Here is a 57,671-nt window from a genome sequence, read left to right as displayed (position 1 = left end):
TGGTTGCAGCGTAAATGTTGTCAGCAGAAGAAGTGCTACAGCACTGACTACGCCTGCAAGACGGGTGCGAATATTTTTAAATGCCAGCTCGATATCCCAGCCCTCTAGTTCAACTCGGCGGTGTAAATAAGCAAGGAAACCGCCAGTAACAAAAAGCGGCGCCACTAATGAAATACTGAAGATATAAATAAAGTTAAACGCTATCTCAACCCAGATTGGCGCTTCAAAAATTTGGTACATGGCTTCTTGTGCAGAGAATGAATGGGGCACAAGTGCAATTGTCAGTGCCGATATTCCCATCAATAAGATAAACTCAAAATGTACACAAAACAGCATCCACAATGTTTGTTTGGGCTTAGTTGAAGCAAACAAAACCTGCTTACGTTTGGTTTTGCGTTCACCTGATAGTCGTTCAAGTTGCTCTACGGGGGCTAGAAATGCTCTATTAGGGCTGAGCCTAAAAACGGTTAAATGCGCAAGCATATCAGTCATTTTTAACTGCTTGAGTAACTTTAAGCTACTCATTATGCTGACTGGCTGATTGAAAACCGCTTTTGACATGTAATCAAGTAATGGTCGCTCAAATACAGGTTTAAGCCACCAAACAACAAAGCCGCCTATGCCCCAGTTTACTAGAAAGCCAACAATTAAAAATACGGGCACGGCCATCATCAAATACAAAGAGACCAATGCGACAGCATGCTGCTTAACTAGCAACACTGTTAAATCAAAGGTTTCGTAAGCACTGCGCTTGCGAGGATTGAAGCTAAGACGATTAAGCTCCATAGCGCATTCCCCTGTACAAGCGAAAAATGACATAAGCCCAACAACCGCTGCCAACTAAATATTTAACTTCGTTAGCAATATCACGGGGTGACCAAAATGCTTCGATAAAAGCGGCAATGACTAACATCAAAAATGCGCCAACAATCAGTGGAAGTGCTTTTTGTGCAGCCTGTTTCATCGCGTATGCACGGGTATACTGCCCTGGATTTAACAAGCCGTAACCTATTTGACACCCGGCCGCTGAGGCAATGATGATAGCGGTTAACTCAAACGAGCCATGGGTTATTACAAACGAAAAAAACGGCCCTTCAAATCCAACATTGACAATGTGAGCCGCAACGGCACCAAAATAAAAACTATTGAACAACAAGAAAAAAGCAGCACCAACACAGAACAGAACACCACCTGCAAACATCTGAAATGCAATGCCAATATTATTGTAGATATAGACCCCGAACATCATCAGATCTTGTGATGCGCCGCGCTCTACCGATTGAACGCTACCACTTGGGTTATACATTTGTTCGATATTAAGCACTGTACCTTGCCCTAAAAATGTATAAGCGGCATCAGGGTCAATTGTCACCCAAATAAAAGCAACTAAGGCCAATCCCCAAAATGCCAATAAGTTAATGCCAAGCATTAAACGATTTTCATACAGTGCACGTGGAAATGCCGTGCGGGCCACATGCCATATTTCAGAAAATTGATTGCTTCGAGATAAATAAAGGCGCTTTTGTCCTAATTGCACCAGCCTGTTTATTTGCTCAATCAACACTGGGCTGTATTGACGACTTTGCGCAATGGCTAAATCATTACAGACTTTGCGATACAAGTTAGGGAAATTAACAGGTAAAGACTTTGCACTCTTTTGCTCGCAAAGCGCTTCAAACTCATCCCAACTGACACTATTTGATTTTACAAATTGAGTTTGCTTCATTGCTTACCCTCCTGCTGCGGGTAATCGTTATCGTGTTGAACTTGACCTGCAAAGTGGCGTGCGTAACTAACAAGCTGCGCCTCAATCTCATGCTCTGCAGCAGAAAAAGGAGTAGCTAAAATAGCTGCCAACTCACGACGCCTTGCATCCGATAATTCATCATGACGCTCTGCAAAAGCAAGCACCGCTAATTGCTCTTCGGTGGTTAAGCTAATGGTAGGAATATGCACTTCTCCTTGTGATAATTCTGGGCGCATAGCTAACTCATCGTCGTAAATAACCATAGTGCCTGCAGCCCAATCACCAATGCGTTTAAAACGGTTGTTAAACAACATAACCACAAGGCCTAAGAAATAGCCTATAGGTAGCATATCGGCTGGGCGTAGTAAGTTACGCACTACAATTTGCGAAAAGCTCGCTGGTAAGCCATTGTCTTGCACAACACGGATTTTAAGGCGTTTTTTACCCGGCGTTTGGCCATTTTCCATTTCAAACAGGATGTTATATCCCCATGAAATTAAAAAGTAAGCAATTAAGATAAGCCCCTGCCCTGCATCACCAAAGAAGGCCAATACAGTACCAACAGCAAGTAGAACCAAACTACGGATAATAAAATCGATAATGTAGGCATAGCTTCTGGCAACAACGCCAACGGGAGTAATGGCGATATCAACGCCTTCGGGGAGTTTGATGTATTCTCTGTTTTCCAATCCGTGGTTCAACATTAATCTACTACTGATAATTATTATTGTTTTCGTAAGCCTATAATAATGCGCGTTTTTCGTTCCTTTTTCAATGAATTTTGTAATGAGCGAGTTACTAATAAAGCAAAAAACCGGCAAAAAGCCGGTTCTCTAATGGACCACAGAGTTATTTTTCTGCGCGTCCCATAAATTTTTGTTCAACGGTGTTGATACGAATACGGTCACCTGTTGAAATATGCTCAGGAACTTGAATCGTTAAACCCGTTGTTAAACGTGCTGGCTTTGAACGTGCACTTGCTGAAGCGCCTTTGATTGAAGGGTCTGTTTCTTCAACAACAAGCTCAACACTTGATGGTAAATCTAAGCCAACTGGTGAGCCATCAATCACAATCACGTGAAGGCCTTGAGTTTCTTCATTAACGAATAAAATCTCTTCGCTGATCGCTTCTTTATTAAGGTTATATGGCGTGTAGTCTTCATTATCCATGAAAACATACTCTTCACCATCAATGTAAGAGAACATTGCTTCGCGACGAATGAGATCAGCAAGCTTTAACATGTCGCTGTCTTTAAATGTTTCATCAACTTTACCGCCTGTTACCACATCGTATAAACGCATGCGGTATAAACTGCCACCAGCACGACCTTGTGGTACAGAACGTTGAATATCTTTAACTACTAAAACACGGCCGTTATGCTCGATAGCGGCGCCTTTTTTAACTTCACTTGCCTTAGGCATGGGTGTATTCCTATCGTTTTTTGATGACAGAAATTTACCACGTAATAGCTTTTGTTCAAAAAAAATTTACAGTTTAATCTCAGAGCCTTTATTTATATTATTTTTCAGCAAATTATAACGATAGTTGTCTCCAAACTACGAAAAAGCTGCTATGTTTATAACTACGAAAAATGACTTCAAGGATTGGATCATGAATCAACACACAGTACACGAGTATTTAATGAAAAAGCCATTGGTGATGATCACCCAACCATTTGGCCAAGATGTCGACGTTTACAAGGTGAATCATAAAATGTTTGCTACCCTTGCCGAGGGCAAAGAAGGCCAAACAGACGATGAGGGAAACCTTGTATGGTGGCTAAATCTGAAATGCGATCCAGATGAAGCCCAAGCACTGCGTGATATTTTCCCGTCGGTGATCCCGGGTTATCACATGAACAAACGTTTATGGAATACGGTTATTTTAGATGGCACCGTACCACAGGGAGAGATTGAACGAATGATTGATAATTCGTTTGATTTAGTGGTTGCGAATATGCCAGAAAAAGACAGAAAAGCAATTGAGCTTCATCTGTAAAATTGCGCACTGATCACGCTCTGTGACCAGTGCAACTTAAATGAAAATGATGATCGGTATACAAAACGCCGCCAATAGCATACGCATCTAGTTGTTTATCGACTAACTGAAAACCACATTTCTCAAGTACTTTTTCTGAACCGATATTACCCTCGGTGACAACTGCTTTAAATTCACGCACAGCATGTTCTGATTTGGCGTAATCAAGCACTGCTTGCAAAGACTCTGTGGCATAGCCACGACCATGAAAATTAGGCAGTAGCAAATAACCAACTTCTTGACTATCTGGCACTGTTGATGAAGTAAACCCCGTCACGCCAACTTCTTTACCTGTACTGGTTTCAACAATAACTAAACACAGTGGTGAATTCGAATTTGGCTGCCAAGGCTTTAAACGCTCATTAAACTTAGCACGTAACTGCGCCTCTGAGGGCTTATCGAAGCACTTCTCTATCACTTGAGCATCATTATGCAAAGTATAAAACAATGGCCAGTCATCGGCATTTAACAGCCGTAATGTTAATCGCGCAGTGGTGAGAGTCATGGTGATTAATCGCTTTGTAAATAAACCTAGTTATAACAAACTGATTTCGTGAGTTAAATACCACTTATGGCCAATATAGAAGAAAAGCCCACATTTTTTAGACTTAACTTAGTTATACTTCAAAGCCAAAATGACTCCCGTCCGGGAGCTCAACATCAAGTCTTAAGGTACCCCCAGCAGCTTCAACATAGCGCTTTAATGATGATAATCTAACATCACGACCTGGTTTCTCCATGTCAGATATCGTTGGCTGCTTGACGCCAAGCTCTTTCGCCATCTCACCTTGTGTTAGTTTCATATGTTCACGAAGCTCTGCTAAATGAATATTAAGAAGCATATCTGACGCCGCTTTCTTAGCTTTGGCTACCACTTCTGGTTTTTCATTCGCCAATAACTTTTCCAGTGTTCTAGCCATTATATTTACCTCTTTTCTAACTTATCTAGGTGAGCCGAATATTCACTATCAGCTATCGGGATCATTTGCTCATAAAACCTTTTTTCATTTGAGTTTTTATTACCTGCACAGAGAACAATCGCTTTTCGGTTTGGATCAAAAGCAAAAAAAGCACGTATCGGAATCCCTTTACTTTGAATCCTTAACTCCTTCATATTACTAAAACAAGAACCATACACTGTATCTGCATAAGGTCTTGCTAGCATAGGACCTCGCTCCTGAAGAACCAATAAACACGCAAGTACATTAGTTCGGTCTGTGTCATCTAAGGCGTCAAACCAATTATCGAATCTGTCGGTTGTTTCAACTAACCACATATGAGTCCTCCTTGACCATAGATTTAAATCTATATAGATAATAACCTATAGTCAAGATTTAATCCGCTCAACTTCTAACCAAGTTCGAACCAATAAAAAAGCCCCGCTCAATGAGCAGGGCTTTTAAAATTAACTAATTTAAAGAATTAGCTTTTAGTCGTTTCTTTATCAGCTTCTTCTGACGCTTGCTCGTCTTCAACCACTTCTTTGGTTACTTCAACCGGATCGACAGGCTTAGCTTCAGCTACAGCCGGCTCTTCGCTTTCTGCTTGGTAAAAACGACCACCCTTTTCAGCCATTGCTTTTAACGTATCGCAAGGTGTGAAAATTGGGTTGTAGTTAGCAAAAGTCGCCATTTCTGAGCTCACTTGTGCTGCACCAAGTTTATCCATATAGCTAAATGGACCGCCTAAGAATGGTGGGAAACCGATACCAAAAATAGCACCAATATCACCGTCACGCGGGCTTGCAATAATGCCATCATCTAAACAGCGCACCGCTTCGTTAAGCATTTGCGCAACACAACGTTTAGCAATTTCGCTCTTGTTTAAACGAGGTGATGGCGTAACACCAAGTAGCTCGTAAACTGACTCATCCACTTTTTTATCTTTCTTGTCGTAAAGATAAAAACCACGGCCAGTCTTACGACCTAAACGCTTAGAGTCGATTAAGCGATTAAAGGCGTCAGGTGCTTTAAAGCGCTCGCCCAATTCTTTTTCAAGGATTGGCGCAATTTTAGAACCGATATCAATCCCGACTTCATCAAGTAACGCTAAAGGCCCAACAGGGAAACCAAACTCAACCAATGCTTGATCAATCTTTTCAATTGGCTCACCTGCAAGCAGTAAATTAGCCGCTTCATTGACATAAGGCGCTAAGATACGGTTTACATAGAAACCAGCCATATCTTTAACCACAATTGGTGTTTTACCTTGCTTACGGGCAAAGTTAACGACACGAGCGATGGTTTCTTCAGAGGTACCAGCGTGTGGAATGATCTCAACAAGTGGCATTTTCTCAACAGGTGAGAAGTAATGCAGACCAATTACATTTTCTGGGCGCGCTGCATCTGCAGCAATTTGTGCAATTGGTAATGATGAGGTATTACTTGCAAAAATCGTGTTGTCTTGGCATTCACGTTCTACATCAGCCACCATACCTTGCTTTAAAGCAAGATCTTCAAACACCGCTTCGATAACGATATCAATGTGTTTAAAGCCGCTGTAATCGGTAGTACCGGTAATGCGGTTCATGGTTTGCTGTAGATCAGCTTTAGATAAAATACGACGCTTTTGCTTTTTATCTAAAATCTTATAGCTATAGTTCATTGCATTGCTGATGCCCTTTTCAGCCACATCTTTAATGCGCACTGGAACACCCGCTTTTACAGCACTAACATGGGCAATACCCGCGCCCATGAGGCCGCCACCTAATACTGCCGCTTTAGCGATCGCTGGTGCATCATCATTACGCCACTCTTTTTTCATTTCAGTGGTTGCAAAGAAAATACCGCGTAATGCTTTTGACTCATCACTCATTACCAGCGTGGCAAAACCTTCAGCTTCAGTTTTGTATGCTTTTAACTGATCAAGTTCAACACTTGCACGAACCGCTTTAATAATGGCTAAAGGTGCTGGGTAATGACCACCTGTTTTCTTCAGCACGTTTTCTTGTGCTTCTTTGAAAATAATATTGCGACCAAATGGGTTCGACTCAAGTAATTGGCTTAAGCGGTCTAGCTTAGGTTTAGTAACTTTAGCCTTACCTTTAAGAGCAAACTCTTTAGCAACATCTAGCAATACGCTATGTGGTACACAGTCATTTACTAAGCCTGTTTTCTTCGCTTGCTTAGCACGCACTTGCTTACCTGTAAGCATCCACTCAAGTGCTTTTTGCAAGCCAACTAATTTAGGTAAACGTTGAGTACCGCCACCACCAGGTAATAAGCCTAACTGTACTTCTGGCAAACCGAGCTTAGTGATATCGCTGTCTGAACACACGCGATAATCACACGCTAAAGCAAACTCTAAACCGCCACCCAATGCAGCACCATGAATAGCACTTACTGTTGGGAAAGGCAGTTTTTTCATATCAAAAAATGCTTGCTGACACATTTCGCTTAACGCTAATGCATCTTCACGGCTATTGGCGCTATCAAGCATTTTAATATCAGCACCGGCGATAAAGTTATCGCTTTTACCACTGATAAATACCATGCCTTTTACTGCTTGCGCTTGTGCGTCTTTAAGTAAGGTTTTTAAATCTTCTGCAAAACTGCTGCGCAGGGTGTTCATTTTCTCACCCGGCACATCAATGGTTACAACGGCTACGCCGTCATCAGCCACTGATAAACTAAATACTGAATCTGTCATTACGCACTCTCCAATACAAAGGCTGCGCCTAAGCCACCCGCCGCACACGCAGTCGTAAGCGCTAAGCCGCCACCGCGACGATTAAGTTCATGTAAGCTTTGCGTGATCAGGCGCGCACCTGTTGCCGCAAATGGGTGACCGTATGCAAGTGAGCCACCTAATACATTAAACTTGTCCATGTTTATTTCGCCGATCGCCTTGCTGCGACCTAGCTTTTCTTGTGCAAATTTATCTGACGCAAACATCTTCATATTAGCCAGTGTTTGCGCTGCAAATGCTTCATGCATTTCGATTAAATCTAAATCAGCTAATGTGATACCTGCTCTATCTAGGGCAATTGGCGTTGAGTGCGCCGGACCCATTAGCATATCTTCATGTACACCAATTGCTGAGAAAGCAAAACTGCGTACATAACCTAGAATGTCGTAACCCAATGCTTTGGCTTTACTCTCACTCATCATTAATACCGCAGCCGCCCCATCAGTTAATGGCGTTGCGTTAGCTGCAGTCACTGATCCGTGTTGACGGTCAAATACTGGTTTTAATTTCGCGTAGCCTTCAACCGTTGAGTTATGACGAATGTTATTATCTTGCTCAATAAAGCTCTTATAAGGTGCAACATGGGCAGTCATTACTTCATCTTTAAGTTTACCATCAGCCCACGCCTGACTTGCAAGGGTGTGCGAACGATGTGCTAAGGCATCTTGATCTTCACGGCTGATGCTATGCGTTTTCGCCATTTGCTCTGCTGTTTGACCCATAGATAAACCAGTAGAGTACTCAGCGACCGCAGGCGGTACAGGAAGTAAATCTTTTAAACGTAGTTTAGAAAAAATCTTTAATCGCTGACCAAGCGTACGTGCTTTGTTTAAATCAACAAGGCTACCCGCTAATTTTTTACTAACACCAATAGGTAATACAGACGATGAGTCAGCACCACCGGCGATACCTACTTGCACTGAGCCTGCCATAATTGACTCGGCTACGTTAGCAATGGCTTGGAAACTTGTCGCACACGCACGCGAAACAGAATAAGCATCAACAGAAACAGGCATACCCGTACCTAATACGATTTCACGGGCAATATTTGGCGCTTCTGGCATTTGCACTACTTGTCCAAATACAAGTTGGTCAATTTCAGATTTATCAAAGTTAAGTCGTTCAAGCATTTCGTTGACAACTAACTTACCCATATCAAGGGCTGGTACGTGATGGAATGCTGTGGCTTGCTTTGCGAATGGCGTTCGCAGGCCGCTAACGATAGCGATACGATCGCCTTTTGCTGTTTTAAGTATATTTTGCTCAGACATTTATGCTCTCCCGCTGACAGGTCTGACCTGTTTGTTTTTCCTGATTCTAAAACAACCCGTGTACGAATGCCAATAGTAAGTTTTCAACCATAGGCTTTTTTCGGCCTATTTACAAAAAACACCGTATTTATATGGTAGGCTAAAAATCCTTAAAAAATAACGAACTATTTGAGGATTTTATGTCTAACACTTGTGTTATAACTTTTGAATCCTTATAACTTGTTAGTAGCGCCCCACTACGGTACCGCGCAAAGAATTTATCGATACTGAATATAACGTATTGGCGCATAACAAAAACAATTTTTGACTCACGCTTTTAGGACAGTCTTTTTATTATGGCAGTTAACGCATTTTCACAATTAAAATCATACCTAGACACGCAAATTATCGGCCAACCACAATTAACTCAAGCACTGTTAATCGCAATTTTGGCAGATGGCCACTTATTAGTTGAAGGCCCTCCGGGTCTTGCGAAAACGCGTGCAGTCAATGCCTTAGCGAAAGGCGTTGAAGGCAGTTTCCAACGTGTGCAATTTACCCCAGACTTATTACCTGCAGATGTAACTGGTACCGATATTTATCGCCAGCAAACCAGTGAGTTCGTATTTGAAAAGGGCCCGTTATTTCATAACCTAATTTTGGCAGATGAAATAAACCGTGCTCCTGCTAAAGTGCAATCAGCCCTACTAGAAGCCATGGCTGAACGTCAAGTAACGGTAGGTAAAAACACCTATCCACTGTCTGATCTATTTATGGTTATGGCAACCCAAAACCCGCTAGAGCAAGAAGGCACTTACCCACTACCAGAAGCTCAGCTTGACCGCTTCTTATTGCATTTGAGCATTGATTACCCGGGTGCTGAACACGAATTAGATATTCTACGCCTAACCCGTGGCGAGGCTATTTCTGACAAGCAAGCAACGACACAGCAAATTAGTCAAAGTGAGCTATTTGCTGCCCGTAAAGCCATATTAGGTTTGTATTTAGCTGAGCCGCTTGAGAAATACCTAGTACAGTTAATTGTTGCCACTCGTGAAGCAGCTGAGCTTGATGAGCAACTTGGCCGCTGGATTGAATATGGCGCAAGCCCACGTGCAACCATTGCCCTTGATAAGTGTGCCCGCGCGCATGCTTGGCTAGCAGGTCGTGACTTTGTTGCCCCAGATGATATTCAAGCAGTGCTGCATAATGTATTGCGTCACCGTATTATCTTAAGTTACGAAGCACAGGCCGATGGCATCAGTAAAGACGATGTGATCAGCCGTATTTTAGAATTGGTGGCAGTGCCATAAGCTATGTCGAGCCAATTTGATACAGCGGCGTGGTTAGCAGCGAGTCATAGTCAAGGCGTCAATTTATCACTCAAAGAGTTGATGTATTACAAAGCCAAAGCTCGCTTGCTAGAACTTGCGCCCAAAGTAAAAATCAAAAACAGCTTAGCTGGGCAATACCTTGCACCTCATAAAGGGCGTGGTATGGAGTTTGCCGAGGTGCGTCATTACCAAGCCGGTGATGATATACGCTCTATCGACTGGCGTGTTACTGCACGGACTGGCGAAACCCACACTAAGTTGTTTCAAGAAGAAAAAGAACGCCCTGTTTTTGTCTTTACCGACTTTTCTAACTCGATGCTGTTTGGCTCAAAGTTACTGTTGAAGTCAGTGCAAGCAGCGCACATCAGCGCACTGGTTGCTTGGTCGGCGTGTCAACGAGGTGATCGCATCGGTGGTTTGGTGTTTAATCAGCAAGGTCATCACGAATTAAAACCAACCTCACGTGAAAAAGCCGTGTTAAAGCTATGTCACAACTTATGTGATATTCACAGCCAAGCTCTGACTAATATCGATAAAACAGCCACCAGCTTATTTAGCGAAAACCTCAAACGCCTTAATCATTTAGCAAAGCCTGGGAGCTTGGTTTATATCGTCTCGGATTTTAGTGCGCTTGATGAAGCAAGCTTCAAACAGCTTGAAATACTCAGCAGACACTGTGAATTGATTGGCTGCCATATAAGCGATCCGTTCGAGCACCAGCTACCTGCTTTTAAACAAACGGTGACTGTATCAGCAAATGGCCAAGAGCTTGCGTTACCACTAATGGATAAGCAATTTCGCGAGCGCTTTGCTAAGTCTGCCGAAGAGTCGTTTTCTAACAGATTAAAACGCTTACAAAAATCTGGGCTTAGTTTAATTTCATTCAGTGCAGCCACGCCTCTTGAGCTGCAATTAGTGAGAAAGTAACAATGCAAAAAAATCCGCTAGATGGCTTACATGATGTCATTGCACCGACCGAGGTTGCATGGTGGCCACTTGCTCCAATTTGGTGGCTGATCATCGCCTTAGTTGGTTCGTTATTAATTATCGGCTTAGTGCTTTTATATAAAAACCAGCAGTTTAAAAAAGCCAAAAAACAAGCCATTAAGATAAGTAAAACCCTTAGTGATGATGACGCGCAAGAGCTACACATTATTTTAAAACGCTTAACTCGTCATTATTACAGCAATCAGCTTGCATCTCAGCCTTTGGCAAAGTGGTCTGAAAGTTTATCGAAACTGAGTGGCGACAACTTTAGTTACGACGAGTTGATGCCGCTTTATCAACAACAAAGTAATAATGCTGAACTTGCAGCTAAATTACGCAATGCTATTAGCAACTTTAAACTCAAGGAGCCAATTAATGTTTGAGTTTAGTTGGCCATGGTGTTTTGTGCTGTTACCCCTGCCTTGGTTATTAAGCCGCTTTATGCCGTTAAAGCAGCAAGGGCAGTTACGTTTACGTATTCCTGGCTTTGCTAAGCTTGGCTTAAATAATCAAGCAGTGCAGCAACATAGCCGAAAAATCTCATTGCTCGAGTGGCTAGTATGGGTCTCTTTAGTTGTCGCTATTGCAAACCCAACTTGGCTTGATGAACCTATCACGCTGCCTAATGAAGGCCGCGATATTATGCTGGCGGTGGATTTATCTGGCTCTATGACAGAGCAAGATATGGAGTATCGAAATAATCAATATGTAGATAGGCTCACTATGGTAAAAGCTGTACTCAGTGATTTTATCGAGCAGCGTCAAGGTGACCGCCTTGGTCTTATCTTATTTGGGGATACCGCATTTTTACAGACCCCCCTTACCCGTGATGTTAAAACGGTGAGCCAAATGCTCAGCGAAGCGCAGATTGGCCTAGTAGGTAGAGCAACAGCCATCGGTGATGCGTTAGGTTTATCCGTAAAACGTTTTGCTAATAAAGATGAAAGTAACCGTATCGTAGTGCTATTAACCGATGGTCAAAACACTGCCGGTAACCTTGATCCTGAAGATGCGCTACTGTTAGCCCGCGAAGAAGGCATTAAAGTGTATACCATAGGTGTTGGCTCAGATAGTAAACGTGGCTTTAGCCTGTTTAATATGGGTGGTATGAGTGGTGGTAACTTGGATGAAACTTTACTAAAACGCATTGCCGAGCAAACTGGCGGCTTATACTTTAGAGCAAAAGATGTGGCTGGTTTACAGCAAATTTACCAAGAGCTCGATAAACTTGAGCCTATCAGTAGCGATGAGCAAACGTTCCGCCCACAAATTTCATTGTTTTATATTCCACTGCTTGTCGCACTTGGATTTATCGGTTTAGCAATGCTCGTCAATTTTGTTCGCCAATTTAAGCAGGAGAGCTAGTATGGATTTTGAATTTATTCGCCCTGCCCTACTTTGGTTATTAATTCCCGCGCTGATTATTTTTAGTGTGCTGTTGGTACGCAACAAAAAAAGCGCCCCCGCTGATTTAATTGCCCCCCATTTGGCACAATTTGTAATGAGCGATAACCATAAAAAGCAAAGCCAACCGCTTTGGTTAGTTGCGGTGTTTACCCTGTTAGCCATCGTTTTTTCAGCAGGTCCAAGCTTTGAGAAGAAACAAGTCCCGGTGTTTCAAGCAAAGAATGCGCGAGTTATTGTGATGGACATGTCGTACTCCATGTTCAGTACCGACATCGCACCAAGCCGATTAGTTCAAGCTCGCTTTAAAGCACTCGACATGATTGAGCTTTTCAAAGAAGGTGATACGGCACTAGTGGCTTATGCAGGCTCTGCATTTACTATTTCGCCGCTAACCAATGACGCTAGCACGTTGGCTAACCTTATCCCAAGTCTAAGCCCTGATATCATGCCGAGCAAAGGTTCGAATGTTATTGAAGGCCTAGAAAAAGCCGACGATTTACTTAAACAAGCCGGCTATTTAGATGGTGATATTATTTTAGTCACCGATGGGGTTGATAGCCTAGATCAAGAAGATATTAGCCGCTTTACCGCTCAGTCTAGTTATCGTTTAAATGTCTATGGCGTCGGCACAGAGCAAGGTGCGCCGATTAAGCTACCAGAAGGCGGCTTTTTAAAAGATATGCAAGGACAGATTGTGATTCCGACGCTTAATGTTAGCCGCTTAAGTTCGCTTGCGCGCAACAGCGGTGGCAAATTTGCACTGTATCAAACCAGTAATCAGGATATTCAAACTTTTGCCCCCACTGCCAATGCAGAAGTACTCAAAGATGAGAAACAAAGCCAAGCATTATGGCGAGTTGATGCCGGTATTTACGGCCTGATTATTTTATTGCCGTTAGCGCTCTTTTTAATTCGTCGTAGCAGCCTAGTGCTTGGCTTTTTGTTTGTTATGCTCCTACCTCAGCAACAGGTTTACGCCGCTGAATTACCTGAGGTGTTTAAAAATCAAGACCAACGTGCTCTTGATGCCTATCAGCAAAATCAATTTGAACAAGCCGCCCAAACTGAAAACACGCAATTAAAAGGCGCAGCTCTTTATCAGCAAGGTAATTACCAAGCGGCCATGGATGCGTTTAGTGAAGATAAATCTGCGACGGGTTTTTACAACTATGGTAATGCCCTTGCTAAGGCGGGAGAGCTAGAACAAGCCATAGAAGCTTATAAGCAAGCCCAACAGCTTAAAAATGACTTCACTGAGGCAAAAGAAAACCAAGCCCTCGTAGAACAGTTATTGCAGCAGCAAGAGCAACAACAGCAACAAGATCAACAGCAAAACAACGATCAACAAAACTCTGATGGCCAGCAAGATAACCAGCAAAAGCAACAGGGTGAAAATTCACAGCAAGGCGAAAACTCAGAGCAGAGTGAGCAGCAAGATGGCCAACAACCGTCAGAGCAAGGTGAGCAATCAGATCAAAAAGGTGAGCAAAGCGAGTCTAATATTGACCAGCAAAACAAACCTAAAATGGAATCTGAAAAAGACACGTCGTCACAATCTGGAGAACAACAGCCAGATCAAGCTCCTGAGCAACTACAGGCCCAGCCACAGCCATCGCAAAGCGATGAACAAGCTAAACAGCAAGCAGAGCAACAGGCTATGCAAGCACAAGCTGCTGAACTGACCAATGAAGAGAAAGAAAAAGCCCAGCAACTTAACCAGCTGCTGCGTAAAGTTCCCGATGATCCAGCGATCTTATTAAGAAATAAAATGCAATTAGAAGCACAAAAACGAAACTACCAACGTCGTCCACGAGGAGCCGAAAAATCATGGTAATGCGATTATTATGTTGTTTATTGCTAATCGCGGCAGCGCCGCTTTGGGCTGCCACCCAGCTACAGGCAAGTGTTGATAAAAACCCTGTCCTTGCTGGTGAGTTTTTTGTTTTAACCATCTCAGCAGACGACTCTATTAACAGCGAGCAACCTGACACTTCGGTGCTATTAAAAGACTTTGTTGTTGGGCCAACCAGTGTCAGCTCGCGTACTAATATTATTAATGGTGAAATCAGTAAGCAAACTAACTGGTCTGTAAAGCTGATGACCCGCAAAGAAGGCACTTATACCATCCCAGCCTTTACTGTTGCCGGTGTCAGTTCAAAACCGATTGAGCTAACGGTAGCTAAGCGCAGTCAAACCTCAGAACAAAATAAAGAAGCCTTCATTAAAACAAGCATCAAGCCAACTAGCTTATACGTGCAAGAAGCCGGTGTTTATACGGTTAAATTGTATTTAGACAACAACAAAGAATTGCTTGATGGCAACTTAACTACGCCAGAAATGGAAAACGCTGAGCTAACCCCAATTAACAAGCAATCTGAAGACTATGAGTTAATTGATGGCAAACGCTATTTAGTGATCACCCGTGAGTACTTAGTGCAGCCACAAAAAAGTGGCGTAAATACTATTACGGCACCGGTGTTTAATGGTCGTATTCGTCAAAACTATCGCCAAATGGCTGTCTCAGCGATGGGCGAAGATGTTGATGTTGAAATCAAGCCAATTCCAGATAACTACACAGGTGCATGGCTACCAAGCGAACTGGTTAACCTTGATGAGCAATGGCAACCAAAAGACGACACCGTTGAAGTTGGCACCCCTATCACTCGCACCATTACTTTAACTGCATTGGGGGTTACTAAAGAGCAACTTCCTGATATCGATATGCCACAGGTGCAAGGCTTTAGAAGCTACCCTGATGAAAAAGAGAGTAACCATCTGGTACGTGATGGCCGTGTTATTTCTCAGCAAACAGCTTCTTATGCTTTATTACCGCAAACACCGGGCACTTACACATTGCCTGAAATAAAGCTGCCTTGGTTTAATACTAAAATCAATCGTATTAGCTACGCAACCATACCTGCTCGTACATTAACCGTTGTGCCAAGTACAAACCCACTCACACCAACAGCTCCTGCTATCGCAGAGCCGCAAACCGCAAGCTCTAATGAGCTGGGTGATACGCCAACTAATATGCAAACGGTCACAAAAGTAACGACCCCTATGTGGCTTATTATCGTGGCAGTGGTCGGCTATGGACTTTGGCTAATCACTTTAGTGCTTTACTTTAAAAAGCGTCCTCAGCAACCGACAGCTGAGCCATTACCTACCAGTGGTTCATCAGCATCGTTAAATGAGCTTAAGCAGTTTGCAAAACAAAACAATAACTCTGGGTTTTATAACGCATTAAACCACTACGCAAAACAACAGACTGGTAAAAATGCTGCGGCCATCGAATGTTTACTAGCATCACTCAAAAACACACAACTTAATGATGAAATTGCTAAATTACGCACTAAACTTTATAGTTCAGCAGATGAACAGGTTGATTTAAGTTTAATCGTCAGCTTGCTAAGCCAAGCCGCAAAGCAAACTAAATCAACAAGTAATGACACTGAATTAAAGAATCTTTATGATTAACTATTAACCTAAATAGTTGAAAATAAACGGCTAATCTTGAGTTAGCCGTTTTTTAAGAAAAAAATAATAATCTCAGAAAGTTTTTTTCTGATAGGCAGGTCTTAGTTACTATGACAGAAAAACAAAAGCGATATGAAGCGCTGGTTCATGTCTACCACAGTGAGCTTTTTCGCTTTGCGTATTGGTTGTGTCGTGATCAGAACATTGCTGAAGACTTAGTGCAGGAAACCTTCCTGAGGGCTTGGCGTGCCTTGGATTCACTGCAAGACCAACAAGCAGTTAAACCTTGGCTGTTGACTATTTTGCGCCGCGAGAATGCACGCCGCTTTGAACGTAAACAATTTGATTACGCCGATGTTGAGAACGACACCCTTGTAGATGAACAAAGTTCAACCCTTGATGCTGAAATGGAACAAACAGTGATTCAACGACAAATAGGAAAGTTATCACAAGAATATCGAGAACCATTGCTGCTGCAAGTGGTAATGGGTTGCTCTGGCGATGAAATCGCCGAGATCCTCGATTTAAATAAAAATACTGTCATGACACGACTTTTTCGTGCCAGAAACCAGCTTAAAGAGGCTTTAAGCAGTGATGATGACCAACTTAGAGGAGCATCAAATTAATGGATGAACTCGAGTTTCGCCGCCGCATCCTCGCCGAGCCAAGCACTATTGATAAGGAACTTGAAGCGTTTGCCGAGCAGGACACAGATAAACAGGCGTTTATTGATGATGTACGTGCCTTTGACGATGAACTAAGCAAAGCACTTAACATCCCCGTGCCTGAAAATTTAGCACAGCGAATTATTGATAATACATATAGTTCTGAAGCAGAAAACGCTGAGCAACCGCTAGACACCATTGTTGAGGCTAAGTCACGCTTTGCCTTTAATCGACTGTATTTAGCCGCTGCAGCGTCATTTTTAGTGGCAATTAGTGTGTTCTTTGTCAGTAACAAACAACATACGTTATACAGTGTGGGTGAGCATGCCTTTGCGCACCTTTACCATGAAATTGGCTCGCTAGATAAACATGAAGCAATAGATCTTGCTTCGGTAAACGAAAAGTTTGCCACCATTGGCGGTCACTTAGATGAGCTACCAGGTAAAGTAACCTATTTAATGTTTTGTGATTTTCAGGGTAAAAAAGGCCTACACTTGGTATTTGAGTCAGATTTTGGCCCAATGACGGTATTCATTGTGCCTTCTGACGAGCAACCATTTGGCACTGGCTCTGATGATTTCAATGATGAGCGTTTCGCAGGCCACATCAACCGAGGCGATCGGGCTGATACTATCTTAATCGCGAGTATTGGTGCGCCACTTGATAGCTACAATAACATGATCAATGATGCCATTCGCTGGCTGCACTAATACCTACTCGTGGTAACACATATTACAGGCATAAAAAAACCGCAGTCACTGCGGTTTTTTATCGCTATAAAGCAAGTTACTTACAAACGTCTGCTACTGCATTTGCAAAGTAATCAATGTTTGCATCACTGATACCAGCAACGTTTACACGGCTAGAACCAACAATGTAGATTGAGTACTCTTTTTGTAAGCGCTCGATTTGCTCTTTATTAATACCTAGGAATGAGAACATACCATTTTGACGGTCAATAAATGAGAAGTCTTGCTCAATGCCTTTCGCTGCTAAGCTTTCTTTGATTAAAGTGCGCAAACCATTAATACGATTACGCATTTCATCAAGCTCGTCATGCCACATTTGCGTCAGCTCAGTGCTACCTAAAATCGTGCTAACAATATCAGCACCGTGAGCTGGCGGCATTGAGTAGATGCTACGTACAACGCTTAATAATACCGAGTTAGAGATATCAGCAGTTGCTGCATCTTTAGCAATAATTGAACATGCACCAATACGCTCGCGGTATAAACCGAAGTTTTTCGAACAAGAAGAACAGATGATTAGCTCATCTACCGCTGCTGCTAATTTACGAAGACCCGCTGCGTCTTCTTCAAGGCTTGAACCAAAACCTTGGTAAGCAATATCAACCAGTGGCGTGAAACCAACTTCAACAGCAAGATCAGCAACTGTGCTCCATTGCTCAGCATTTAAATCCATACCGCTTGGGTTGTGACAACATGCGTGGAATAACACCACATCACCTTTAGGCACTTGCTTAAGGGTATTAATCATATCATCAAATAAAAGGTCTTTATTTTCGTAATCGTAGTAAGGGTATTCTTTTACTGTTAAGCCCGCCGCTTCAAATAAGCTGATGTGGTTTGCCCACGTTGGCGTAGTGACCCATACTGTCGCATCTTTGTTGCAACGTTTGATAAATTCTGCTGCAACACGTAATGCACCTGTACCACCTGGTGCTTGTGCCGTGCGAACACGATTAGCTAAAAGTGCTGGATGCTCACCCAGTAATAAGTTTTCCATTTTTTGGCAGTAATCTAGGTTGCCTGCCAAGCCAATGTACGATTTACTGGTTTCGTTTTCTAAACGAAACGCTTCCGCTTTTTTAACCGCTTTTAATACCGGCGTATTGCCTTGCTCATCCTTATAAACACCTACACCCAAATCGATTTTCTTTGGGTTTGTATCTTGTTTAAAGGCCGCCATTAGGCCAAGAATAGGATCTGTTGGTAATGGTTTTAATTCTGAGAACATTGACTATCTCTTTTTATAGGGGTTAGCGTTGCCACTAGCTTAACATAAAAACCCAGCCTGATTACTAGTTAAATTAGACCAAGAGTTGAGGAATTTTAATACAACAAGCCACAAGTAATGCGAGGGTCTGCTGATCAAAGAAATCATTATTAAATGCTTCTGCATCTATAATACCTAAGCATTCATTTTTGTCTGATAACAGCGGTAGACAGGTCTCTGCTTTCACTTTAGGGTCGCAAGTATAATACTCACCACCTTGTGCAAGGTAATCGGCTACGTTATTGATCACACGCCCTTGTTTAGAAAGCGCAACTTGAACATTGTTACTGCCTTTAGCAAATGCTTCAGTTAGCGGGAATAATGGACGGCTCGGTGCACCATGATAAACCAGCTTTAATAACTGAGAACCTTCATTAGTCTCTGTCGCTTGATAAATACCAAACCAATCAACGTGAGTCTGGGCAACGACAAAATCGATGATTTGCTGAAGCTTGGCCAGCTTTTCAGTATTGGCAGCATCCTCTGCAACATAGTCGTTTAATTTGAATGGTTCATCTTGTAAGTAACCAAATAAACTACACGCACCACCCTCGCCTAGCTCAGGAATTTGGTATTCCCAGCGCACTGCAGGTAAAGCTGACTGTGCAAGGTAATGTTCAAGGTTTGATAATTGCTCAACAACCAAGCTTTCTGGTAAATCAAGTTGAGCAGTCGATAAGTAGTTAGAAATCATTTAGCCATCCAAACATCTATAATGCCAAGATGATAACATGCGATTTTACTGTGAGCTAGTACTGCTTGCTGTTAATTGATAATAAATTTCGACCTGATTGCCAGCACTATTAAATGTGACGCCAGTCGCAATTTCGCTCAGCAAACATAAACCTCTGCCATGCTCTCGCACTAAGTTTTGTTGCTCAGAATCTTGTTTGTTAAATCCATGTCCCGAGTCACAAATTGTAAAATACAAAGCATACTCTTCAGGGTTATAGCGGATATCAATGATAATTAATGCATCGGTTAAATTAGCTAATGCTTTTTCTCGTTGTTGATAATAAATTAAAAAACCATCGTCATGATTTTTCACATCAGAGTCGAGTCCTAAAACACCGTGATCAAGCGCATTATTATAAGCCTCAGATAAGATGAGAAAAATATTGGCTCGGTGAGCGTTTAAACCTGGTACCCGACTGATTACATTAACAACCTCTAAAACAGGATCAGTGCTTTTAATCTGCTTTGAATTTAAGCTTAAAGAGAAGTTAAATGGCAATTCAGAATAAGGTTCTACCATTTGTTCAGGTTCAGGCACCGGCAAACAATTTAACAACACTAAACTTAAATCGTCTTGCTGCTCGTTACCTTGTGCAAAACGCTTAACTCTTTCGAGCACTTGATGACAGGAAATGTTATCTCTAGAGGCAAGCACATCTTTAAACCGTTTTTCTCCAAAATAAACTTCTCTTGGATTAATCGTTTCAATAATTCCGTCAGTCGCCATAACGATTCGTGATGTAGTTTCAACCTCTGTATGGATCAAAGCGCGTTCAAATTCATCATCCTCTAAAATTCCCAACGCCATATGTTGAGATTCTAATGTACGAATTATATTTCCCTGCTGATCGATGATATAGGTGTCTGGCAGACCACCTAACCATGCAGAAACACTTTTACCTGTATTGCTAAGCTCTAGAATAGTTGCCGCACAAAACATATGCCCAGGTAATAACTTCGCCAATACTGAGTTAATCTCAGCTGCAATGTCACTTACCGACATGCCCTTACTTACCATCGTATAAAAGACTCTAGATGCCGGTAATGCACCAACAGCAGCAGCTAAGCCATGACCAGTAAAGTCTCCTAGCATACAATACAAGCTGCCAATTGGACTTTGCCCAACCAAGAACATGTCGCCATTAAACATAGCGGCAGGCGATAAATGAAAATCTAACTGGGTAGGGAATGACTGTTGGTTTTCAAGCGCGTTATTAAAAATGTGCTCGACAATTTCATGCTCACGTTCAACTTGATTTTGATGGTACTCAAGTTGTAAATTCTGCTCTCTTGCTTTTTGACTTAGGTTGCGAATGCGGCTGTGTGCTTTAATTTTCGCATTTAAGATTACCTCTTGGAATGGCTTGTGTAAAAAGTCATCCCCACCGACCGCTAAGCAGCGTTCAAAACTTGCTTCGTCTTCTAAAGAGGTTATAAAAATAATAGGTAAGTAAACTTGGCTGTAGCGCTCTTTTATAATTGCAGCTGTTTCAAAGCCGTCCATTACTGGCATAATGACATCAAGCAGTACGATGTCTATCTTTTGCTCGTCAAGAAGACTTAAAGCAACAAGTCCATTTTCGGCAGTGAAAACTCGGTAGCCTTGTTGCTCTAACATCACAGTTAATAAACGACGATTTAGCTCTAAATCATCGACTACCAATATATTAAGCATCAATCGATATCAAATTTTTTATCAAAACGAGATATTTGTAAGATTTTCTTTAATTGAGGCTGACAGTTACTTATTTGTATTGTATCAACTTTGCCCGTTAGGTTTTTTTTCATATTGAGCAACATACCTAATGCTGAACTGTCCATATAATCAGTTTCTCTAAGGTCAATAACGACTTTATTGATATTGCTGTTTAAGTCGGCGTATGCCTGACGAAAAGATTGCACCAAATTAAAATCAAACTTTCCTTTTATCTGTACGGTTAAAATAGCGCCATCAGCAGATGTACTGCGCGTCAAACTCATAATAAACTCCTATTTAACAAATCTTTCCGAAGACTTATCTAAATATAACTGCTTAGAACAAATAAGCCAAAAAATAAAACACTTAGGATTAAATTTGTTATCATTTATCTAAGCTTCTACAACGAGATCCACTATGAGCGAAAATAATCTAGTTTACTCAACTTCTACAGGGCGCATTGAACAACCCAAAGAAAGTAAACCTGCACAAAGTAAAATGTTTAAAGATGGTTTTTTACGAATCGAACGCCAAACAAAAGGACGCAAAGGTAAAGGTGTGATGTTAGTGGTTGGTATTGATAGCCAACAACATGACTTAAAAAAATTAGCCAAAACCATTAAAAGTAAGATGGGTCAAGGCGGTGCAGTAAAAGAGGGTATCATCGAAGTTCAAGGTGATGACAGAGATAAGCTAAAAGCGATTCTCGAAGCGCTGAAATTCAAAGTAAAAATAGCAGGGGGTTAACTTCCCCCCCTACTTTATTAATCATTCTTGATTAAATCTAGTGACTGTAAATGCTCACATAACTTAGGTAATTCAGCCTCACTCACAGGCGGACTGAAGTAATACCCTTGCACAACAAAGCAGTTATTATTTTGTAAAAACTCAATTTGCTCTTTAGTTTCGACCCCTTCAGCAACAACGTTAAGCTTAAGTTTTTGTGCCATTGCGATAATCGCAGCAGTGATCTCCATATCATTACTGTCTTCAGGGATATCTTTCACAAAAGAGCGGTCAACTTTTAAAATATCGACTGGAAAGCGTTTCAAATAACTCAGTGACGAGTATCCGGTACCAAAATCATCAATTGAAATTGAAACGCCAAGTGCTTTTAGTTGATGCAGTTGTAAGATCGCCGCCTCAACATGTCCCATTAACATACTTTCAGTCAATTCTAAGTGAATGCGTTTTGGTTCAACTCCTGTTTGCTTGATGATTTTATCAAGCGTCGACACCAAATTAGCATCTTTAAATTGACGTGCTGATAAGTTGATTGAAATATTATTTTTTAAGTCTTGGCTTGCTAAACGTGCAGCAAACTCACACGCTTCTTGCAATATCCACGCTCCAAGCTCAACAATCAAACCTGTAGCTTCAGCAATAGGAATGAATTTAGTTGGCGGTATCATACCTTCATTTGGATGGAACCATCGTATGAGTGCTTCATAGCCAACAACTTGATTCTTGCGACAATCTACTTGTGGCTGATAGTAAACCTGGAACTGCCCCTCACGAATACCTGTACGTAACTCATTTTCAATAAACAAGCGTTCATTGGCAGCAGCATTAAGCTCTTGGCTATAAAAGTGGTAAGTATTACGCCCTTTCGCTTTTGCTTCATACATAGCAAGGTCAGCATGCTTCAGTAGCTGGTCTTCCTCTTGGCTATCAAATGGTGCCATCGTGATACCAATACTGGCACTAATTATCACTTCATTGTTACCTAGTTTGATAGGCTCATTAAGAGTACGTTGAATGGTATTCGCCACTTCCATGGCGTGAGTTTGATGCTCAATACCACTTAACAGGACTGCGAACTCATCACCACCTAAACGTGCAATGGTATCTTCAGTGCGTAAACGCTTTTTCAAACGATTAGCAACTTCAACCAATAACTGATCGCCCGCATCGTGACCTAGCGTATCGTTGATACGTTTAAATTCATCTAAGTCAAAGTAAAATAAAGCAAATGCATAATGACCACGTTCAGCAAGTGCCATAGATTTGCGTAGCTGCATTCTAAAGAAAGTACGGTTTGCAAGCCCTGTTAATGTATCAAAATAGGCAAGCTGTTCCATTTTTCGCTGACTTTCTTTCACAAACGAAATATCTTGAGCTGAAGCCACGTAACTGGTGATTTCCCCCCCTTCTTCGCGGATTGGAGAAATACTCAATGAAACCCATACAGATTGACGCTCATTACCCTGTAATAAAGTATCTCCTCGCCAATAGTTACGGCTACGTAGGTCGATATCAATATCGTCAACTAAAATCGCCATTTCTTGAGAGATAATATTCATCAATGGTGAGCCAATAAAGTGGCGTTCCTCGAAACCCGTCATTTCAACCATTTTCGGGTTCACGTATTTGATTTCAAAGTCTTGATTAGTGATCACAACGCCTGTGCCTGAGAAGGCAACCGCTTTGGATAATCGGTTCGCTGCTTTTTCAGCTATTTCTTTTTCGCTAATGCGCTGATTTAGACCATCGATTAATTTACGAATTTCTATTGCCATGTCTCTAAAAGAGCCATTAAGCGTGCCTATTTCGTCTTTGTTCACTTTAGGAAATTCAGTTTGAAATTGCCCTTTGCCAAAACTAACAACCGCATTTACCAAAGAGTGAATACGACGCAGTACTAATTGATAAAGTGCTTGATGCAATAACAAAGCAACTAAAATAGCGTACAGGATAAACAAGCCAAAGAACTTTACTTTTAGCTCTTCAAGCGCAGAAAGTGCCGACGAGCGCTTTTTATAAATACCAATATACCAATTAAGGTTCTCGACTTTGCGGATATTGATAATATGGGTTTCACCATCTTGTACAAATGAATTTGCAGACTCTGGTAATTTTAAGCGAATGGTTTCAGACACTAATTTTTGTAGATCAGGATTAACAAAATCTTCAGTCAGTAACTTTTTACCTTCACGGCCATATTGCTCAAGCGTTGTTTTATCTAAATCAGGATGAGCTAAAAGCTGACCTTTCGCATCAAACACTAATAAATGTTGCTCACGATCGCCAATAGGCAGCTGTGCCAATAAGGTTTCAAGAGCAATATCACTACCAGTGACACCAAAAAATTCGTTATCAAGATAGATTGGCACAAGCACGCTTACTACCCACTTATGCCAAATAGTATCGTAATACACCTTTGACCATACAGCTTCTCGGCTCGGGTTTGTTGCAGCTTGTGCGTAATTAAATGTCTCGCCTTTGGTAAAGTCAAAATCGCCCGGTACATTGAGCGCCCAATTAGGTGGAGCAATACGTATAAAGTTATCTTTAGTGATTAAATAAAAATTAAAAAAGTCTTGGATAAGCGTTGGTGAGACAATTTTCCATAGCGATTCAGAATCGTTAATCAGCTGCTTATAAAAATTAGAGTACTGGTCTTGCGGAATAAATGAAGCTGATAAACCATCCTCAGAAGTGCTGCGAATACTGCCATCAACTGCAAACTTTATATCTGCGCTGCGGTTATTTTGTAGATGTGACTCATTATGCAGTAGCTGACTACTAACGACATTGTTAGCTTGCTCTGCAATATTTATTTTGGTGTTGATTAAGCGATTGAATTGACGACTCAAGCGTTCACTCGAATGCTTTAAAAGTTCGTGCTCTTCAAAAACAAGCTGTTTTTCTTCTGATTTAAGCATTAAAGCTGCAGCGCAAATGCCTGCAATTAAACAAATAGCAGAGATTAACAGCGACAATTTCATACTTAATGAATTCACCCCAAACCGGGATGGCGGTCGTCGATACACCACAGGACTACCTTATTAATAATTGTTATTATTTATTATGCAAAAACAAATATACCAGATTCATTTTTAGATTTATAAATTTTTTATGAAGATTAATGAAATTTCTGAGGAATCTTTTGCTTTGTCCAAAATAGCATGTTTATGCAGTTGACTTTACATAGAAGTATTTTTACATTAGTCCAATGAAACAAATTATCTCTCGCACTTATTTTTCTTTTTTTAGCTTCTTTAGATAGAGGAGGCTTAACTGTTTGCGAGATAATTTCACCGAATAGCTAAAGCCTCCCTCTTGGGAGGCTTTTTTGTTTGTGCACTGTTTTGGAATGAGGAAACCAACATGAGCATTGATACATTAAATGCGTTACGACACGATATAAATGAAATCGACTCCGACTTACTTGTGTTACTGGCTAAAAGACGCCGTATAAGCCACAGCGTAGTCGAATATAAAATAGCCAATAACAAACCAATTCGTGATGAAGCTCGCGAACAAGCACTACTGGAAAAACTAATCAGTTATGGTAAGTCATTAGGTCTTGACGCTTACTACATTAATAATGTGTTTCAAACTATTCTTGAAGACTCAGTTTTAAACCAGCAAGCCATGCTGCAAAAGAACCTCAACCCAGAAGCTATGAGCGAAAGCCATCGTGTTGCGTATTTGGGTGGGCAAGGCTCATATAGCCAACTAGCCTGCCATAAATACTTTAGCCGCCGCCCTGGCAAAGTGATTGAAATGGGTTGCTCTAGCTTTGAACAGATCACTGGTAAAGTTGAAAGTGGACAGGCTGATTTTGGCTTACTGCCAATTGAAAACACCAGCTCAGGAAGTATCAATGAAGTATTCGACTTATTACAACACGCACAAGTATCAATTGTAGGTGAAGTAACCCATAGCGTTGAGCACTGTTTATTAGCAGTGCCAGGTACTGAGCTATCTCATATCAATAAAATTTTTGCTCATCCACAACCTTTTGCTCAATGTAGCCGTTTCATTCAAGGCCTAGGTGACATTCAACATGAAACCTGTGATTCAACCTTCCACGCATTGCAATCTGCGGTTGAAACAGCAAATAGCGCCGCTATCGGCTCAGCTCAAGCTGGCAAAAATGTTGGTTTAGAAGTAATTAAGTCAGGCCTTGCAAACCAAAGCGAAAACCACAGCCGCTTTATTGTTGTCGCCCGTAAGCCGCTACAAGTATCGAAGCAAATTCCGACCAAAACCAGTTTAATCATGGCGACTAAACAACAAGCAGGTTCATTGGCTGATGCTTTAATGATTTTTAAACATCACCAAATTAACCTAGTAAAACTAGAATCTCGCCCCGTACCAGGAAATCCGTGGGAAGAAGTGTTTTATGTTGACCTCGAAGCAAACCTTGATGACTTACATGTTAAGCAAGCGCTTGAAGAGCTGAAAGAACACACTCAGTACACACGTGTATTAGGTTGTTACCAAAGTGAGTCTTTGCAGGCTGTTAGTGTGTAATAGCCTGCCTAGATATGACTAATGAAAAGGAGTCTGTCGACTCCTTTTTCGTATAATTTCATCTTAGATACTTGCACCCATAGCCCTGTCTAAGCATAATCTTGAAAACAATTTGAAATTGGATCTTTCATGAATTGGTTAGCAGAATTAGCAACTAAGAGAACACCTTGGTTATTACTAGCGTTTATTTCACTCGCATTTGAAGTCACAGCATTGTTTTTTCAATACAACATGGGACTTGAGCCATGCATCATGTGTATTTATCAGCGCACCGCTGTTTTAGGCTTACTTGCAGCGGGTGTGATTGGTGCGATTAACCCAAAAAGTATGGTTGTTCGCTTAGTCGCATTTGCCACTTGGGGTATCTCAGCAATTTGGGGTTACTTTATTGCTAAAGAACACATTGCAATGCAAAACAATACCGACCCGTTTGCATTTAGTTGTGCATTTGAACCTAACTTCCCAAGTTTTATGCCTTTGCATGAATGGATCCCTAGCTTCTTTGCTGCCACTGGTGATTGTGGCAATATCGATTGGCAGTTTGCTTCAATGAGCATGCCGGCATGGATGGAAGTGATTTTTGCAGCATTTTCAGTGGTATTTGTGGCTGTTTTAGTTAGCCGATTAGTGAGCAAAAAGTCGCTATAATGATTTATTTTTTTACTAGCCAAATCCCTACTTTAAAAAACTTTAAAGTAAGGCAACGCCAGCAGATTATTGCTCTTGCTTTAGCTCATTTAAGCCCGAGCAAAAAGATCATTTTATCGGTATGTAAGCTTGCCTTTTTAGCGCCATTATTTTTAGGTTTAGCTTACTTTGAAGGGTGGATGCTTATTCCTTGGTTGTTGTTAGCAGGTTTAAGTTACCCTCTTATCACAACACCTATCGAAAACATGTTCGCGTTAGCGCATTTAGACAAGGCTATCAATGAATTTAAACAGGGCGAATAACGCCCTGTATAGGTGATAACCTGCTATTTATAGTGTAATTTTCCCCTCAAGTTTAGCGAATAGCTTATCACCAATTCCTTTTACTTCTTTTAATTGTTCTAGCGACTTAAACGAGCCTTGCTTGGTGCGATGCTCGACAATCGCTTTCGCTTTTGATTCACCAATACCCGGTAATTGAGTTAGCTGCTCAATGCTGGCTTTATTAATACTCAGCTTTTGCATTTTAACTTGTGTTGCTTTGGTTGGTGTTTCGGCTGAGACCTGTGTAGCAGGTAGTAATGCAAGAGTAGCGGCAAGTAAAATACTTGATAGTAATTTCATAATTTCCTCCATGACGCCCTTGTTTGGACTGATAGTTAGCGATTACCCAACACTCACTCCATCGCTTGTGTTTAACTTTGGGTAACATTTTAAATAAAGCTAATACACAAAGTATTGTCAAATTTACTAAATAAAAATTTTCTCAAGTTACTTGCAAAGTAAGGCTCGAAGCATTACTGTATATAAAAACAGTAATCTTAGCAGCGATTTTACGCTGCAATGCCAGGCTTAAATGCAGGAGAAATCATGGCTGTTGTTGTTAAATATGTTGTAGAAAGAAACGGAGTCGAGCGCATGACGTTTACTACTAAGAAAGAAGCTGATGCGTATGACAAAATGCTCGACATTGCTGAGTCATTAGAACTTATGCTTGAAAAAGTTGATGTACCATTAAGCGAGCAACAAATTGAGTCACTGGCGCTTGAAATGGCAAAAGAAAAAGACCAATTTATGGCGGTACTTAAAGGTGCAAAAGACGCGCCAGCTAAACCTAAAAAAGCAAAGTCAGACGATAACGTTGCTGATATAAAAGAAAAAGCGGCAAGCTAAACGCAAATTTAGATCATAAAAAAAGGGCAACATCCGTTGCCCTTTTTTGTGTTTAATCAAAAACTACAATGACGATTCAACTTCATCAAATAAGTCTGTAATTTCTTTTTTCGGCTCAGCCGTCATAAGGCTTACAACAACAATGGCAATTGTTGATAAAATAAAGCCAGGGACAATCTCATAAATGATTGCACTTAGTGCTTGGCCATCAATAGTAATTGGCGCGTATATCCAAAACAGCACTGTTGCTGCACCAACAACCATGCCACTAATAGCCCCTTGTAAGTTCATGCGTTTCCAGTAAAGGCTCAGTAGCACCAGTGGACCAAATGCTGCACCGAAACCAGCCCATGCATTACTTACTAAGTCTAAAATAGAGCTATTACGGTCATAAGCTAGGTAAATAGCAAATAAGGCAACTAAGATAACACTAATACGACCAACTAAAACCAGTTCTTTTTGAGATGCACTACGGTTTAAGTAAATTTTGTAGAAATCTTCAGTTAAAGAGCTTGAACACACTAACAACTGTGAAGAGATGGTACTCATAATCGCTGCTAAAATTGCTGCCAATAAGAAACCGGCAATTAAAGGATGGAAGATAAGCTCAGACAACACTAAGAAAATAGTTTCTTTATCATCAATAGGCATTTGGTTTTCAAGCATATAAGCAGCACCAAATAGACCAGTTAGCACAGCACCTATTGCTGATAGCGTCATCCACGACATACCCACACGACGCATGGTTGGCATATCTTTCACTGAACGTACAGACATAAAACGCACAATAATATGTGGCTGACCAAAATAACCAAGGCCCCATGCCATTGCTGAAATAATCGCTATAGTCGAACCACCTGCAAACCAATCCATCATATTAAGTGCATGAATTTCTGATTCTTTTGGTGAGCTTAATAATAAGTCATAGCGTGCATTGGCAAGTGTATCCATAACTGGCTGATCAAGCATGGTAAACGTCGCAATTGGCACAGCCAGCAGCGAGATAAACATGATACAACCTTGCACAAAGTCAGTCAGGCTCACGGCTAAGAAGCCACCAAACAAGGTATATAACACGACGACACCTGTTGTGATGTATAGACCCATTTCGTAGCTCATATTAAATGAGTTTTCGAACAACTTACCACCTGCAACAACACCTGATGAGGTATATAAAGTAAAGAAAACAATGATTACAATCGCAGAGATAACACGCAGAATATTCTTATTATCATCAAAGCGGTTTGCGAAGTAATCAGGAATGGTGATTGAGTCATTCGCCTTTTCTGTGTAAACACGCAAGCGAGGCGCGACTAAGAAGTAGTTAGCCCAAGCACCGAGTACTAGACCAATGGCAATCCAAACCTTACTTAAACCAAACAAGTACATTGCACCTGGTAGGCCCATTAGCAGCCAACCACTCATGTCAGATGCGCCAGCTGAAAGCGCAGCAACACTTGGTGATAAATTACGACCACCTAGCATATAGCCTGATACATCGTCGGTAGATTGCTTATAAGCATATAGCCCAATCCCCAACATGACGATGAAGTACAATGCTAACGAAATTATCATTCCTGTTTCCAAATTAGCCTCCAAAAGTTGTTTAATGTTGGCTTTTAATCCGAATAATGACTCGCAAGTTATTTAATTTAAAGACATTATTGGGGTAAAAACCTATATCACCCACGACTATATCATGCTTACCCCCCTTAACTCCAATCAAGCAGATAAATGACAAAGCTCAATTTTTCAACTTTTATCTAACATTTTTCTTATATTTAATCGCAAGTTATAGAATTTATCTGCAAATTATCCTAGTCTTTAATTCTTAATAAAATAATAACTTTTCCTCGCAAATGAACATTTAGCTAATGCTATTTCAGGCACAATGCAATATATTGCGAGAAGTAAATGAATTAACAGATGTGGACATGTTTGGACTATGTATTTTTACGCTGCACGCCAACCTATTTTAGACAGGGATAAAAAACTAATTGGCTACGAGCTTTTATTTCGAGATGGCGTAGACAATGTTTTTCCTGATATTGATGGCGATGAAGCAACGTCACGACTTATTGAAGGCAGCCAATTTAATTTTGGTTTAGAGGATTTAACGGATAACAAACCTGCTTATATCAACTTTACTCTAGAAACCTTGCAAAAGGGTTATCCACTTTTACTTGGTAAAGAGCAGGTGGTAGTAGAGATATTAGAAACAATCCAACCAGGTAAACGCCTACTGGCATTAGTTAAAGATCTAAAAGAAAAAGGCTATATACTTGCACTTGATGATTACATTCACCAACCTGTATGGCGACACTTTTATCCTTACATCGATATTATTAAGATTGACTTTCTAACTTGTGATGTAGACTCAATAAAAGCGATCATCGAGGCTATTAAGCCGTATCCACACATAAAGTTGCTTGCTGAGAAAGTTGAAACATACGAAAAGTATCAGCTTGCCCTAGAAATGGGCTTTAGCTACTTCCAAGGGTTTTTCTTTTCAAAACCTGAGATGGTACAAAGCAAAACTTTGCCACCTTCTGAGATGGCTCTTGCCGAGCTTCTATACGAAACATCGAGTATTGATCTAAACCTCAGAAAAATCACTGAGGTATTTGAACGTGACGTTAACTTATCTTATAAGTTGCTACGCTACTCAAACTCAGCGGCCTTTAAACGTCGCGCTGAAATCAGCACAATTAAACAAGCGCTTATTGTTTTAGGCAGTGAAGAAATTAAACGTTTCTTATCACTTTTATTTGCAGCGCAAGTCGCAGCAGATAAGCCAGCCGAACTAATTCGCCTTTCATTGACCCGTGCTCGGTTTGCTGAATTATTGGCAATCAGCCACGGCAAAATGCGAGATACTGGTATGGCATTTTTAACGGGTATGATGTCGTTAATGGATGCAATCCTCGACGAAGATATGCCAAGTGTAATGAACAAGTTACCGCTGACTATTGAAATTAAAGATGCGCTACTCAAAGATGAAGGCTTATTAGCAACGTATTTAAAGCTGGTAAAATTTTATGAGCAAGCAAATTGGGAAAAAGCGAAAGAAATCCAACAACAACTTGGACTTAAACCTGAAGAAGTACCGGACGCTTACCATGATGCATTAAGTTGGTCTAATGACCAAATGAGTGTGTTTGGGGACTGATGAATACCCATCCCTTAACGATATAAAAATGCCAGCAATTGCTGGCATTTTTATTTAACACTTTTAAAGATTCTCTAAGAAATCTTCGTCAAAGTCATCTGGTTCTTTTTCTAGTGGCGGATTACCATCATGTAGCTCATATAATTGACGCTGGAAGTAGATATCCTTCATGAAGATATAAGGGTCTAGCGACTCATTTAATAGGCTCTCTTGTGGCATTAATGAAGCACGGGCTTCAACCGCTTTAAGTGCAAACACTAATATTGTTTGAGGTGTTGTTAGTGTTATTTCAGGTAATACGAAATTATCAACAACATCACCAGTTAGGTTTCGTGCGGTACTTGGTCCCATACCAGGGATCATCAAGTAAGCACCATCACCCACTCCCCATACACCAAGAGTTTGGCCAAAATCTTCATCGACAATTTCTAAGCCCAGCGATGAAGCAACATCAAAAAAACCGAGTAGACCTACTGTAGAGTTCACTAAAAAGCGCGCCAAGCTAATACCCATATTACCAGGCTTACCCTGCAGACCAGCATTGACCATATCCGTTGGTGCGGTGATGTTATCGGTAAAATTAACAATGCTACGTCTTACCGGTGTTGGCGTTACTGTAACGTAGCCAACAGCTGCTGGGCGAAGAATATAGGCGTCAAGCACGTCCATATTAAAATCATACATTGGACGGTTGAACGACTGTAATGGGTCTCGCTCATCCGCTTTTTCTTCAGGTATTTGTGCGCATCCTGCAAGCACTACAAAAAAGATAAAAAATATACTGTGCCTAAACATCGGCTATCCTTAAGGTATTAACTCATTAATTAGCAAAGAATATTCTTTCACGTTTGCACGTTCTAAAATACCCGACTTGCCTTCCAACTCGCCGCTAGAAGTTACCACAGTTGCATCTTTTGATAAACGCGCAGTTAAAATAATTTTATCGACACTTGATAAATTCAGACCTTCAACCATGGCATTCGAATCACTCAATGTCACTGTTAGCGGAAAGCTGTATTCCGTCATTTTTACCACAGCTAATGGCATTTGTGGGCCACTGGCTGCTTTTGCAAAAACAAACAAGGTGCCGTTTTGTGGCTGCGAATCTGCTAGAGCTGAGTCTAAATCAACTGTGATGCTAATTTCACTGTGTGAAGCTTCTGCAATTTCTGTATTTGTAACTTGCTGCTGATTATTTAAGTGAGCATCAATTTCAGCAATACGCTCTGCAATCATGCTATAACGCGGATCATTTTGCTGCATACTTGCAAGCAGTACTTCAAACGCAGTTTTAGCTTGCAGCCAATCCTTGCGCTCATAAGCAATCAGAGCTAACAATGAGATTGCATCAATATTGGTCGGCTCTGCTTTTAACACTCTCGATAACATCGTTGCTGCACGTGACATATTCGCATCACTGCCTTCCATTAGCAGAACTTGCGAGTAGCTGATCAGCACTTGCTTGTTATCCGGGTTCATTTTTAGCACTTTATCAAATGACTGCATCGCCATATCAAATTCATTTAATGACATCGCAACACGACCTAGCAGCATCCACGCCACTTCATCATCACCACTTTGATCAAGCTTGGTACGCAATGCTAAAGCAAATGCTTGCAACTCATTCGGTGTCAATGGCTCACCATCTTGCATTACGGCACGTTCACCATATGACTTAAGGTTTGCCATCGCGTCATGCCAGCCTTTTATTTGCTGCTGACTACCCGTGTAACCGTAAAAGATAGCCGTTAAAACAATTAAAAAGCCAGCGCCAGTAAGGGCAAAAATACGGTTGTTACCTTTACTATTTAGCGCTTTTTCTGGAGACAGCTCATTGAGCAAACGACGTTTTTGTTCGATAACTGATTCGTCGTGCATTTGTGCATCAATACGTTGGTTATCTAAGTCTGTTTTAAGCTCATCTAAACGTTGATGATAAATTCGGATTAACTCCGAGTTTGCATTGTGATCAAGGCGTTGAATACGTTCGCGTTTAAAAAAAGGAACGACAACAAATAGCAATGCAACCAGTGTGAGTAAAACAAAAGAAGCCCACATTAATGCCATCTAGCTTTGCTCCTGACGTTGATTTTGTTCAATTAACTTTGCAAGTAGTGCCTCGTCTTGCTCTGTCCATGTTTGTTTTACCGATGCCTTACGTTGGCGTAAAACAATAAACCCAAAGCCAAGTACCACAATCAATACTGGCAATACCCATAATACTAAGGTTGCGGGTGTTACGGGTGGATCGTAATGTACGAAGTAGCCATAACGGTCAATCATATAATCGATGACTTCATCTTTAGTTTTGCCATCTTTTACCAGCGCTAACACTTTGTCGCGTAAGTCTTTGGCTACAACCGCGTCTGAGTCGGCAATGTTTTGGTTTTGACATTTAGGGCAACGCAGCTCTTTGGTAAGCTCACTGAAGCGTACAGCTTGCTCTTTATCATCAAATTGATATTTGTCTTGCTCTGCAAATGTGCTAAATGTGATAAGCAAACTTGCTAAAAAAATCACGAGTCTCATTACTGTAACTCCTGCATTAACGGTGCGAATTTGGCTCGCCACACACGCGGATTAATATCGCCGGTATGGTGTAGCAAAATGGTGCCTTGCTTATCAACTAAGAAGGTCTCTGGCGCGCCAGACACCCCTAAATCAAGGGCTAATGTGCGCTTTAAATCTAAGATATTGAATTGATATGGGTCGCCAGCACGATTAAGCATACTAGTAACGTCTTCGCGTAGTGCGTTAATATCAAACTGGCCATCAAAGTCAGGGTCGTAGCCTTGCTCGTAGTATAAGCCAACAATCTTAACGCCCTGCTCTCTAAGTTCAGTTAAATAGCCTAACTCAGCTAAACAGGTCGGGCACCATGTGCCCCACACATTGAGTAAGTAAACTTCACCTTTTAAATCACTATCTGTCCAACGCGTTGACTCATCCATCAAGTCTGGCAAGTTGAAAGCTGGCATAGCCTGCCCAATACGCCCAGTTTGCAGCTCACGCGGGTTAGCAAACAAGCCTTGATATAAAAACACACACAGTAAAACGAAAACCAGTAAAGGTGCTAGTGCGAGTAGTTTACGGTTCATGCTGATGCCTCCTGCTTAGTCGATTTTTGGCGATAGCGTTTATCACCAAGCACTAAAAAGCCTGCCAGTGAAATCAAGATACCACCGAGCCACATCCAACGAACATAAGGCTTATGGTAAATACGTAACGACCACGCACCTTGGCTTAATTGCTCACCCAGTGCTAGGTATAAGTCACGCGTAAAGCCAGCATCAACAGCTGCTTCTGTCATAAACTGCATGCCAATGTCATAACGGCGTTTTTCAGCATGTAAAACGGTTACTTGTTTATCATTTTTCAGCACAGTGACAACCCCAGCATGGCCGCTATAGTTAGCGCCGCGAATAGACTTAACACCATCAAAACGGTACTGGTATTCATTTAAAGCCACAGTGTCACCCGGCTTCATTGATACATCACGCTCTACTGAATAAGCAGAGGTTAACGTTACACCTGCAATCACGAACGCTAAACCAACGTGACCTAATACCATCGCCCAATAGCTTAGTCCTAAACGTTTAAAGCCTTCACCTAAGGTTTTGTGAATGGTTACTTTTGCTGCTAAATCAACCACTGTAGTAACAACAATCCATACCGCTAGCGTAGTTGCAATAAAGGTAATTGGCGCAATTACATCGTAACTTGAATATAACCACGCCGCTGTTGCTACTAGGCTAACTACAGCCGATAGCGCAAATTTATTTTGCAACATTGACCATTTATTTTGTTTCCAGCGTAACAGCGGGCCCATACCCATTAAAATGGCAAACGGCACCAGTAGAATCGCAAACATCTTGTTGAAGAACGGCTCACCAATCGAAATGCTGCCTAAGCCAAGCTCTTTATGGACCATAGGTAATAATGTGCCTAATAATACAATCAGCGTTGCCACAACTAAGAAAATATTATTTAACCAAAGCGCAACTTCACGTGAGGCAAACTTATAACGTCCTTCACTTTTCACCTGCGAAACACGCAGTGCATAAAGCGATAAACCACCACCTACCACAATGGCTAAGAATGCTAAAATAAACATACCGCGGTTAGGATCTGAGGCAAAAGCATGCACAGATACAATGATACCCGAGCGAACAATAAAGGTACCCAGTAAGCTTAACGAGAATGCTGCAATAGCCAACAATACGGTCCACGACTTAAATACACCGCGCTTTTCGGTGGTTGATAATGAGTGCAGCAATGCGGTTGCCACAAGCCATGGCATTAATGATGCGTTTTCAACGGGATCCCAGAACCACCAGCCGCCCCAGCCAAGTTCAGAGTATGCCCACCAACTACCAATGGTAATACCGAGTGTTAAAAAACCCCATGCTGTCATAGTCCAAGGACGAGACCACTTAGCCCAAGTATTATCAAGCTTACCTGTAAGTAACGCTGCAATAGCAAATGAGAACGACACAGATAAACCCACATAGCCCATATAGAGCAATGGCGGGTGAATGATCATACCCGGGTCTTGCAATAACGGATTTAAATCGCGACCTTCAACAGGGAAATACGGTAATAAGCGCTCAAATGGGCTCGACATTAATAAGGTGTATAACATAAAGCCAACACCTAAAAAGCCTAGTACACCCAGTACACGAGCACGTAATACCCAAGGTAATGATTGCGAACGCATAGCAACTACAGCGGTCCAACCCGCTTGCATTACTAACCAGAGTAAAATTGCCCCTTCATGACCACCCCATGTCGAGGTTATTTTGTAGTACCAAGGTAAGGTGCTACTTGAGTGATAAGCAACATACGAAACAGTAAAGTCGTCGGTTAAACTGGCATAAACAAGTGCAGCAAAAGACAAAAGTACAAATACGAATTGTCCAATTGCCAGTGATGGAGCGGCACGCATTAAACGTAAATTGCCGGTATGCGCGCCCCACAAAGGAAAAATACACAATAGAACACTGAGCACCATGGCCAGTGTTAAAGAAAAATAACCGAGTTCTGGGATCATATTAATTGCCGTTATCTAAGTTATACGTCGGTTTTTCGTGTTTGATACCCTTCACAGCTTCAGCAACTTCTGCAGGCATGTATTCTTCATCATGCTTTGCAAGTACTTCAAAGGCATCAATTTCATTGGCTTTAACTAACACGCCCTGCGCTACAATCCCTTGGCCTTCACGGAATAAGTCCGGCAAAATCCCTTGATAATTAATTGTCACCATAGGGCCTTTATCAATCAGTTTAAAGCTTACCTTTAAGCTTGATTCGTCACGAACAACTGAGCCAGGTACAACCATGCCACCAATGCGTAGCTTTTGACCAATATGCGGTTTTTCTTTGTTTGGTCCTTTACCCTCAACAAGTTCACTTGGGGTATAGAATAAATTAATGTTTTCTTGCAGTGCGTACAGCACTAAACCAATCGTTGCACCCACACCAAAAATAATGGCTACAACTGCTAATAAACGTTTTTTACGTCTTGGATTCATTGCCCTGCCTCTTGCTTCGCTTTCTTAATGCGCTCTTCACGTTGTGCTTGCTGCTTTACTGAAGAGAAAATACGTTTTGTATCGTTTAACGAACTAAATAAAATACCGAGTAAAATTAATGCACAGCTACCAAAAGACAACCATACATAAAAGCCATAGCCACCCATGGCAATAAAATCTGCAAAAGAATCAAACTGCATTATTAACCTCGCTCAACCATATCACGCACCCAAGGGCGATGCTTTTCACGTTGGAGAATTTCGTTTTTAAGACGGATTAACGTCACCACACCAACAAAACCTGCAAACGCAACAATGTTAACCATTAATGGCCAAAACATGCTTGGATCAATAGCTTTAGTATCAAACTTTGTAATGGTTGCACCTTGATGCAAGGTATTCCACCACTCCACCGAGAAGTGAATAATCGGTAAGTTGATAACCCCAACAATGGCTAAGATACAAGCAGCACGCCCCGCTGCTTTTTTATCTTCAAAAGCATGATAAAGCGATAACACACCAAGGTATAAAAATAACAGAATTAACTCAGAGGTAAGACGTGCATCCCACACCCACCATGCGCCCCACATAGGTTTACCCCATGCTGCACCGGTAATTAATGCTATCGCTGTCACACATGCCCCGACAGGTGCAATTGCAATCACTGCAAGTTCTGCATTACGTAATTGCCATACTAGTGCGATCACTGCTGCAATCGCCATAGAAGAGTAAGCGCCCATAGATAAAATAGCTGAAGGCACATGGATAAAAATAATTCGGTAGCTGTCTTTTTGTTGGTAATCGGCTGGGGCATAAGCAAGCCCCCAGACCCATCCAACAATCATACAAACCACCGTAACGACGGCGAAATAAGGCAGTAAGGTGTTACACAATTGGTAAGCACGATCTGCTTTTGCGTAGGGATGTAACCACTTCCACATATTAACTTACACTCACTTTCAATGCTGACGATATGGCAATTGGTGCCGCTATAATCGCTACGATTAGCATGGCACCAAGGATTGCAAGCTGTCCGCTATAGGCAAGCTCCATAGAGCTGGTATCAATAGCCGAGGTTGCAAAAATTAGTACAGGGATATACAAAGGCAGAACAAGCAAACTCATTAAAATACCGCCTTTTTGTAGTCCCACAGTAAGTCCAGCGCCAATTGCGCCAATGAAGCTAAGCAATGGCGTACCTAACAATAAGGTCAGAACGGTTGCTAAAAGCGCTGAACTTTCTAAATTCAATAACAAAGCAAATACCGGAGTCATTAACACTAAAGGCAACCCCGTGATCACCCAATGCGCTGCCACCTTTGCAAGGACAGTTAACGGTAATGGGTATGATGAAGCAATTAATTGCTCTAGTGTTCCGTCGTGATAATCATCACGAAATAGCTTATCTAGGCCTAACATGGTCGAGAGTAACGCAGCGACCCAAATAATGCCCGGCGCCATACGAGCAAGTAGACCGGGTTCAGGGCCAATTGCTAACGGAAAAAGTGTAATAACAATAAGAAAAAATAAGATAGGGTTAACGATTTCAGCACGCTGACGAAACGCTAATTTAAGATCTTTAGAAAAAACCGCAGAGAATAATTGCCAATACGAATGCTGTTTTACCATCAGTGGCGATACTCCAAAGTCACTGTTTGAAGGTCACTAAAATGTGTCGTTAAATCTTGGTGGGTGGTTAATAGAATCGCGCCGCCAGCATTTAGGTGCTCAACAAAGCGTTCTTGTAAAAATGCAACACCGCTTTTATCAAGGGCTGTAAATGGCTCATCAAGGATCCATAGTTTGGCACTGTTTAACCACAGTCTTACTAGAGCGACACGGCGTTGTTGCCCTGCTGACAACATACGAACAGGTACATCTTCAAGACCTACCAAGCCTATTTTTGCAAGGATCGGATACAAGTCTTGTTTGCTATCGTAGCCATTTATTTTTAGCCAAAATGCGACATTCTCAAGGGCGGTAAGCTGTGTATTTACCCCAGTTTTATGGCCGATGAATAATAACTCTTGTGCATATTCATCATAGTATTTTGTAATTGAGCGATCTTGGAACAAAACATCGCCTTCATCCGCCATAGCGAAACCCGCGATAATACGCAATAATGATGTTTTACCAGCCCCATTCGGACCAGCTAACTGCATAATTTGTCCCGATTTCAAGCTGAAATTAAGATCCGCAAACAAACAACGATCTTGCTTGATGCAGGTGACGGCCTTAATGTGTAACAAGATGACGATTCTCTATACCCAAAATTAGGCGTTAGTCTACCATAATGATAGGGTAATACGAATATTGCTTTAAAACGATTAACTTATATTTGATCTAAAATAATGAATAAACAAAGCCAGTTGACTCTCAGCACTCAGCTTAATCTAGACCCAAAAGCAATCAGCAGTGCACTACAGCAATCACCTAATGATGCCTTGAAAATGCTGGCTGAGCAGAGCCTAACTGCTCGTAATATTGTGGTTGGTAAGCACAGTGTGCAAATGGACGTGCTAATCAATAACTCATGGCAAACACTGCGCTTATCAACAGAGCAAGAAAACCTCAAAACTGAGCGCTTTTTAGCGGCCAATATTCAATTAAGTAGTGATGGTAAACAGCTGACTATCACACCAGCACCGCTGACGATTACACTTGGCAAAAGCCAGCAATTACAAGCACTACTGAACTTGCTAACGCAAGGGAGTGCAAATACAAATATGCCGCACCCCGCTCAGATTGCGCCAAGTAAACCTTTACTACAACTACCGGCATTAAAAGCTGAGTTTGCTCTTAATAATAGCCTGGTTGCTCTTTTAAAAGCTGAAGCACCACTTAAAGCCATTTTGCTGCCTGCTACCAACCAACAAAATAGCTTTAATTTAAACATTATTAATCGCTTTGGGGATTCTCTCCATCAGCAAAGTGTTAGCCAACAAAAAGTCGCTGAGTTGGTGGCTAAGCTAACCCCTGAAATGAATTTAAAATTAGCTGGGCAACAAGTACAGTTAAGCGTTGCAAACAAGCAAAGTAATGAATTAACTTTACCGCTACCTACAATATCGCCAAAACAAGCTAAGCAAATTCAAGCGCAGTGGCAATTTCACCCTCATGCATTAAAACTAACCCCCCAGCAAGTTAAAAATACTGTTGAACTTATAAGTAAAGCGCCTGTGCAACAAATACTGTTAAAGAACTCGCTGTCAGAGACATTCAATCAAGCATTAAAAAGCCAAGCTGTTGAACCTAAAAATACGTTGTTAGCACCATCGAGCAGCTCACATTCACCCATTAGCTCTTGGCTAAAAGACAGTTTTGCTGATTTAAAAACGCGTATTAGTGATGCAGTACGCTATTTTGAAAAGCTCCCTGCTACCAGCAAAGCGGCTGTTAACCAGTCAACCCATCAGCTGAGTGAAAGCAAAAATACGATTAGCCAACTAGGTTTTAATGCTCAAAAAATTGATATAGTAAAGTTTGCAGCCGCTCAACAAAGCGCGCACCAACACATTGCGCTCCAAGTAGCGCAAAAAACCAGTGGGCCAGTTACAGCTAATACGCCACCACCTGCGGCTAAACAAACAGAGCCATTAACCGAAAGTCAGCCTGCAAAGCAAGTTAGTTTACCCGTGAGCTATAACAAGGCAGCACCTTTAATACAGTTACTGCAACGGATAAAAGTCAGTTTAGAGCCGCTTGTTAGCGCACAAAATCAAGCGACTCAGTTGGCTACAAACCATAGCAAATCACAACTCCCTGTATTGAGCTTAGACAATGCTATGCAAAAAGCACCTGCAGACAACAAGTCAATTAACAGTTCTGTTAATACACTAAACTCAGACAAAGCAACATCTGAACAGCTTGCCCCAGTTAAAAATAGCCTTGCTAATTCAGTACTGAAAAATATGAGTGAGCAAACTAAACAGCATAACTTCGTGACTCGAGCACCCAATGAGCAAACAACAGGGTTACAAAAAGTTGCTCAGCAACAAACTCAATTACACGCCCCCTTCTTAGCAACAAAAGAGCCGAACTTGAGTCAGCCATTATTGCCGATAAGGCCGATTGAGGCGGCACTGATTGCTAAGCTATTACCGCTCCCTGAAAGTAAACCGTTAGCAAGTATGCCTCTGCCAGTGCAATTAACAGAGAAACTTGTAGCCCTGAGTGAGCAAAACACATCGTCTTCGGTAGATTTAAACAGGCTCGTTAATCAAGCATTTAATCGCATGATCTCGAGTCAAAACATGCACCCTACAACGATTGAACGAGAGCTTTTAAGTATCCTCAGGCCAACAGCACTGCCAAGTCAAACTCAGCAGGCAAGCTTCAGCCAAGGGTTAGAACAACTAGCAGTGGCTTCACTTGCCGCGCCAATTATTAATCAAGCACCAACCAACCTTAGTTTTAATAATCAAACTGGTCTTGATGCCTTACTGCAAGTGTTAGTGCCCAACTTTAAAGCCGTTAACGGCAATAAATTACTCGAGCAACTACAGCAGCCTGCGATGCAAGCCATGGCGGCTGAAGCCTCGCAACTGAAAAACACTCTAGCTCAGGTGCAAACAACGCCCATCAATCAGCAACAAGATAACAGTGCTTTAGCGCAGTTTTTCTTACCGATGAAATTACCTCCTGAAACAGGGCAAACAGAAATCAGCTTAGGACAATATAAAAAGCCAAGTAAAAATAAACTCGAAGCAAAGAATGTCTGGTTTGTGCGATTGAACTTTGATTATGCTCAGCTTGGCAAGTTACAAATTACCGCGGAGGTGATGGATAAAGCAGTTGATTGCCAATTGCTCGCTTCTTCACAAGAAGTGACAGCGCTTGCTCATCCGCATTTAGAAACGCTGCGCCATAAATTAGCAGGCCATGGTTTAAATGTAGGTGAGTTAAACTTGCAACAAGGGACATCAAACCACCAAGCTTTTTATAAATCCCATGCGATTATTAACATTAAGGTGTAATTTTTATGAGTGAACAAGCGGTGCATAAATCAGCAATTGGCTTACTCTACGAAGCGGGTAGCTCACCACGAGTAACCAGTAAAGGCTTTGGTGAATTGGCTGAAGAAATCGTCAAACTTGCTGAGCAAAAAGGCATTTTGATACACCAAGATGCGGACTTAGCTCAAACCTTATCGCATCTTGAGCTAGGTGAAGAAATCCCGAAAGAGCTCTATTATGTTATTGCCGAATTAATTGCTTTTTCGTACGTATTGCGTGGTAAGTTTCCACCGGGTTGGCAAGACTTTCAAGGTAAGCTCAACATCAAAGCTTAGCTCAAATAAAAAAGCGCCTATTCGGCGCCTTTTTGTTTATGAAGTGACATGAGTAGCTCAGCTTCGGCTCTGGGTAATTCGCATTCACGAATTATTTCTTCTAAATCAGCGCCTAGCTCAACCATTTTAACCGCTCGCGAATAAATTTTCGCATTCGGATCATCATATTTTTGTGCATCTTGTAGCTGTTCAAGCTCTTTATTTTTTTCTTCAACAGCAACAACACGTTTGCCAATACTTAGCATGCCTGCTCGCATTTCAGCCACTTCGCTACGTAAAATACTCAATTGCTGTTGAGCTTCTTGTAACTGCTTTTGCTTGGCTTGAATCGCCGCCGCTTGCTTATTGTTATTGACAAAAATAAGCCCCAAACACACTAATACAAGTAAGATTGAGGCACCAAACAAAGAGTATAACAGCATATAATTTCCAAACGCTTATAGTGCGCTTAGCTCGTCCCACTCATCGTCATTTAATAATTTATTAAGATCAACCAAGATCAGTAACTCACCATCACGGTTAGATACACCTTGGATAAACTTAGCACTTTCTTCTGTGCCAATATTTGGCGCACTGTCAATTTCAGAGCTACGTAGGTAAACCACTTCAGCAACACTGTCGACTAAAATACCAATCACTTGCTTTTCAGCTTCAATGATAACGATACGAGAGTTATCAGTAACCTCAGCACCCATTAAACCAAAACGTGCACGCGTGTCGATCACAGTAACAACATTACCACGTAAGTTAATAATACCTAACACATAAGAAGGCGCACCTGGCACAGGAGCAATTTCGGTATAGCGAAGTACTTCTTGTACTTGCATTACGTTAATGCCGTACGTTTCTTCTTCAAGTTTAAAGGTTACCCACTGTAACACTTCATCGTTGCTATCAGCGTTTTTATTTGCTGACAGTAGTCTTTCTTCACTCATGCTATTACTCCGTAAAAATAGTTACTGCTCACGGCTGTCTAAGCCCTGCTCTAGCAATTGATTTAAATTTTCAACGTCAATCAAGGCGCACATTTTCTCTTTGATAACACCTGCAAGCCAAGGCCGCTTACCTGATTTTGCTCGCCATTTTACATCTTCTTTACGAAGCGTAATATTATTTACGAGCTTTTCAGCCAATAATCCCCATTGACTGTCACCTAAGGTGATTAAATACTGATAATCTAATGATTGTTCTAATTTTTCATCATACTTTTCTGGCATAACCCAACGTGCAGTATCAACAACATTTAGTTTTTCTTCACGGTTTAGCATGACACCTTTAAACCATTTTGGTTTACCAAATAATTGGTTAACCTCTGCCAGCTGATGAATTCCCCCTAATGCTTTTAACGGTACAGCAAGGGTTAACCCTGCAACCTCAAAGAATAATGCCTGAAATTCACCATCAAAATAGTCTTCTTGACGATCAGACGAGGTTTTTGCAACCAGTTCAGCTTTAGGTTCTGCGACTATATCTTTGATATTAGCTTGGTTCTCGGTTTTCTCAAGCTCTTTAGTCGGTTCTAGGGGTGGTAAAACAGGTTCTGGAGTAGGCTGAACGTCTGTCAGCTTTTCTTCTGTCTTAGTTTCAGGCTCTTTAACCTGCTCCAGCAGCTTTGCGACTGGCTCAAGATTTTGGTCAGTAGGCTCATCTTCACACAACAAAGCGCCCAAATATTGGGTCATCACTTTTTCATTGGCAAATAAATGCTTACTCATCTTTAACCTTGTGCAACTAAGTAATCAAGCAGGGCACGATAGGCAAAAACGCCACGCGAACGCGGGCAAAATTGAATCGGCACTTGCTGTGCTAAACTAGCATCTCTAAACTTTGTATCGACAGGAACCACGCCTGACCATACTTTATCTTTGTAATTATCCTGCAGAGTCTTGTAAGCTTCAAGTGATGCTTTAGTACGTTTATCGTACATTGTAGGAATAATTGTATATTGGTACTGTTTTGCTTGCGATGTTTGCATCAGCTCCATCGTACGCATCATACGATCAAGCCCTTTTAAGGCCAAAAATTCTGTTTGTACTGGTACTAAAATTCGCTCACTAGCTGCAAGAGCATTGACCATCAAAACACCTAAAACAGGCGGGCAATCAATAATTGCATAGTCATAATGGTCGCTAATTTTGGCAAGCGCTTTTTTTAGTATTAAGCCCATGCCATTTTTATTGCCCATGCTTCTATCAAGCGTCGCGATTGCCATCGTCGCAGGTAAGATATCTAGGTTTTCAAGTGTTGATGGACATAGAGCCTGCAAAATTTCTTCACTGGCCATGCTGTTACCACGCGCGAAAATATCATACACGCTGACTTCTAAGTCTTCTGAATCTATACCAAAATAATAAGTCAATGATGCATGCGGATCGGTGTCAATAAGTAACACGCGTTTTCCTTGTAAAGCGAGAATACCAGCAAGGCTAACGGCTGTTGTTGTTTTCCCTACCCCACCTTTTTGATTCGCTACGGTCCAAACTTTCACATCACACCTTATTATTGTTCATTGCGCGTGGTAATCCTAATTCCACCATGTGGTAATTGAATCACTTTAATGCTGTTATCATCGCTTGGCAACTCAATTTCTGTCGTCTGTTGCGGTTGGTTTTGTGACTCTTGTTCTGCGTTTTCTGGCTCTTGTGGTGGTAAACCATATTTAGACAACGCAACAACCACTTTGCGGTTTTCTGCGCGTCCTTGCTCAGTGTCATTACTTGCGAAAGGTGAATATTGCCCGTAACCTTCAATAGCCATACGCGCAGGGTTAATACCTAAACTCTCAAGCTCAACTAGGACAGATGTCGCCCTCGCTACAGATAGCTCCCAGTTAGAGCGAAACATCTCATTACGAATACCTTCGTTATCGGTATAACCACGCACACGAATGTAATTATCAACTGGTGCAATAATATCTTTCACTAAACTAACAACTTGTTTTGCACGCTGCTGTGCAACAGCACTGCCCGATGAAAACAACATACCAGAGCTTAATTCAATGATGAGCCAATCTTGATGAAGCTCTAAACTTGCTTCGCCATCACGAATTTCATCAATGAGCGCAGACTGTAATTTAGTAAGTAAGCTGTCGAGAGGCTTGCCGAGATGTTTTTTCTCAATATTGCTGGTTTCGCTTTGCCCATCGAGTAATTCAGGGCCTTGCTCATCTTTACGAATGCTCTCACCGTATAGAATGTCGTTCTCAGGGCTGACTCTGTCAGTTAGTATGCCTGTGCCGTTAACCCCAGTGCCAACCTGTTGTTGCTGACGAGCTGATTTTTCAAACACCTGCTCTAGTGAATCTGAGAGAATTTGAAAATCTTCATTTTTACTAATTGCGATCGCATACATGACCACAAAAAAAGCAAACATGATGGTCATATAATCGGCATAAGAGACAAGCCAGCGTTCAGTATGTTGGTTTTTTGACGTGTTATGACGCTGACGACGGCGCATCATAATAAATTACTCGTCAACTAAGCTTGGGCGCTCTACACGGTACGCCTCAAGTTTTAGTTCGATATTTAGTGGGCTTTCACCTTGCGAAATAGCAATAATGCCTTCAGCAAGTAGTTCATGATACAGCATTTTTTGTTCCACTTGCTGCTTGAGTTTATTCGCCATTGGCAAGAATAATAGATTCGCTAAACCAACACCGTAAATAGTAGCAATAAACGCTGTAGCAACACCGGCACCCAGTTTTTCAGGATCCGTTATAAATTGCATGGCCTGAATCAAACCGAGTACTGCACCTAAAATACCGATTGTAGGGCTATAACCGCCCATAGCTTCATAAACTCGACTTACCTCGAGTAAGCGTTCGCGTTCAAGCATTAAATCAATTTCAAGCGTATCTCTAAGCTTTTGCTCATCAATCCCATCAACAAGTAGACTCAAGCCCTTTGCCGCATACGGGTCTGAGTGCGACAGCGCTTCCGACTCAAGGGCTAAGTAACCTTCTTGACGTGCTTTATGTGACCAACGCTTTACTTGCTCGATAGCTGCATCAATATCGTGATACGGCGGAAAAAACACCCAATGACTGATCTTAAGTGTTTTAGTAAAAACACTTGCTGGGGTCTGAAGCATGACAGCCCCAAGCGTACCACCAAGCACGATGATAAGCGCAGGACCATTAAACAGTGCAGAAACAACCCCGCCCTCTAATGCATAACCAAAGGCGATGGCACTTACTGCGACAATTAAGCCAAAGAAAGACAGTTTATCCACAACCAGTCTCACGCGTTAAACGATTCGCAACATCTGCGAGCGCTAAGCTTTCACTCGCCAAGCCGGCATTAGCAACAGCTTGTGGCATACCATACACCACACTGGTTTTTTCATCTTGCGCCCAAATAGTCGCACCGACTTGCTTAAGCATACGCGCACCATCACGGCCATCTGCGCCCATGCCCGTTAACACTACAGCTAGCACATCACCGCCGAAGGTTTTTGCAGCACTCGCAAAAGTCACATCAACACTCGGCTTGTAAGTAATACGCGGACTATCGTCTTCAAATACTCGCAGAGTGCGAGAACCACCACGCCCCTCTATTAGCATTTGTTGGCCACCTGGCGCTAAGTAAGCGGTGCCAGGCACTAAACGGTCACCATTTTGCGCTTCTTTCACATTGATTTTGCATAAGCCATTTAGCCTTGCAGCAAAAGCTGGCGTAAACGCAGCTGGCATATGCTGAATAAGCAAAATAGGATGTGGGAAATTAGCTGGCAGCTGAGTCAAAATTGTTTGCAGTGCCACAGGTCCACCGGTTGATGTACCGATAGCAACCAATTGATATTTCTTGCCCGAAGCGCGAATATTACTCGTATTCGATGACGATGCAGCCGGCGAACTTGCAGCAGCAGGACGACTAAAACTGCGATCAGGCTGGACAATACCGCTACTGCTTGTAGCGCCACTACTTCTTAGTGTAGGAGTCGGAGTTGATCTCGAAATAGGTGCTGGGCGCGAGAAACGAGAAATGCGACGGCGACCAATTTCTTTTACTTTATTTTGTAAAAGCGCGATTGCATCTTCATTATTGCGTGCAATGTCTTCGAACTTTTTCGGTAAAAAATCAAGGGCCCCAGCATCCAATGCATCTAGGGTTGCTGTTGCGCCATCACGGGTGAGTGATGAGAACATTAAAATAGGAGTCGGTGTTGCTGCCATTATTTCTTTCACGGCACTAATGCCATCAAGAACCGGCATTTCAACATCCATAGTAATTACATCAGGTTTTAATTCACGGGCTTTATCGACCGCTTCACGACCGTTTACGGCAAAACCAATTACTTGAATATTGCTGTCTTGCTCTAAAATTTCGCTGACTCTGCGGCGAAAAAAGCTTGAATCATCAACAACTAATACTTTGACTGCCATTGGCACTCTCTTGTTTTATATCACTTAAAGTGCAGTTAAACGCTGCACTTTATTATTTATTATTAGCCAACGTAGTGTTTAAGCATGCTAGGTACGTCGAGGATCAATGCAATCCCACCATCAGAAGTAATTGTCGCACCAGCCATGCCTGGCGTACCTTGCAATAAGGCATCTAAAGGTTTGATAACAACTTCTTCCTGGCCAATTAACGAGTCAACCACGAAGCCCACTTGTTTAGTACCGATTTGCACAATAACTACGTGACCTTCAGCTTTACGCTCTTGGCGGTTGGCACCTTTTACTAACCAATGTTGTAAATAGAAAAGCGGGATCGCTTTTTCACGCACAATTATTGTCAGTTGACCATCAACGACATTAGTTTTAGTTAAATCAAGATGGAAAATTTCACTCACACCAGCAAGTGGTAAAGCAAATGTTTGCTCGCCAACAATAACCATAAGAGTCGGTAAAATAGCCAGTGTTAATGGCACCTTGATTTCTAATACAGTACCTACACCCAGCTCTGACTGAATATTGACAGAGCCATTTAACTGGGTGATTTTTGTTTTTACTACATCCATGCCGACGCCGCGGCCTGAAATATCAGATATCTCTTCTTTGGTTGAGAAACCCGGAGCAAAAATTAAGTTGTAAGCTTCGGTATCCGACAAGCGGCTTGCTTGGTCGTGATCAATCACACCTTTGCTGATAGCAATTTTTTTCAACTTCTCAGCATCCATACCTGCACCATCATCACGAATGGTCAATAAGATATGATCGCCTTCTTGCGAAGCAGAAAGAGTGACTGTACCGGTACGTGGTTTACCCGCGGCTTCACGCACATCTGGCATTTCAATACCATGGTCAACCGAGTTACGAACTAAATGCACGAGCGGATCGGCAAGCGCTTCTACTAAGTTTTTATCTAAATCGGTTTCTTCACCAACCAGCTGCAGGTTAATGTCTTTTTTCAAGCTGCGAGCTAAGTCACGCACAACGCGTGGGAAGCGGCCAAATACTTTCTTAATTGGCTGCATGCGGGTTTTCATCACCGCACCTTGCAGGTCTGCAGTTACCACATCTAAATTAGAGATGGCTTTACCCATTGATTCGCTGTTACTGTTATTTGCAAGGCTAACCAAACGGTTGCGTACTAATACCAGCTCACCCACCATGTTCATAATTTCGTCTAAGCGCTTGGTATCAACACGAACCGTTGTTTCAGCTTGTGGTGGTGGCGCTTTTTTCGGTGCAGCAGAAGCTGCTGGTGCTTTTGCAGGAGCTGGAGCCGGTTTAGGTGCAGCTGCGGCAGGCTTAGGAGTAGGTGCCGGTTTTGATGCTGCAGGCTGTGCCGGTTTTGCAGGTTCAGCTTTAGGTGGTTCAGGCGCTTTTTCTGGCGCAGCCGTTTCTAAAGACTGTGGAGCTGTACCTTTACCATGTAATTCATCAAGCAACGCCTCAAACTCGTCATCGCTAATTTCATCGTCTGAGTCACTGCTTGTAGTATCTACTGCTGGCGCTTGAGAAGTTGGTTGTGCAGATTTTACTGTTTCAGGTTTGGCTATATTTTCTTGTTTTACTTCACCAAAATTACCAACACCATGTAATTCGTCTAATAAACTGTCGAATTCATCATCGGTGATATCATCACTATCACTGCTAATAGCTTCAGGAGCAGCCGCTGCTGGCCCTTGACCTTTACCATGTAATTCATCGAGGAGGCTTTCAAACTCATCTTCAGTAATTTCATCAATATTCTGTGGTTCTGCCTTACTATCAGCAAGACCGCCGCCATCAAACAACATATCAAACGCAAATGGATCATCTTCATCAATATTGTCTGCTGCCGTGTTAGCTGTTACTTCAGGTGCATCAACAACAGCCTCTTCAACAGCAGGTTCTTCAGGTGCAACTGCTACATCGTCTGCTACTGATACATCTTCACCTGCAAGCTCTTCCGCTGTAGGTGGTTGGCTTAATTTATGAAGAACGTCTAGAAGCGCAGGATCTGCAGGCTCTGGTTGCTCACGATTTTGAATCGTTGCGAACATTTCGTTGATGGTATCCAGAGCTTGTAAAATAACATCCATAAGCTCAGGAGTGACACTGCGAACACCTTGGCGTAATAAATCGAAAACATTCTCTGCACCGTGACACGCATCAACAAGTTCAGTCATGCTTAAAAAGCCTGCACCGCCTTTGACAGTGTGGAAGCCTCTAAAAATGGCGTTTAAGAGATCTTTGTCTTCGGGATTGTTCTCAAGCTCAACTAATTGCTCTGACAAAAGCTCTAAGATTTCTCCTGCCTCAACAAGGAAATCCTGTAAAATATCTTCATCGACTTCAAAGCTCATGCAGCTACTCTCCTCTTAGAAGCCCAGGCTTGATAATAGATCATCGACTTCATCTTGTCCTGAGACAACATCATCACGAGAGTCTTTATCAATAATCGGCCCTTCTGGACCTGCTAGTGTATCACTTGTTGCAGGTGCTTTTTCTATGGCCTGTTTTTCTTGTTGTTGATGACCATCTTCTTGACTGCCAAACACAGTTAAGAGATTAATTAAACTGTCTTCTACTTCTCGCACTAACTCAATGACGCGACGGATTACTTGCCCCGTCAAATCTTGATAGTCCTGTGCCATCAGCACATTGGTCATCAAGCCCTGTAGCTCATCGGTTTTAGTATGCGAGTTATTCATAAAATTATCTAAGCTATGACATAGCTTTTTAAACTCACCGAGCTCAATTTCTCGGCTCATTAAACGATCCCACGTGGGTTTAATCGTCGCTATTTCATCTGCAAGTTGTTGCGCTATAGGTAAACTAGCTTCAACTGCATCCATGGTTTTGTTAGCGGCGCTTTCTGTCATTTCCATAACATAATTTAAGCGCTGCTTAGCGTCTGGGATCGCATCGGTAGTTAAATCTGAAAGACGAGTATCTAGATCAAAGTTTTTTAGCGCTTCATGTAATTGTCGCGTCAGTTTACCGATTTCAGCAAACAGCTCTGATTGTTCTTTTGATGCTGTTTCAAGTATCAGCTGATCAGCTTTTTCTTGTTCACCATTTTCAAGAAACTCAACAAGTTGACGAGCTTGCTCTAAACTTATTTGAGGCGCAGCTAGTGCTGACATAAGCCTCTCCCCTTAGATTAACCTAAACGTTCAAACACTTTTTCCAATTTGGTTTTAAGTGTCGCAGCAGTGAATGGTTTAACGATATAGCCATTAACACCCGCTTGAGCAGCAGCAACAATTTGTTCTTTTTTCGCTTCAGCTGTCACCATTAATACAGGAATATGCTTAAGGCTATCATCAGCACGAATTGCTCTTAACAAATCAATGCCTTGCATACCTGGCATGTTCCAATCTGTTACAACAAAATCAAATTCTTGATTTTGTAGCATTGGCAATGCTGTTGACCCATCGTCAGCTTCCTGCACATTGGTAAAACCTAAATCCCTTAATAGATTTTTAATGATACGTCTCATTGTAGAAAAATCATCAACAACAAGAATTTTCATGTTTTTATCCAAAACATCCTCCGGTGAGGTTTGAACCTATATTTACTTACTACTAATTAATCCAGTCATTGATTTTTGCTTTGAGCTTAATCATCGCCTGACCATGTATCTGACTCACACGCGATTCACTAACATCGAGTATGTGTCCTATTTCTTTTAAGTTCATTTCGTCGTTGTAGTACAAAGACAAAACAAGTGCATCTCTTTCTGGTAACGATTGGATAGCCGTTAATAGAGACTGGTTAAACCGCTCATTTTTAACGTTATTAAACGGTTTGTCTAGTCCTAAATCCTGACCTACAGGTGTAATGACGTCTTCATCAACGCCTAAGTCCTCTATACCTAATACTTTACTAGAATTTACATCATGTAGAATATGATGGTACTCATCGAGCGTTATATCAAGTTTTTCAGCGACTTCTGTATCTTTAGGTTCACGATTTAGCGTGCTTTCTAATTCGGCTATGGTTTCAGCCACTAGACGGGCATTTCGGTGAACAGAACGTGGTGCCCAGTCACCTCTACGAATTTCGTCTAACATCGCACCACGAATACGAATTCCAGCGAAAGTTTCGAAACTAGCCCCTTTGCTAGCATCAAAGTTTTTTGATGCTTCAATTAGGCCTATCATGCCTGATTGAATTAAATCATCGAGTTGGACACTGGCAGGTAAACGAGCAATTAGATGGCACGCCACTTTTTTAACTAAAGAGGCATGTTTTTCAACAATCGCATTTAAGTTTTGTGCTGATTGATATCCCATCGCTTTATTCACCGATGTTGTCATAGTTAGCCGTTTACTAGTTTTTCAATGAAAAATTCTAAATGGCCAGAAGGTTGATTAGGGATCGGCCACTTAACTGCTTTTGTTGCTAATGTTTTAAACGCCACCGCAGCTGGTGAGTTTGGAAATAATTCAACAATCACCTTTTGACGTCGCGTAGATTTACGCATGTTCTCGTCATAAGGAATGGTAGCTACCAACTCCATTGAAACGTCTAAAAAGCGATCCGTTACTTTTGAAAGTTTAGCAAATAATTCTTGCCCTTCACGCAAACTGCGCACCATATTGGCAACAATTTTAAATTTATATACGCCATGCTCACGGCTAAGCACTTTTATAAGCGCATAAGCATCGGTAATTGAGGTAGGTTCATCGCATACAACCACAACAACATCTTGGGCTGCACGAGAAAAGCTTAATACCATGTCAGAAATACCTGCGGCGGTATCGACAATTAAAATATCAAACTCAGTGTTTAACTCGCTAAAAGCGCGGATAAGGCCTGCATGCTCAGATGGTGTTAATTCCACCATGCTTTGCGAACCAGACGTCGCAGGTACAATTTTTATACCTGCAGGACCTTCAACGAGAATTTCGTCAAGCTCACACTCGCCTGACAAAACATGAGATAAGTTACGTTCAACACGAAGGCCAAGCATCACGTCACAGTTTGCCAAACCTAAATCGGCATCTAGTACTAATACACGATTTCCTTGCTGCCCTAATGCGATTGCGGTGTTGAGTGAAACATTGGTTTTACCCACTCCACCTTTACCGCCAGTCACAGCGATAACTTTAACGCCACTATTATTATTTTGATTCATTTTGCGCAGGCCGCTTGCTTGATCTAATACTGTGTTAATCATACATCCCTACTGTGTTCGACGCTACTGCTTGACGTCGTGAATGTTGTGCTTTTGCTCGTTTTAAATACAATTGTTCAGCTTTTTTCACTAGTTTTTCAGCATTCGCTACGCGAATATCTTCAGGAACACGCTGACCGTTAGTAAGATACCCTATTGGCAGGCGATTTTGAATCGCTATACTAATAATCTCACCTAAACTTAAAGATTCATCCAATTTAGTGAAGATACAGCCACTTAGATGAACCTTTTTAAAGTGTCTTACGGTTTCTTGCAACACATTTATCTGTGCTGTCGCACTTAACACTAAATAACTACGAATATCAACACGCTGATTACGCATCAGAGTATTTAACTGCTCAGTTAAACGTAAATCACGTTGGCTCATACCCGCTGTGTCTATTAATACTAGACGCTTATTACGTAAATGGTATAACACTTCAGCTAATTCATTCGCATCTTTTACCTGCTTAACACCACAGCCAATAATACGACCATAAGTAGCCAGTTGTTCGTAGGCACCAATTCTGTATGTATCAGTGGTGATCAACGCTACTTTATCTGCACCATATTTTTGAGCACCCAGTGCAGCTAATTTTGCAACTGTGGTTGTTTTACCAACGCCTGTTGGACCCACTAATGCGAATACACCACCTTGACGCAGGATTTCGTTATTCGTTGTATGCATTTGGTTTTCAACCATTTGCAGAAGTGCTTGCCACGCTTGTTGACGTGATACATCGTCAGGAATGAAACAGGCCATTTGCTCAGCAACATCACGTTCAATGCCCAAACCCGCTAAGCGGTCAATCATACATGCACGAGTCGGATCGCGGCGAGCCATATCTTGTTGCATTAAGCCAGATACTTGGTGTTCAAGTAATTGACGAATCGCATTCATTTCTTCCCGCATAGTCGTCATTTCTGATTGATTCGCAGGTGCTGAGTTTTTATGCTCAGAGGGTGAATCTAAATCATCAAAACCTGAATCTAAATCGTCATCAAAACCTAGGCTATGAGCTTGAGTTTGTACACGAGGTGCTGCCTGCGATTGATAACGAGGAGCTTGCTTGTATTGTGGCTGTTGCTGTTGCTGCTCAAAGCTTGGCTCTTTTGCTTGATAGTGTTCACTCGTATCAATACCAGATTGACTAAACATTGACGCAAGCTCTGGCGAACGAGGGCGTGGGGCTTGACGCTCAAGTAACGCTTGTAAGCTATCAGCAACTTTCGCTTGCGGCTCAGGTTTAGCACGCATTGGCTCAGGTTTAACAAAGTTATGCTGTGGAGCAGGTGCTGATTGTGCCACTGCTGGTTTAGCTTCGGCTTTCGGGGCTGCTTTGTCGTAATCAACAGCTGCAACGATTTCAACGCCGTTAGCAAGCTTTTTGTTCGACATAATAACCGCATCAACACCTAACTCATCTTTCACTTCTTTCAGTGCAGTGCGCATATCTTTAGCAAAAAAACGTTTAATTTTCATGGTTCAACCCCTTTACTATCCTATTGTTGGCCTACTGAGCTGACAATCTTAATCTGTCTTTCGTCTGGTACCTCTTGGTAAGACATCACCCTTAAACCTGGGATGGTGTACTTAACGAAGCGAGATAGCACAGTCCGTAACATTCCTGACGTTAACAGTATCGAAGGTTCGCCGGCCATTTCTTGGTTTTGGTGCGCTTCATTCAATGATTGTTGAAGTCGCTCTGCAAGGCCTGGCTCTATTCCGGCACCTTCGTCACCTGCATTCTGAAGTGACTGATGCAACATCTGTTCCAACTCAGGCGCCAAGGTTATGACAGGGATCTCAGAAGACATACCAACAGCGTCTTGAACAATCAGTCTGCGTAGTGAAATTCTCACTGCAGCCGTTAGTACATCAGGGTCTTGGCTACGTGGGCCATACTCAACAAGAGTTTGAACAATCGAGCGCATATCGCGAATTGCCACCCCTTCATTGAGTAAGTTTTGTAGCACTTTTACGATAGTAGTGAGTGGTAATACATCAGGAACCAGCCCTTCAACAAGACGAGGATGACTCTTCGCTAACATATCTAATAAGTTTTGCACTTCTTCATGACCAAGCAGTAAAGCTGCGCTATTAGTAAGTAACTGACTAATATGAGTTGCAACCACAGTTGCTGAATCAACGACTGTGTAGCCAAGTGATTGTGCTTCATCTTTTTGATCTGGTTTGATCCAAACCGCATCTAATCCGAATGCAGGGTCTTTTGTGGCAACCCCTTTGATTGGACCAAATACTTGGCCTGGATTAATCGCTAACTCATCACCATGCTTAAGCTCACCCTCACCGCTTGAAACCCCCATCATAGTGATTCTATAAGCATTTGGGTCAAGTTCTAAGTTATCGCGGATATGCACAGGAGGTACCAAGAAACCAAGTTCCTGAGACAATTTCTTACGCACACCTTTGATACGATTTAACAGTTCACCACCTTGAGATTGATCAACCAGTGGAATTAAGCGATATCCCACTTCTAAACCAATAACGTCAACCTGTTGAACATCATCCCAACCCAGTTCTTTTTGCTCTTGTTTATTAGCAACACCTGTTCCTGGCGCACCACCATTTGCTTCTTGCTCTGCTTTTTCGGCTTCTGCTTTGGCTTTTTGTTGTTGGGTGAAGTAAGCAAGGTAACCCAGTAATCCACCTAGGCTTAAAAATGCAATATGCGGCATACCTGGCACAAGACCCATGATGATCAAAATACCAGATGCGATATACAAAGACTTTTCGTTACCGAGCTGAGTCTTAACTTGGTCGCCCATGTTGTGCGATTCATTTTGACGGGTAACAACGATTGCAGTACCGATTGACAGTAACAATGAAGGCAGTTGTGCAACTAGACCATCACCAATGGTTAGCAAGGTGTAAACTTCCATCGCACGGCTGAACGATAAATCATGTTGGATCATACCAACAAATAAACCACCAACGATGTTAATCACTAGAATAACGATACCCGCTATTGCATCGCCTTTTACGAACTTACTCGCACCATCCATTGAACCATAGAAATCGGCTTCGCGGGTAACCTCTTCACGGCGTTCACGGGCTTGCTCAGCACTGATAAAACCAGCGTTTAAGTCAGCATCAATCGCCATTTGTTTACCCGGCATTGCATCAAGAGTAAAGCGAGCTGATACTTCAGAAATACGACCTGCACCTTTGGTGATAACCACAAAGTTAATAATGATTAAAATCAGGAAGACCACTAAACCAACTGCATAGTTACCGCCGATAACCACCGAACCAAAGGCCTCGATAACTTTACCGGCTGCATCACCGCCGTTATGACCTTCGAGTAATACTACACGGGTACTGGCAACATTCAGCGCTAAGCGCATGATGGTTGCAATCAGTAGAACCGCAGGGAACATACCAAATTCAAGGGGTTTCATGGTGTAAACTGTAACCAGTAACACCACCAATGCTAATGCGATATTAAACGAAAATAGAATATCTAAAAGAAACGGCGGCAGGGGTAAAATCACCATACCCAGCGCAGCAAGTACTAGTAACGGCGTGCCGACACCCTTTGCATATTCTTTTTTATCTCTGTTAAGTTGTTGTAATACCGCTTTAAATTCCATAATCCAACAATTTCAAAAAATTGACACTACACGGAATTTGCAATAACTATTCCAAGTTATAAATTTACTGTTTAGTATTTGTAGGCATCGGGTATTGGGAGCTTTTTATTGAGTGGTACAGGGCGTTTACCGCGCCCTTTTTGGAAGCGTTTTAATTGGAAGACATAAGCTAACACTTGTGCAACGGCAGTAAATAGCTGATCAGGTATTTGATGGCCAACATCGGTGGTGTGATATAGCGCACGAGTAAGCATGGGTGATTCAACAATTGGCACGTCATTCCCCTTGCCCACTTTACGAATTTGCATAGCAAGCTCGTCCACGCCTTTGGCAAGAACAATAGGCGCACCCGCTTTAGCTGTATCGTATTTGAGTGCTACAGAATAATGGGTCGGGTTGGTTACAATCACATCTGCATCAGGCACGTCTTGCATCATACGCCTTTGCGACATTTCACGCTGAGTACGGCGAATACGCGCTTTTATTTGCGGATCACCCTCTGAGTTTTTGTATTCGTCTTTCACCTCTTGTAGGGTCATTTTTAACTGTTTATGGTGCTTATGACTCTGGTAAGGTGCATCAATGGCAGCAATAATCACGAGCGTACACGTCAAACCTAAAAACATCCAAGCGAGGATTTCAAGGGCATGTATGATGTTTCCTGGTGCACTTTCGATACTTAAATGCAGTATCTCATCAAAGAAGGTGTTGATTAAAAACACTGCAAAGCCAGCAACGACAGCAAATTTTAAAATTGACTTTAATAACTCAACCGCAGCTTGAGGACCAAACATGCGCTTTATCCCTTTAGCAGGAGACATTTTACTTGCTTTTGGTGCTGCCGCTTGCCAACTGAAGTTATAGCCACCCAGTAAAGTATTCCCAACAAAAGCGGCTATGACGATGATCAACACAAACATTGCCATTGGGAATAACAACGCATCCGCAACGATTTCCCACACCGAAAACATCTTAGTGGTGTCGTAGGTTTCATTGCGATTAAGACTTAATAGACGCCCCATCACATTATAAAGACCTTTGCCAATTTCAGGGCCATACAGCAAGAGTGATACTGCCGAAAAGATTAGTACGAACATAGTACCCAGCTCTTTTGAACGAGCTACCTGCCCCTTTTTCTTGGCGTCTTCTATTTTTTTCCCGGTGGGTTCTTCGGTTTTTTCTTGACCTGAATCTTCAGCCATGGCGCGCTCCTAAGGTGTACAACCAACAAGGCTACACATTAACTCAACCATTTTTAACCACTGAAACTCAAATTGAGTCATGAAATTACCTAGTGTTGCCCAGATAATCACAAGACCAGCTACTAAGGTAAACGGAAAGCCAATTGAGAAAATATTTAACTGCGGCGCTGCACGAGTCATTACACCAA

The 57,671-nt window shown here is 41.9% G+C and carries 58 protein-coding genes and 1 pseudogene (2 of these 59 cut by a window edge); 17 read left to right on the top strand and 42 right to left on the bottom strand.

The features are described from left to right. From ISP07_RS05275 to yeiP, 4 genes are all read right to left on the bottom strand, one after another. Window positions 1-786, bottom strand: partial view of a hypothetical protein gene (locus tag ISP07_RS05275; protein ID WP_209327031.1) — the 5' portion only. It extends 675 nt beyond the left edge of the window; the window shows 786 of its 1,461 coding nt (coding positions 1-786); it begins with the start codon at window positions 784-786; the stop codon falls past the left edge of the window. Next, window positions 776-1,726 carry a stage II sporulation protein M gene (locus tag ISP07_RS05270; protein ID WP_209327030.1) on the bottom strand — a complete coding sequence of 317 codons (951 nt, stop codon included), beginning with the start codon at window positions 1,724-1,726 and terminating at the stop codon, window positions 776-778. Before ISP07_RS05270 ends, ISP07_RS05275 begins: the two co-directional genes overlap by 11 nt. Next, complete coding sequence (locus ISP07_RS05265; RefSeq protein WP_209327029.1) at window positions 1,723-2,451, bottom strand: RDD family protein; 729 nt, start codon at window positions 2,449-2,451, stop codon at window positions 1,723-1,725. Before ISP07_RS05265 ends, ISP07_RS05270 begins: the two co-directional genes overlap by 4 nt. A gap of 145 nt (window positions 2,452-2,596) precedes the next feature. Further along, a complete protein-coding gene (gene yeiP / locus ISP07_RS05260) occupies window positions 2,597-3,169 on the bottom strand; it encodes an elongation factor P-like protein YeiP (RefSeq protein ID WP_054553213.1) in 573 nt (190 codons plus the stop codon). Between the two features lie 190 nt (window positions 3,170-3,359). Here yeiP and ISP07_RS05255 point away from each other — a divergent pair, with 190 nt between their 5' ends. Continuing rightward, window positions 3,360-3,746 carry an MmcQ/YjbR family DNA-binding protein gene (locus tag ISP07_RS05255; RefSeq protein WP_054553214.1) on the top strand — a complete coding sequence of 129 codons (387 nt, stop codon included), beginning with the start codon at window positions 3,360-3,362 and terminating at the stop codon, window positions 3,744-3,746. Between the two features lie 13 nt (window positions 3,747-3,759). Here ISP07_RS05255 and ISP07_RS05250 read toward each other — a convergent pair whose 3' ends face one another. From ISP07_RS05250 to fadI, 5 genes are all read right to left on the bottom strand, one after another. Continuing rightward, entirely contained in the window at window positions 3,760-4,290 is a 531-nt protein-coding gene (locus ISP07_RS05250) for a GNAT family N-acetyltransferase (protein ID WP_209327028.1), read from the bottom strand. A gap of 112 nt (window positions 4,291-4,402) precedes the next feature. Beyond that, window positions 4,403-4,705, bottom strand: coding sequence for a helix-turn-helix domain-containing protein (locus tag ISP07_RS05245; RefSeq protein WP_054553216.1), 303 nt, complete (start codon window positions 4,703-4,705; stop codon window positions 4,403-4,405). 5 nt (window positions 4,706-4,710) lie between these two features. Continuing rightward, window positions 4,711-5,061 carry a type II toxin-antitoxin system RelE/ParE family toxin gene (locus ISP07_RS05240; RefSeq protein ID WP_058586352.1) on the bottom strand — a complete coding sequence of 117 codons (351 nt, stop codon included), beginning with the start codon at window positions 5,059-5,061 and terminating at the stop codon, window positions 4,711-4,713. Window positions 5,062-5,207: 146 nt separating this feature from the next. Next, a complete protein-coding gene (gene fadJ, locus ISP07_RS05235; RefSeq protein WP_209327027.1) occupies window positions 5,208-7,433 on the bottom strand; it encodes a fatty acid oxidation complex subunit alpha FadJ in 2,226 nt (741 codons plus the stop codon). Then, window positions 7,433-8,743: an acetyl-CoA C-acyltransferase FadI gene (gene fadI / locus ISP07_RS05230; RefSeq protein ID WP_054553218.1), complete on the bottom strand. Its 1,311-nt coding sequence runs from the start codon at window positions 8,741-8,743 to the stop codon at window positions 7,433-7,435. The genes fadJ and fadI overlap by 1 nt, the downstream gene beginning before the upstream one ends. 335 nt (window positions 8,744-9,078) lie before the next feature. Here fadI and ISP07_RS05225 point away from each other — a divergent pair, with 335 nt between their 5' ends. The 8 genes and pseudogenes from ISP07_RS05225 to ISP07_RS05190 all read left to right on the top strand — a co-directional run bounded on the left by ISP07_RS05225 (window position 9,079) and on the right by ISP07_RS05190 (window position 17,302). After that, the gene (locus ISP07_RS05225) at window positions 9,079-10,035 is read left to right on the top strand and encodes an AAA family ATPase (protein ID WP_209327026.1); all 957 of its coding nucleotides are present in this window, start codon (window positions 9,079-9,081) and stop codon (window positions 10,033-10,035) included. Between the two features lie 3 nt (window positions 10,036-10,038). Continuing rightward, window positions 10,039-10,983 carry a DUF58 domain-containing protein gene (locus ISP07_RS05220; RefSeq protein ID WP_209327025.1) on the top strand — a complete coding sequence of 315 codons (945 nt, stop codon included), beginning with the start codon at window positions 10,039-10,041 and terminating at the stop codon, window positions 10,981-10,983. Between the two features lie 2 nt (window positions 10,984-10,985). Continuing rightward, complete coding sequence (locus ISP07_RS05215; RefSeq protein ID WP_209327024.1) at window positions 10,986-11,426, top strand: DUF4381 domain-containing protein; 441 nt, start codon at window positions 10,986-10,988, stop codon at window positions 11,424-11,426. Then, window positions 11,419-12,408 carry a vWA domain-containing protein gene (locus ISP07_RS05210; protein WP_209327023.1) on the top strand — a complete coding sequence of 330 codons (990 nt, stop codon included), beginning with the start codon at window positions 11,419-11,421 and terminating at the stop codon, window positions 12,406-12,408. Before ISP07_RS05215 ends, ISP07_RS05210 begins: the two co-directional genes overlap by 8 nt. Before the next feature lies 1 nt (window position 12,409). Next, window positions 12,410-14,284: a vWA domain-containing protein gene (locus ISP07_RS05205; protein WP_209327022.1), complete on the top strand. Its 1,875-nt coding sequence runs from the start codon at window positions 12,410-12,412 to the stop codon at window positions 14,282-14,284. Then, window positions 14,278-15,927, top strand: coding sequence for a BatD family protein (locus tag ISP07_RS05200; RefSeq protein ID WP_054553224.1), 1,650 nt, complete (start codon window positions 14,278-14,280; stop codon window positions 15,925-15,927). The genes ISP07_RS05205 and ISP07_RS05200 overlap by 7 nt, the downstream gene beginning before the upstream one ends. Window positions 15,928-16,004: 77 nt before the next feature. Next, a pseudogene (locus ISP07_RS05195) lies at window positions 16,005-16,553 on the top strand (sigma-70 family RNA polymerase sigma factor); the annotation flags it as partial. Continuing rightward, window positions 16,553-17,302: a DUF3379 family protein gene (locus ISP07_RS05190; RefSeq protein ID WP_209327021.1), complete on the top strand. Its 750-nt coding sequence runs from the start codon at window positions 16,553-16,555 to the stop codon at window positions 17,300-17,302. The pseudogene ISP07_RS05195 and the gene ISP07_RS05190, both read left to right, overlap by 1 nt. A 76-nt stretch (window positions 17,303-17,378) precedes the next feature. Here ISP07_RS05190 and ISP07_RS05185 read toward each other — a convergent pair whose 3' ends face one another. From ISP07_RS05185 to ISP07_RS05170, 4 genes are all read right to left on the bottom strand, one after another. Further along, complete coding sequence (locus ISP07_RS05185) at window positions 17,379-18,569, bottom strand: amino acid aminotransferase (RefSeq protein ID WP_054553227.1); 1,191 nt, start codon at window positions 18,567-18,569, stop codon at window positions 17,379-17,381. Between the two features lie 73 nt (window positions 18,570-18,642). Next, the gene (locus tag ISP07_RS05180) at window positions 18,643-19,302 is read right to left on the bottom strand and encodes a GAF domain-containing protein (protein ID WP_209327020.1); all 660 of its coding nucleotides are present in this window, start codon (window positions 19,300-19,302) and stop codon (window positions 18,643-18,645) included. A 45-nt stretch (window positions 19,303-19,347) separates the two neighbouring features. Next, window positions 19,348-21,018 carry an ATP-binding SpoIIE family protein phosphatase gene (locus ISP07_RS05175; protein ID WP_209327019.1) on the bottom strand — a complete coding sequence of 557 codons (1,671 nt, stop codon included), beginning with the start codon at window positions 21,016-21,018 and terminating at the stop codon, window positions 19,348-19,350. Further along, entirely contained in the window at window positions 21,018-21,323 is a 306-nt protein-coding gene (locus ISP07_RS05170; protein WP_054553230.1) for an STAS domain-containing protein, read from the bottom strand. The genes ISP07_RS05175 and ISP07_RS05170 overlap by 1 nt, the downstream gene beginning before the upstream one ends. Before the next feature lie 133 nt (window positions 21,324-21,456). Between ISP07_RS05170 and ISP07_RS05165 the strand changes: the two genes are divergently transcribed. Beyond that, window positions 21,457-21,786, top strand: coding sequence for a translation initiation factor (locus ISP07_RS05165; RefSeq protein ID WP_054553231.1), 330 nt, complete (start codon window positions 21,457-21,459; stop codon window positions 21,784-21,786). A gap of 17 nt (window positions 21,787-21,803) precedes the next feature. Here ISP07_RS05165 and ISP07_RS05160 read toward each other — a convergent pair whose 3' ends face one another. Beyond that, the gene (locus tag ISP07_RS05160; protein ID WP_228290523.1) at window positions 21,804-24,767 is read right to left on the bottom strand and encodes an EAL domain-containing protein; all 2,964 of its coding nucleotides are present in this window, start codon (window positions 24,765-24,767) and stop codon (window positions 21,804-21,806) included. 382 nt (window positions 24,768-25,149) lie between these two features. On the opposite strand from ISP07_RS05160, the gene ISP07_RS05155 reads away from it, so the two are divergent. From ISP07_RS05155 to ISP07_RS05145, 3 genes are all read left to right on the top strand, one after another. Then, window positions 25,150-26,301 carry a chorismate mutase gene (locus ISP07_RS05155; protein ID WP_209327017.1) on the top strand — a complete coding sequence of 384 codons (1,152 nt, stop codon included), beginning with the start codon at window positions 25,150-25,152 and terminating at the stop codon, window positions 26,299-26,301. Between the two features lie 129 nt (window positions 26,302-26,430). Next, a complete protein-coding gene (dsbB, locus tag ISP07_RS05150) occupies window positions 26,431-26,949 on the top strand; it encodes a disulfide bond formation protein DsbB (protein ID WP_138618583.1) in 519 nt (172 codons plus the stop codon). Then, a complete protein-coding gene (locus tag ISP07_RS05145; RefSeq protein WP_054553234.1) occupies window positions 26,949-27,251 on the top strand; it encodes a DUF6170 family protein in 303 nt (100 codons plus the stop codon). Before dsbB ends, ISP07_RS05145 begins: the two co-directional genes overlap by 1 nt. 27 nt (window positions 27,252-27,278) lie before the next feature. On the opposite strand, the gene ISP07_RS05140 is transcribed toward ISP07_RS05145, so the two are convergent. After that, window positions 27,279-27,572 (bottom strand): ComEA family DNA-binding protein, encoded by a 294-nt coding sequence (locus tag ISP07_RS05140; protein ID WP_054553235.1) that lies wholly within the window; start codon window positions 27,570-27,572, stop codon window positions 27,279-27,281. A gap of 246 nt (window positions 27,573-27,818) precedes the next feature. Here ISP07_RS05140 and ISP07_RS05135 point away from each other — a divergent pair, with 246 nt between their 5' ends. Further along, a complete protein-coding gene (locus ISP07_RS05135; protein WP_054553324.1) occupies window positions 27,819-28,121 on the top strand; it encodes a YebG family protein in 303 nt (100 codons plus the stop codon). A gap of 63 nt (window positions 28,122-28,184) precedes the next feature. On the opposite strand, the gene putP is transcribed toward ISP07_RS05135, so the two are convergent. Beyond that, entirely contained in the window at window positions 28,185-29,696 is a 1,512-nt protein-coding gene (gene putP, locus ISP07_RS05130) for a sodium/proline symporter PutP (RefSeq protein ID WP_054553236.1), read from the bottom strand. Window positions 29,697-30,066: 370 nt separating this feature from the next. On the opposite strand from putP, the gene ISP07_RS05125 reads away from it, so the two are divergent. Next, window positions 30,067-31,290, top strand: a complete 1,224-nt coding sequence (locus ISP07_RS05125; protein ID WP_054553237.1) for an EAL and HDOD domain-containing protein — start codon at window positions 30,067-30,069, stop codon at window positions 31,288-31,290. 63 nt (window positions 31,291-31,353) lie between these two features. Here ISP07_RS05125 and ISP07_RS05120 read toward each other — a convergent pair whose 3' ends face one another. The 10 genes from ISP07_RS05120 to ccmA are packed head-to-tail and all read right to left on the bottom strand — an operon-like array spanning window position 31,354 to window position 39,069. Further along, window positions 31,354-32,085, bottom strand: a complete 732-nt coding sequence (locus ISP07_RS05120) for a VacJ family lipoprotein (RefSeq protein ID WP_138599025.1) — start codon at window positions 32,083-32,085, stop codon at window positions 31,354-31,356. A 9-nt stretch (window positions 32,086-32,094) separates the two neighbouring features. After that, window positions 32,095-33,357 (bottom strand): c-type cytochrome biogenesis protein CcmI, encoded by a 1,263-nt coding sequence (gene ccmI / locus ISP07_RS05115; RefSeq protein WP_209327016.1) that lies wholly within the window; start codon window positions 33,355-33,357, stop codon window positions 32,095-32,097. Continuing rightward, window positions 33,358-33,819, bottom strand: a complete 462-nt coding sequence (locus tag ISP07_RS05110; protein ID WP_209327015.1) for a cytochrome c-type biogenesis protein — start codon at window positions 33,817-33,819, stop codon at window positions 33,358-33,360. Continuing rightward, entirely contained in the window at window positions 33,819-34,388 is a 570-nt protein-coding gene (locus ISP07_RS05105; protein ID WP_138599028.1) for a DsbE family thiol:disulfide interchange protein, read from the bottom strand. The genes ISP07_RS05110 and ISP07_RS05105 overlap by 1 nt, the downstream gene beginning before the upstream one ends. Further along, complete coding sequence (locus ISP07_RS05100; protein WP_209327014.1) at window positions 34,385-36,340, bottom strand: heme lyase CcmF/NrfE family subunit; 1,956 nt, start codon at window positions 36,338-36,340, stop codon at window positions 34,385-34,387. Before ISP07_RS05100 ends, ISP07_RS05105 begins: the two co-directional genes overlap by 4 nt. A gap of 1 nt (window position 36,341) precedes the next feature. Then, the gene (gene ccmE, locus ISP07_RS05095; protein WP_054562161.1) at window positions 36,342-36,821 is read right to left on the bottom strand and encodes a cytochrome c maturation protein CcmE; all 480 of its coding nucleotides are present in this window, start codon (window positions 36,819-36,821) and stop codon (window positions 36,342-36,344) included. After that, complete coding sequence (ccmD, locus tag ISP07_RS05090) at window positions 36,818-37,021, bottom strand: heme exporter protein CcmD (protein ID WP_054553244.1); 204 nt, start codon at window positions 37,019-37,021, stop codon at window positions 36,818-36,820. Before ccmD ends, ccmE begins: the two co-directional genes overlap by 4 nt. Window positions 37,022-37,023: 2 nt before the next feature. Beyond that, complete coding sequence (locus ISP07_RS05085) at window positions 37,024-37,761, bottom strand: heme ABC transporter permease (protein WP_054553245.1); 738 nt, start codon at window positions 37,759-37,761, stop codon at window positions 37,024-37,026. Window position 37,762: 1 nt separating this feature from the next. Then, on the bottom strand, window positions 37,763-38,449 hold the full coding sequence (gene ccmB, locus ISP07_RS05080) for a heme exporter protein CcmB (protein WP_054553246.1): 687 nt from the start codon (window positions 38,447-38,449) through the stop codon (window positions 37,763-37,765). Further along, entirely contained in the window at window positions 38,449-39,069 is a 621-nt protein-coding gene (gene ccmA, locus ISP07_RS05075) for a cytochrome c biogenesis heme-transporting ATPase CcmA (RefSeq protein ID WP_138599030.1), read from the bottom strand. The genes ccmB and ccmA overlap by 1 nt, the downstream gene beginning before the upstream one ends. 102 nt (window positions 39,070-39,171) lie before the next feature. Between ccmA and ISP07_RS05070 the strand changes: the two genes are divergently transcribed. Both ISP07_RS05070 and ISP07_RS05065 read left to right on the top strand, forming a co-directional pair. Continuing rightward, window positions 39,172-41,796, top strand: coding sequence for a flagellar hook-length control protein FliK (locus ISP07_RS05070; RefSeq protein WP_209327013.1), 2,625 nt, complete (start codon window positions 39,172-39,174; stop codon window positions 41,794-41,796). 5 nt (window positions 41,797-41,801) lie between these two features. Beyond that, window positions 41,802-42,110 (top strand): EscU/YscU/HrcU family type III secretion system export apparatus switch protein, encoded by a 309-nt coding sequence (locus tag ISP07_RS05065; RefSeq protein ID WP_054553249.1) that lies wholly within the window; start codon window positions 41,802-41,804, stop codon window positions 42,108-42,110. 17 nt (window positions 42,111-42,127) lie between these two features. Here the strand turns inward: ISP07_RS05065 and ISP07_RS05060 are convergent, their stop codons facing one another. The 16 genes from ISP07_RS05060 to fliR all read right to left on the bottom strand — a co-directional run. After that, window positions 42,128-42,532: a DUF2802 domain-containing protein gene (locus tag ISP07_RS05060; protein ID WP_209327012.1), complete on the bottom strand. Its 405-nt coding sequence runs from the start codon at window positions 42,530-42,532 to the stop codon at window positions 42,128-42,130. A 15-nt stretch (window positions 42,533-42,547) separates the two neighbouring features. Continuing rightward, window positions 42,548-43,045: a chemotaxis protein CheW gene (locus ISP07_RS05055; RefSeq protein ID WP_054553251.1), complete on the bottom strand. Its 498-nt coding sequence runs from the start codon at window positions 43,043-43,045 to the stop codon at window positions 42,548-42,550. A gap of 21 nt (window positions 43,046-43,066) precedes the next feature. Further along, window positions 43,067-43,825, bottom strand: a complete 759-nt coding sequence (locus ISP07_RS05050; RefSeq protein ID WP_209327011.1) for a chemotaxis protein CheW — start codon at window positions 43,823-43,825, stop codon at window positions 43,067-43,069. A 2-nt stretch (window positions 43,826-43,827) separates the two neighbouring features. Beyond that, entirely contained in the window at window positions 43,828-44,598 is a 771-nt protein-coding gene (locus tag ISP07_RS05045) for a ParA family protein (RefSeq protein WP_054553253.1), read from the bottom strand. An 11-nt stretch (window positions 44,599-44,609) separates the two neighbouring features. Continuing rightward, window positions 44,610-45,569: a flagellar motor protein MotB gene (locus tag ISP07_RS05040; RefSeq protein ID WP_209327010.1), complete on the bottom strand. Its 960-nt coding sequence runs from the start codon at window positions 45,567-45,569 to the stop codon at window positions 44,610-44,612. A 6-nt stretch (window positions 45,570-45,575) separates the two neighbouring features. After that, complete coding sequence (locus ISP07_RS05035; protein WP_138599032.1) at window positions 45,576-46,340, bottom strand: flagellar motor protein; 765 nt, start codon at window positions 46,338-46,340, stop codon at window positions 45,576-45,578. Next, the gene (locus ISP07_RS05030; protein ID WP_138618591.1) at window positions 46,333-47,493 is read right to left on the bottom strand and encodes a protein-glutamate methylesterase/protein-glutamine glutaminase; all 1,161 of its coding nucleotides are present in this window, start codon (window positions 47,491-47,493) and stop codon (window positions 46,333-46,335) included. Before ISP07_RS05030 ends, ISP07_RS05035 begins: the two co-directional genes overlap by 8 nt. A 62-nt stretch (window positions 47,494-47,555) precedes the next feature. Then, window positions 47,556-49,847 (bottom strand): chemotaxis protein CheA, encoded by a 2,292-nt coding sequence (locus ISP07_RS05025; RefSeq protein WP_209327009.1) that lies wholly within the window; start codon window positions 49,845-49,847, stop codon window positions 47,556-47,558. 15 nt (window positions 49,848-49,862) lie between these two features. After that, complete coding sequence (locus tag ISP07_RS05020; protein ID WP_138599034.1) at window positions 49,863-50,630, bottom strand: protein phosphatase CheZ; 768 nt, start codon at window positions 50,628-50,630, stop codon at window positions 49,863-49,865. Window positions 50,631-50,647: 17 nt separating this feature from the next. Continuing rightward, window positions 50,648-51,031, bottom strand: coding sequence for a chemotaxis response regulator CheY (gene cheY, locus ISP07_RS05015; RefSeq protein ID WP_016708035.1), 384 nt, complete (start codon window positions 51,029-51,031; stop codon window positions 50,648-50,650). Between the two features lie 40 nt (window positions 51,032-51,071). Further along, window positions 51,072-51,782, bottom strand: a complete 711-nt coding sequence (locus ISP07_RS05010; RefSeq protein ID WP_054553325.1) for an RNA polymerase sigma factor FliA — start codon at window positions 51,780-51,782, stop codon at window positions 51,072-51,074. Between the two features lie 26 nt (window positions 51,783-51,808). Next, window positions 51,809-52,669: a MinD/ParA family ATP-binding protein gene (locus ISP07_RS05005; RefSeq protein ID WP_054553259.1), complete on the bottom strand. Its 861-nt coding sequence runs from the start codon at window positions 52,667-52,669 to the stop codon at window positions 51,809-51,811. After that, window positions 52,662-54,149 carry a flagellar biosynthesis protein FlhF gene (gene flhF / locus ISP07_RS05000; RefSeq protein WP_209327008.1) on the bottom strand — a complete coding sequence of 496 codons (1,488 nt, stop codon included), beginning with the start codon at window positions 54,147-54,149 and terminating at the stop codon, window positions 52,662-52,664. The genes ISP07_RS05005 and flhF overlap by 8 nt, the downstream gene beginning before the upstream one ends. A gap of 20 nt (window positions 54,150-54,169) precedes the next feature. Then, window positions 54,170-56,281 carry a flagellar biosynthesis protein FlhA gene (gene flhA / locus ISP07_RS04995; protein ID WP_209327007.1) on the bottom strand — a complete coding sequence of 704 codons (2,112 nt, stop codon included), beginning with the start codon at window positions 56,279-56,281 and terminating at the stop codon, window positions 54,170-54,172. Between the two features lie 71 nt (window positions 56,282-56,352). Beyond that, window positions 56,353-57,483, bottom strand: coding sequence for a flagellar biosynthesis protein FlhB (gene flhB, locus ISP07_RS04990; protein WP_209327006.1), 1,131 nt, complete (start codon window positions 57,481-57,483; stop codon window positions 56,353-56,355). A gap of 9 nt (window positions 57,484-57,492) precedes the next feature. Further along, window positions 57,493-57,671, bottom strand: partial view of a flagellar biosynthetic protein FliR gene (gene fliR, locus ISP07_RS04985; RefSeq protein ID WP_209327005.1) — the end only. 601 nt of this gene lie beyond the right edge of the window; only the last 179 of its 780 coding nucleotides appear in the window; its start codon lies beyond the right edge, outside the window; it ends in the stop codon at window positions 57,493-57,495.

It is taken from the genome of Pseudoalteromonas sp. PA2MD11 (assembly GCF_017808125.1).
GTDB lineage: Bacteria > Pseudomonadota > Gammaproteobacteria > Enterobacterales > Alteromonadaceae > Pseudoalteromonas > Pseudoalteromonas simplex.
Note: the sequence above shows the minus strand (reverse complement) of the source record. Positions and strands in the feature narration are given on the sequence as shown.

Bases quoted from the DNA above. Each gene is read 5' to 3' on its own strand.
- ISP07_RS05270 (WP_209327030.1), bottom strand. From the start codon at position 1,726: ATGAAGCAAACTCAATTTGTAAAATCAAATAGTGTCAGTTGGGATGAG.
- ISP07_RS05265 (WP_209327029.1), bottom strand. From the start codon at position 2,451: ATGTTGAACCACGGATTGGAAAACAGAGAATACATCAAACTCCCCGAA.
- yeiP (WP_054553213.1), bottom strand. From the start codon at position 3,169: ATGCCTAAGGCAAGTGAAGTTAAAAAAGGCGCCGCTATCGAGCATAAC.
- ISP07_RS05255 (WP_054553214.1), top strand. From the start codon at position 3,360: ATGAATCAACACACAGTACACGAGTATTTAATGAAAAAGCCATTGGTG.
- ISP07_RS05250 (WP_209327028.1), bottom strand. From the start codon at position 4,290: ATGACTCTCACCACTGCGCGATTAACATTACGGCTGTTAAATGCCGAT.
- ISP07_RS05245 (WP_054553216.1), bottom strand. From the start codon at position 4,705: ATGGCTAGAACACTGGAAAAGTTATTGGCGAATGAAAAACCAGAAGTG.
- ISP07_RS05240 (WP_058586352.1), bottom strand. From the start codon at position 5,061: ATGTGGTTAGTTGAAACAACCGACAGATTCGATAATTGGTTTGACGCC.
- fadJ (WP_209327027.1), bottom strand. From the start codon at position 7,433: ATGACAGATTCAGTATTTAGTTTATCAGTGGCTGATGACGGCGTAGCC.
- fadI (WP_054553218.1), bottom strand. From the start codon at position 8,743: ATGTCTGAGCAAAATATACTTAAAACAGCAAAAGGCGATCGTATCGCT.
- ISP07_RS05225 (WP_209327026.1), top strand. From the start codon at position 9,079: ATGGCAGTTAACGCATTTTCACAATTAAAATCATACCTAGACACGCAA.
- ISP07_RS05220 (WP_209327025.1), top strand. From the start codon at position 10,039: ATGTCGAGCCAATTTGATACAGCGGCGTGGTTAGCAGCGAGTCATAGT.
- ISP07_RS05215 (WP_209327024.1), top strand. From the start codon at position 10,986: ATGCAAAAAAATCCGCTAGATGGCTTACATGATGTCATTGCACCGACC.
- ISP07_RS05210 (WP_209327023.1), top strand. From the start codon at position 11,419: ATGTTTGAGTTTAGTTGGCCATGGTGTTTTGTGCTGTTACCCCTGCCT.
- ISP07_RS05205 (WP_209327022.1), top strand. From the start codon at position 12,410: ATGGATTTTGAATTTATTCGCCCTGCCCTACTTTGGTTATTAATTCCC.
- ISP07_RS05200 (WP_054553224.1), top strand. From the start codon at position 14,278: ATGGTAATGCGATTATTATGTTGTTTATTGCTAATCGCGGCAGCGCCG.
- ISP07_RS05190 (WP_209327021.1), top strand. From the start codon at position 16,553: ATGGATGAACTCGAGTTTCGCCGCCGCATCCTCGCCGAGCCAAGCACT.
- ISP07_RS05185 (WP_054553227.1), bottom strand. From the start codon at position 18,569: ATGTTCTCAGAATTAAAACCATTACCAACAGATCCTATTCTTGGCCTA.
- ISP07_RS05180 (WP_209327020.1), bottom strand. From the start codon at position 19,302: ATGATTTCTAACTACTTATCGACTGCTCAACTTGATTTACCAGAAAGC.
- ISP07_RS05175 (WP_209327019.1), bottom strand. From the start codon at position 21,018: ATGCTTAATATATTGGTAGTCGATGATTTAGAGCTAAATCGTCGTTTA.
- ISP07_RS05170 (WP_054553230.1), bottom strand. From the start codon at position 21,323: ATGAGTTTGACGCGCAGTACATCTGCTGATGGCGCTATTTTAACCGTA.
- ISP07_RS05165 (WP_054553231.1), top strand. From the start codon at position 21,457: ATGAGCGAAAATAATCTAGTTTACTCAACTTCTACAGGGCGCATTGAA.
- ISP07_RS05160 (WP_228290523.1), bottom strand. From the start codon at position 24,767: ATGAAATTGTCGCTGTTAATCTCTGCTATTTGTTTAATTGCAGGCATT.
- ISP07_RS05155 (WP_209327017.1), top strand. From the start codon at position 25,150: ATGAGCATTGATACATTAAATGCGTTACGACACGATATAAATGAAATC.
- dsbB (WP_138618583.1), top strand. From the start codon at position 26,431: ATGAATTGGTTAGCAGAATTAGCAACTAAGAGAACACCTTGGTTATTA.
- ISP07_RS05145 (WP_054553234.1), top strand. From the start codon at position 26,949: ATGATTTATTTTTTTACTAGCCAAATCCCTACTTTAAAAAACTTTAAA.
- ISP07_RS05140 (WP_054553235.1), bottom strand. From the start codon at position 27,572: ATGAAATTACTATCAAGTATTTTACTTGCCGCTACTCTTGCATTACTA.
- ISP07_RS05135 (WP_054553324.1), top strand. From the start codon at position 27,819: ATGGCTGTTGTTGTTAAATATGTTGTAGAAAGAAACGGAGTCGAGCGC.
- putP (WP_054553236.1), bottom strand. From the start codon at position 29,696: ATGATAATTTCGTTAGCATTGTACTTCATCGTCATGTTGGGGATTGGG.
- ISP07_RS05125 (WP_054553237.1), top strand. From the start codon at position 30,067: ATGTATTTTTACGCTGCACGCCAACCTATTTTAGACAGGGATAAAAAA.
- ISP07_RS05120 (WP_138599025.1), bottom strand. From the start codon at position 32,085: ATGTTTAGGCACAGTATATTTTTTATCTTTTTTGTAGTGCTTGCAGGA.
- ccmI (WP_209327016.1), bottom strand. From the start codon at position 33,357: ATGGCATTAATGTGGGCTTCTTTTGTTTTACTCACACTGGTTGCATTG.
- ISP07_RS05110 (WP_209327015.1), bottom strand. From the start codon at position 33,819: ATGAGACTCGTGATTTTTTTAGCAAGTTTGCTTATCACATTTAGCACA.
- ISP07_RS05105 (WP_138599028.1), bottom strand. From the start codon at position 34,388: ATGAACCGTAAACTACTCGCACTAGCACCTTTACTGGTTTTCGTTTTA.
- ISP07_RS05100 (WP_209327014.1), bottom strand. From the start codon at position 36,340: ATGATCCCAGAACTCGGTTATTTTTCTTTAACACTGGCCATGGTGCTC.
- ccmE (WP_054562161.1), bottom strand. From the start codon at position 36,821: ATGAATCCAAGACGTAAAAAACGTTTATTAGCAGTTGTAGCCATTATT.
- ccmD (WP_054553244.1), bottom strand. From the start codon at position 37,021: ATGCAGTTTGATTCTTTTGCAGATTTTATTGCCATGGGTGGCTATGGC.
- ISP07_RS05085 (WP_054553245.1), bottom strand. From the start codon at position 37,761: ATGTGGAAGTGGTTACATCCCTACGCAAAAGCAGATCGTGCTTACCAA.
- ccmB (WP_054553246.1), bottom strand. From the start codon at position 38,449: ATGGTAAAACAGCATTCGTATTGGCAATTATTCTCTGCGGTTTTTTCT.
- ISP07_RS05070 (WP_209327013.1), top strand. From the start codon at position 39,172: ATGAATAAACAAAGCCAGTTGACTCTCAGCACTCAGCTTAATCTAGAC.
- ISP07_RS05065 (WP_054553249.1), top strand. From the start codon at position 41,802: ATGAGTGAACAAGCGGTGCATAAATCAGCAATTGGCTTACTCTACGAA.
- ISP07_RS05060 (WP_209327012.1), bottom strand. From the start codon at position 42,532: ATGCTGTTATACTCTTTGTTTGGTGCCTCAATCTTACTTGTATTAGTG.
- ISP07_RS05055 (WP_054553251.1), bottom strand. From the start codon at position 43,045: ATGAGTGAAGAAAGACTACTGTCAGCAAATAAAAACGCTGATAGCAAC.
- ISP07_RS05050 (WP_209327011.1), bottom strand. From the start codon at position 43,825: ATGAGTAAGCATTTATTTGCCAATGAAAAAGTGATGACCCAATATTTG.
- ISP07_RS05040 (WP_209327010.1), bottom strand. From the start codon at position 45,569: ATGATGCGCCGTCGTCAGCGTCATAACACGTCAAAAAACCAACATACT.
- ISP07_RS05030 (WP_138618591.1), bottom strand. From the start codon at position 47,493: ATGGCAGTCAAAGTATTAGTTGTTGATGATTCAAGCTTTTTTCGCCGC.
- ISP07_RS05025 (WP_209327009.1), bottom strand. From the start codon at position 49,847: ATGAGCTTTGAAGTCGATGAAGATATTTTACAGGATTTCCTTGTTGAG.
- ISP07_RS05020 (WP_138599034.1), bottom strand. From the start codon at position 50,630: ATGTCAGCACTAGCTGCGCCTCAAATAAGTTTAGAGCAAGCTCGTCAA.
- ISP07_RS05010 (WP_054553325.1), bottom strand. From the start codon at position 51,782: ATGGGATATCAATCAGCACAAAACTTAAATGCGATTGTTGAAAAACAT.
- ISP07_RS05005 (WP_054553259.1), bottom strand. From the start codon at position 52,669: ATGATTAACACAGTATTAGATCAAGCAAGCGGCCTGCGCAAAATGAAT.
- flhF (WP_209327008.1), bottom strand. From the start codon at position 54,149: ATGAAAATTAAACGTTTTTTTGCTAAAGATATGCGCACTGCACTGAAA.
- flhA (WP_209327007.1), bottom strand. From the start codon at position 56,281: ATGGAATTTAAAGCGGTATTACAACAACTTAACAGAGATAAAAAAGAA.
- flhB (WP_209327006.1), bottom strand. From the start codon at position 57,483: ATGGCTGAAGATTCAGGTCAAGAAAAAACCGAAGAACCCACCGGGAAA.